The following is a 53,401-nucleotide window of genomic DNA, read 5'->3' as shown; positions in this document are numbered from 1 at the left end:
CTTCCTCTTTCGATGTTCGAATACAAAACGCCGCTTCCGGAAACCGAGGCGGCGTTTTTGTTTGTGCGGTCGTCTTCAAAAGTACGCCGCGCTAGCCGAGCTCACGCGGTCCTGGCCATTGGCGTCGCGCGTTGCGATCGACAACACAGATCCGGCGGCAAGGTTCCTCGACAAGACGGTGATGCTCGGCCCGGCTTTGACGGTGGTCTGCGCCCGCAGAAGGCGATCGAATGAACTGCGTGCCTAACGACCGTTCTGGGTCAAACTGCGACTTGGCAGGGAGGGCAGCTTTTGGCGCGCAAACCGGACCTAGTCAGGAATGGATCTCTTAGCTGCCTCCCGAGGATCAGGCCACGGATAGGACTGCGATTGCACGATTGAGTTGAGGATCATCTAGACCCATGGAGCCCGGCTCGGCTTGGACCTCGATCGTGGGTGCGACGCCAACGCCTTCCAGCCGCTCGCCGTCGACCTCCACGTCCCCGACCGCGAGCAACAGCAAGCCGCCATCAATGAGAAATGCCGTCGCAGCGAGGACAGCTCCCTCGGTCCGGCTACCGATGACCTCGCCAAGCCGATATTTCTTGAAGCCATAGGCAAGGATTTCCTTGCCGCTGCGGGTGCCACCGTTGACAAGCATGGCGGCAGGCTTGCGCCACTTCACGTTCTCGAGTTCGCTGGCGCGATTGCGATCAGTGACCTGTATCGTCGGCGCTCGCGTGTTGAACAAATCAAGATATCCGGGGATCGCGCCGCCCCAGCCATCGCGCAAGTCCCAGATCAGTGCGTCGGCGCCGTTCAGGGGACTCTGCGATAGAAGATGCTCGAGCGTCCGCTGATACACGGAGCCGGCGTAGCACCAGACATGAACATAGCCGATGCTTCGGCCGTTGGCCGGTATTATACGGGCGCTGGCCTTCAAGCCGTCCAAGAACATCTTGTTGGGCTCAATTTCGACCGGAGTAACCGATATTTGCATAAACGCGCCGGCACGACGCAGCCCCAGCACAACTTCCTTGCCGACCTTGCCACGGAATGACTGTACCGGCTCAAACGGTGCACCATCGGCGAAGACGATCGCATCGCCAGCGAGCAGGCCGGCTTGTTGGGCTGGCGTGCCTTCTATAACACCGGTGATCATGTTGCGACCCTGCGTGTCGAGACGCGAGAGGATGCCAATGCCGGGATAGGAGATACGGCCATTCGGAAAAACACGTTCCAGTCCGCGCCGCCTTAACGCACCAGCAAAGATATCAGAAAGCTGGTAGTACTCTGGTTCGTAGTAGCGGGTGTGCGAAGCATGCAGCTCAGAGAGCATACTATTAATGACGCCGGCCAGCGCCTCTTCGGAACTCGCCCGCGCGGCGTCCGGCAAGTAACGTTCCCGGACGGCCGACCAATCGAGCCCGTCTAGGTGCGGATCGTAAAAACGATCTCGCACGGTCCGCCATACCTCCTCGAACGTGGCGATGCGTGCGGGCACGGCCTGGGATGTGGCCGAATCCGCTGCTTGTTGCTGCTCGGCCCACAACACCGTTGGAGTCAGAGCTGATGCCGCGGCCACTGACGTGAGCCGCAAAAAGCGGCGGCGCGACAGTGCTGAGTTGACTACCTTCTTCATCGTGCAACCTTGCGATGGAGCTCGTCGCTGTCTCGATAATCGGACATTCTCAGAGCCAGAGGGAATGTCTCAAACGGGCCGAAAGCGGCCATTGAACCGGATTTGAGGCCGCGCACGCCAATCCGCGCTTTTCGTTGGTTACGATCCACGTAGCCCAGCACGCCGCTGCAGTTCTGAGCGTTACCTCAACGCGCGTTGAAGGTGAGGCCGGCGCGCTCCTTTAGACGCTTGCGCAACGCCGGACCCATCAGCGCGCCCGGCGTCCAGGTGCCGCCCTCGCCCTGCACGTCGCGCACGAGGCAGAGAGCGCTCTCGGCGATCATCTTGCTGGTCGAGCCGTAGCCCGGATCGCGGTCGCCCGTGACGACCGCCTCGACCCGTCGGCCATCCGGCAGCTCGCCCAGGAAGAGGATGTCGTAGAAGCCCTTCGCGCGCTCTTCCCGAGTCGGGCCTGCACCGGGTTTGAGACCGCCGGTCCCGAGCAGGGAAAATATGGTGGCGAAGGTCTCCGTCGTCACGCGACCGATTTCCCCAAATCCGGGCGCGACCATCATCTCGTCGTAAACGAAGTCCGTGCCGTAGGGATGACCCAACAGGAAATTCGTGCGGTGTACGTTCTTGGTGTTGACCGGCGCCATGGGAAACGGCACGAGCCACACGTTCATGCTCGGGTCGTATTCGGGGATAAGGCCCGACGGCTGAGACGGCCCGGTGAACCCCGGTGTCAGCGCGAAGGGATCGGTCAGCAGCCGGATCAGGGCCGGGTCGCGCGCCGCGGCCGCCAACGTCGCCTGGGCGCTCGCTGCGGTGCCGCCCGACATGCCGCCTTTCACCTTGCGCAGGCGGGCTTTAACCCGCCGCGCCGGGCGTCCGAATTTCTCGCGCGCCTTCTCCTGCAACGTGAGCACGCCGAGATCGAACGGGATGGAATCGAAGCCGCAGGAGAAGACGATGCGCGCGCCGGTCCGTTTCGCCTCTTCGTGATGGGCGTCGATCATGCGCCGCATCCATGCCGGTTCGCCGCACAGATCGACATAGCTAGTGCCGGTGGCCGCGCAGGCCGCCACAAGCTCGGGGCCGTAAAGCTGATAAGGCCCGACCGTCGTGATAATCACGGCCGCACGCTCGCACATCGAACGTAGGCTGGCCGGTTCGCCGGCATCCGCTTTCACCAAAATCAAATCGTCTGGTGCGCCGATGTCGGCACGCACTTTCTGAAGCTTGTCGGTCGAGCGTCCCGCGATCGCCCAGGACGGAGCATCGTCGCCGCGATAGGACGTCGTCAGATATTCGGCGACGAGACGGCCGGTGTAACCCGTCGCGCCATAGACGATGAGGTCGAAGTCCCGCTTCACGACGCTGGTCCTCCTCGAACCCGGGAGAGCGTTACCCCTTACTCGGACCGGTCTTCCGCCGGCAGGATCGCACCAGCTTGCCTAGCGCGCTCATTCGATCACCTCGTCGGCGCGGGCCGAGCAGGCGCCTAAGAGGTGGGGATGCCAGGCCATTTTGTGCTGTCCCGGAGCCCGGCGAGGACACGAGGACGCGCAGTAAGTGCCACTAGAGGGGGCAGCCGCTTTCGTTGAACCGTCCCATCGCATTTGACGGAGGATACCACAGTTCCTGTCTTGGGGTGCGCAACGTCCGGTTGGAGTCAATACGCCATTTTGACCGCGGGCGAGCCACTTCCCGTCTCCCCTCGACAAGCGGACAGTTTCCGGGCCGGTTGGCGTGCCCCAAACGGGCCAACACCGGAAGAACTCAGGGTGAGCAAATCTGGTCCGAGCGCTCGACAGGAGTCGATCGGTGTCGCAAAAGCGACGCAGCACTGACGGGTCGGATTGTAGGAGCCGAAGCCTCGTGTTGCCCCGGAAGCAGACCTGAAGGAGAAGGGGCGAACGCGACTCCGGCAGCAGCCGCAGGGTCCTCGTGATGCCGCTAGTCAAATCGCACATGTGCAGCAAATGCTGCCGCACGCGGCGGTCTCAGATACGAAACCTGTTGACAGGGATCGGCTTCATTCGTCCTTCCATTTGATCGAGCAGCCAATAGACGCCTTTTGGTCAGCCGGCGCAAGACCGGTGGTCGTAATCGCGCGCATGGCCTCGACAAGCTCTCGGGGCGCCCCCGCGCGAGGCGGAGTCGCACGCCCTTCGTCGAGCCGGCCGCGATACTTGAGCTTGCGGTCGGCATTGTAACCGAAGAAGTCCGGCGTACAGACCGCCCCATACGCCCGAGCGACTGTCTGGGTCTCGTCGTGGAGATATGGAAACGGGAAATCATGAGCCCTCGCGAAACGCTTCATATTCTCAAACGAGTCTTCGGGATAGTTCGCCGCATCGTTCGAGCAAACCGCCGCAAAGCCTATGCTCTCCGACATCAGCACGCGGGCGTCCGAAACCATGCGGTCGATCACCGCTTTGACATAGGGACAATGGTTGCAGATGAAGACGACGACCGTGCCTTTTTCGCCCGCAACGTCGTCCAGTGCGTAAATCTTGCCGTCGGTGGCCGGAAGCTGGAACACGGGCGCCGGCGTATCAAGAACGACTTGGGTAGCTGCTGTCGCCATTTCGCACCTCCTTGTGCCCAAATATATGCTGACTACGGCCTGCTGGGGCACAGTTTCCAAAGCCTACTCGCCAGTCGCGTTGTTTTGGCCATATGTTAGCCATTTCCGGTCGCCCCTTAACAGCCGTCATTGGGACGAGCGCGGGATTTCGTCGGTGTAGGCCACGAACGGACGTTAGCAGCTCCAATGTCCCGACGCGTGGGGCTGCGACCATGATAAACTGCTGTCCAAAGTTTGTTCGCCCGGCGGCTCTGAATGATCGTCTCGACACTCACCGCCGGCCGCGCTCCTGCGATTTTTTTGCCGATCAGACAGGGCACCCGGGGCTCTTTCTCGGCGGCTGGGACGATCCCGCTCTCTGGCGTGAGGCCCGCAACTTCGCGAACAAGCTTGGTCCGGATCGCTGCCTGGAATTTTTCGCGATCTTTGATCGTCATGATGAAGGCGCCCGGCCCTCCGATCACGCAGTCCTCGTAATAGAGATCGAGGTTCTCGATATCGGTCGTCGAGAGGGATGGCTCCTTCACCATGATCGGGAGGCCGTTGATGATGATGCCTTTCTCCAGGGCAGCGTCGCGCGCGCCGGTTACGGGGGCTCCGTCGTTGTTCGGCCCATCGCCGGAAATGTCGATGACGCGCCGCAACCCGCGATACGGATTCTTTTCGAACAGCTGCAGTGCGAAATTAATCGCACCGGAAATTGAGGTCGCACGGCCGCGACCTCATGTGCCGCTAATGCAAGCCACCGCCCGCGCGGACTTGCGGGCTAGGCTTTCTGTTGGCGCTGGCGGCGTGCTGTTTACACCTCCAGAAATTCCTCGCCGACGAAAGGGCCCACGCCGATCTGGCCGATCGCCTGGACATGTTTTGCACTGCGAGACCAGGACATTCGACCTACCGCAGGCTTCGCGACGATCTCTTCGGGCATGTAGCGTTTTTGCCGTTTGTAGTCCTCCTTGAGGCCCAACACATACCTCAAGTCGGATCACTTCCAGGAGGTGGATAAGTGTGGCATTCGCAAGGACCAGCAGGATATTATAAATTCCGACATTCGCGCTCAGGAATAATGGTTCGAACGGACAAAGCGGCGCGGCTCCTGGCGCGGTTCATTCTATTCAAGGGAGACCAGCGTGGGCACAGCGATTCGTAGCAGCGGAATGATCCGCGAGGCCTCTCGGCTCGCCGCAGCCGGCGAGCTCGGAAATTCGGATGTCATTCGACTCTTGCAGATTCCTCATAGCAAAGAGGACGTTCAAGAAGTCCTTCGCACCTTCGAGCAGCAACTGTCCCGAGAAGCGAAGAGCAAGTTGACTTTGGACGCGTTCGTGCCGCCACCGTCCGATATCGATAATGAGCGGTACGAACCACTCTTCGACAAGTACATCATCACGGGCAAGACCTATACGACCGCCAGCGGCGCAGTCGTGCCGAATGAGCTTCAGTATTATAACGGTCAAATGGTGCACCTCTACGGCGAGTGCTCCAATGTACCTCTCGTGAATGCCGCATTGGCCGGCAGTGGCTACAGGCCGATAATCTTGAAGTACGCGGACGGCAGGCACGCGGCTGTCGCACAGCTCTGGTCGAATAAGTTCACCGACACCTCGATCCGGCCGTATGCCGCCATGTTCATAGTGGTTGCTGCCGTGGCGGACAACGCTCCCGAAAGCCATGCGTCCCTGAGGGCGGCCTCCAACGGCTCATCGAGCGTGCTTGTGATGCTTGATGGATCGTTCGATCCCGCAATGGCGGTGTATGAGAACGAAGCGCGGATGTACATGTTCCGACTGCTCGATACAACCCAGGTTGCGATCGACGTCGGCCGTGAGCGCATGGGTACCGACAAGCGGCCCGGGACCATCGATATGGCGTGCATCGGTCGCCGGCTCCACTTGTCGATCAAAGACCAGCACAGACGTGGCGTCGTCCAGGGAGACCTGGCGCTTACCGGGGATCCGACGGCATACGAGTCAGTGGTAGCTCAGGCGGCCAAAACAGCCGGCGTCACGCTGCAGGCGCTTCCGCGCGGTGCCGAATGCGTCTACCCGGCGGTCGCGCGCATCGGGCAGGGGTCGGTCGTTTGCTGGCAGTGGCGAAGCGATGTCGCCCCTCGGCTGCAACCGGTGATGCCAGGATCTTTGCACTTCGACCGGAGCTCGGAGGAAGGTCGGACCCTTCTCGCATGGGGCTTCACGCCCAAAGTGCTGGGTTTTTTTCCCAAGGTGCGGGGGGTGATCACCGGCCTGGCGGATCAGACCCCGCGTTGCGCCCGCGACAGTTCGGCTGCATGCGAGGGAATGGCAAACGCCGGCTCGCGCCTTCGTTGGGGGGCATCCGAAGAGGCCGCCTCTGCCCCATTCCGCTTGGCTTGGAATACGAGCTTCCTCGGATCATTGAAGGTGGTGCTCCGCAAAGAATTGGTCGGCCCAATGTCCGACGGCCTCCGGGTCAATTGGCACATCACGGAAGGGACCTTCGTTGGGCCGGGTCACGATGCCGTCGTGTTACCCGGCGCGGCGGACTGGATGCATATCCGCCCGGATGGAATTGCGATCGTCAACGTCCGGGCGTGTTTCGAGACGCGGGACCGTGTTCGCGTGTACGGCGCCTACGGCGGGGTCGCCGATTTTGGTCCCGACGGCTACGCTCGGGCGCTGCGCGGTGAGTATGACCAGCAAATCTCCGCCGTGGTCACACCGACATATGAGACTGCGGATCCGAGGCTCGAATGGCTCAATCGCGTCCAGTGCATCGGTGTGGGGAAGGTGGACATGAGCGCGCTTCGCGCGCAGTTCGACATGTACGTGGTGCGGGTGGGGGAGCGAGCACAAGAGGCGTCCAGCGCTGCAGCACAGTCACCGATACCGGAGCAGATCATCACCGCGGTTGAACGTTTTCGCGCCGCGATTCCTGCCAATTTCGATCCGATCTACGTCGAGAAAGTCGTCATACCGTTCTTCCTGACGAACGTTTACGAAGGGGAGCGGCCCCTTTTGCCAATGATTGACCTTAATTTCAGTAAGGAGAATGCACTCCCTCGTGATCGTTTTGGTCTCATCTATCGTGACTGGAAACCGACCCCTGAGGAGGGCGTGATGGTTTTCCTGCAAGGTCTCGAGAAGCGGGGTCAGAATAATCTTCGCAAGCGAATCTATTTTTCGGCGGTGACGCCCGATCTCTATAAGCCGATGTACCGCGCCAAAGTTACAGCTTTCTTTGACAAGCTCTTAGATCAGAAATTCGCTGACAGGCCATTCATGCAGCATTACCTCGACCACTATTTCGACCTCTATTGGGACCTTCACCTTGGACTTGTTGGCAGCGATATTCCCCGTGAGGTTCGTGAAATAGGAGAGGCGTTCAATACGGTCTTTGCCTATCGGGATCCGTTGCTGCCAGTTACCTACCAAAACTATATGAAGGTTCGTGAGCTTCAGGATTTTCTCAAATCGTGGATCGGCAAACGCATCGACGATATCCAATCGGGCAAAATCAAAAATCCCGAGAGAACCATGGCTTGGCATTGGCTGAAGAATGCCCAGGACGGCGGTCATTTCAGCAAGAAGGACATGGTCATTGAGTGCCTCCACGATTTCGTCGCGCTAAGCCAATGGGGCAATGCGATTTTCCGGGTCATGTCGCTCCTGTCGGAAGACCGCGGCGACCAGGCCGTGCGAGCATCATTTCAGAAAACAATGAGCGGAAATTTCGACACTGCCGGAGGTGCGTCTTTCTCGCCACTTGAGCTATTCGTAATGGAATTGTTTCGCGTGATTTCGCCGAACGGTGGCAGCGTCTCCGCCATCCATGATGCGAGATTAAGCGTCCGCGGGGAGGCTCCGCAGCAAAAGCTCGGCATGCCGTTTGAAAGAGACAGCTATGTATCCACGCCGCATGCCAGCACCAGCCTGGATCCGGTTCACTGGACGGATCCGAATACGTTCGATCCGCAACGATATCTCCGCGTCCCGACCAGCGCGCAGATCAACGATGACAAGTGTCGGCAAATCGGCCTGGCACGGTGCCCGTTCGACATCACCAATTTCAAGGTCAAGGACGGACGAAACGCCCATATTACAAATAGCGGCTTCGGCACCTTATTTGTCGTTGCGGACGAACGAAGCTACCCGGTTTGTGACTATGCCGGCTTTGCTCCGTTCGGCTTTGGATACCGACGATGTGCGGGTGAACAACTGACAATTCTCGTATTTGAGGATTTTTTGCGAAAGGTCTGGCGCGACAAGATCGTGTTTCGGAAGCTTGATCTGGCAAATCCTGCTCGCGTACCAGTCGGACTGGACGCGGTGATCCAAGACGATATCGGGTTCTACAGATCCGCCTTGCGATAGCGTATCGCGCCGCTGGCACGCGGTTTTTAGCCGTCGCAAGCGGACTGGCGCCGGCGTGGGGAGATCCAGCAGGTCGCCAACTACCGGCAGCAGCCCCTGTCCTGTACACGCAATACAATATAGTCTATTAGACAGAACCAGAATGCGAAGTCGGTCGAGCAAATGCCAGGCAAATGCTATGGATCGAAAAGCGCGGTCGAGGACTCGGGGCTCTCTCCCCCGGGGGCGTCGCCGCTGTCGCGTTTGCCGGGACTTGCCGATGCGGCTGGCGTCCAAACCGGGGCGGCCCAAAAGCGCGGCCTTCTTCGACAGCCTTCTGACGCGCTTCAATCGGTACGCCAAAACGCTGCGCGCTCGGGAGACTCCTCGGTGCGGCAGGCGGCGCCTTGCGCCCCCCCCTTGGTGACCAATCCCGGCGATCTCATTGCGCGCGCACTCGAAATCCTCGCCGAGGAAGACGAAGCATGGCGGATGCGCAGGGGTCTCGATCTCACGCCGCGGAGCGTCCCGTGAATTCCCCGTCGCGCGGATTCGTCAATAGACGGCCGTGCGTTTTTGCGGAAGCTGCGGCAAAGCCCTCACCTATTCCGGCGTGTGACCGGTTTCTTCCGGCGCCTTCCCTGACGCTGCAAACGGATGAAGCTCAAGCTAAGGCAGCATGCATGCCTTCGATGCAGCGCGCACGGGACGGCTCGGAGCTGCGATGGGGCGAGGCGGATACGCCCGTGCCCGCTGCAGTGATTTCTCCGGGAACCCCGGCATCGGTCACGGTAGCGGTCTCTCCAGTGCGGCCGGGTCACGCTGTCACGGTAGAGTACCGGGTGAACGGAGGCCCGGTCCGCCAGGCAATCGGGCAATCCGCGCCGCGCGTCCACGGTGCGAACGGTCGGCTATTCCGGGCGCTCCTGCCGGGCCAATCCGGCGGAACGGTGGAGTTTCTGCCGGTGCTTGGCTTTGCCGGCCAGCCGATCTCTCCGCGCCTACGGGAGTCCGCCAAATGTCCCCGGTATCAGGTGGGTTGCGGAGCGGCCCCGGTCGAGACCGCTGCTCTACCTGCGGGCGAGCCTCGCTGGGACTGGGATGCCACGTTCCTCTGGGCCGGCACGGTGGCCATCCGTACGGAGGTAATAGGCGTTATGCCGGATGGACTGCGGGTCAACTTGCACGTCACGGAAGGACGCTTCGTTGGGCCGCGCTTCGAGGGGATCGTCCGGCCCGGCGGGATCAACTGGCTGCGCATCCGCAAGGACGGTGTTGGAATAGTCAATGTGACGGAGTGTCTGCAGACGCGGTCTGGTGCGCGGATCGACTGCTTGTATGATGGCATCCTCGACCTGGGTGCGGACGGCTACGCACGTGCCATCCGCGGCGACTTCGGTATACTGCCGCCGTTCGTTCTTGCTCCGACCTACGCGACCGCTGACAAAGAACTCGCTTGGCTCAACCGCGCCCAGTGTATTGGCGTTGGCAGGGTGGACATGAAGAAGCTGCGCGCCGCGTACGACATATACGTCGTAACAGCGGGGGCCGCAAAACATGTGGAGTGAAGACTCAATAGAAGCCGCACTCGTGGAGTGCGCGCCAACGGTGTTCTGAGCTCAAGATATTTGCGTTCGTGCGCAAGGACGAACGACATCTCGTTCCCGATGTATTAAATTAGGGGGGCCTTTGAGATGACAACCGATAACCCGCAAGTGCCTTGGACCGACGAGCAGTGGGCTCGCGTCAACAAAGTCGTTCAAGAGGAAGCTAGCCGCGTACGGATCGCGGCGACGTTCCTTCCGCTGCTTGGACCGCTGCCCGGAGATACCGACTTCGTGAGGGAGGAAGTTGTCCAGGTTGCTCCGCGGCCATTACGTATCCAGGACAGGGATGTCATCCAGTTGGCGACCTTACAGGTAAGAGTGTCCGTGCGGGGTGCGCAGATGGCCGATCCGGAGATGACCAGCGTGCTGGCCTTATTCCGGCGCGCTGCCAACGTACTGGCTCGTCTTGAGGACGCCGTCGTCTTCAGGGGATTGGTGCCAGACCCGGCATTCCTGGGACAGGATAGGTTTGCCCCTCCCATAAATGTCGGCCCACGGCAAAGGCTCTGGGAAATCACCGGCGGGGGGGTAAGCCGTGGACTTTGGACAAACTCAGCCGCCGTTCAGGCGCAGCAGGTTAATATTCAATTGCAGCAGCCAGACAGAGACGCGCGGCTGGTGGCCGGGATAGCCGACGCCATTGGCCGCCTGGAAGAGCGGGGCCACTTCGGACCGTTCGCGGTGGTTCTTGACCAGCAGATGTTTCTCGTCGCTCAGTCGCCAACGGAAGCTCTTGTATTGCCGCAAGATCGCATCCTCCCGTTCCTGGGCGGCGGTCCGCTGCTCCGCTCGTCCACGCTTGACGTCGCTCCCGGTCTGCGGTCCGGCGTGGTTGTGGCGCTTGGCGGCGAGCCAGTCGAGCTAGTCATCGCCACAGATTTATGCGTCCAGTTCCTGCAGGTCACAGCCGAGCCGAATTTCGTCTTCCGTGTGTGCGAGAAGATGGCGCTGCGCATCAAGGAACCCGATGCGATCATACGGCTGACGGCATAGGCGCCACGAAATTTCGAGGCACCGTAGCGATTGAGATTTTCCGATGATCGCGGCGTGTACGGAGAAATGTCTCGGGGTCGCTTGATCGCTACTTCACCTCGGCAAAAGACTAGGGAGGAGATGCAAATGAAAATCCCAATAGACATTGAAGTTTTGAAATCTGTCCTTCGGATCGATGACGAGGCCGCCCAGCAGAAAATTAATCAAACCAAAGCAGTGAGCGTCGATGATGAACCTCCAATCGTATCGAAGCGCCAGAAAGACGAGTTCACTGTGGAAGCGTCGACCAACCGCAGTGACGGTGTATCGGTCATTAATTTACTTGACGAGCACGGGGGGATCATCACTCCCCTCGCAGTTGATCTGAAAACAGGAAAATTCCGTCAACTTGAGCCAGACCCCAAACCCGCGGCTTCCGCTAAGGCCAATCCGCAGGCCGATCCAGGGCGCGACCTTGGGCTCGCGCTGCAGATCGGTAACAGGACTGCGGTCACAGCGTTTTTGAAACATCATCCCAAGGGGTTCTACGCCGACCTGGCAAAGGCTCAGCTTGAGAAGATCGAGACCGAGGAAGCCGCAGCCAAGAAACCGTGAGCTTTTCTACTTGGTCAAATACAGATGGCTGCTGACGTACGTTTGGCAACTTTGGGTGAATGAAGCTCATGCTTGAAAGGGCTCGGGAGATCGTCGAAACTGATCCGATGTATCGCGTCCCGCGCGCTCGGTGACGCCTCCAAAGCTGGCTAAAAGTCGGACTAAGTGGTCATGGCTCGGTGAAGCATGCCTACTAGGGTTATCGTCTTGGGCGGTGGTGTCGCCGGCATGAGTGCCGCGCACGAGTTGGTCGAGCGCGGCTTTGATGTCGTGGTGCTCGAGAGTGGCGATATTGCGGGAGGCAAGGCCCGCAGCATTCCCGTCTTCCACGAGGGCGAGGACACCAGCGGACATCAGGTCGCCGATGGCGCTGGGAGTTCGGTTCAGCATCGGGTGCCCGGCGAGCATGGGTTTCGATTCTTCCCAGGTTTCTACAAGCACGTAATCGAGACAATGCGCCGCATACCGTCGTTTGACGGGAGCAAGGTTGCGGATCACCTGGTGCCGACCACGCGACTGGAGTTCACGCAATACGACGAGCCCCCGTTCGTCGTACCCGCCGGCTTTCCGCTCTCGCCCCGCGATGCCGGCACCATGTTGCGGGACATCCTGCTGTTGTTCGAACACTCCACTGGCCTCACACCCGACGATCTGGCATTCTTCGGTGCGCGCGTCTGGCAGATACTCACTTCGTGCCACCAGCGCCGGCTCGCAGAATACGAGCGCACGAGCTGGTGGGAGTTCGTCGGCGCCGAGCAGCGGTCGGAGTCATACCAGAAGTTCCTCGCCACCGGCATTACGCGCTCGCTGGTGGCGTCCAAAGCGCGCAAGGCCAGCGCGCGCACCATCGGCGACATCTTTGTGCAGCTGGTGCTCACGATCCTGAACCCGATCGCGGGATCGACTGATCGCGTGCTCGATGGGCCAACGAATCTCGTCTGGATCGACCCGTGGCTTGCGTATCTCGAATCGAGAGGGGTGCGGTACGTCAAGAACGCGCGGGTCGAGGAGATCCTTTACGAGAACGGACGGATCACCGGCGTCGTCGCTCGCCAGCAGGGCCAGCAAGGTCAGCGCATCATGGTGCATGGCGACCACTACGTGGCGGCGCTCCCGCTCGAGGACATCGCCCCCCTGGTGAGCGACCGCCTGGCGGCAGCCGACCCGACGCTCGCCAACCTGCGCGCGCTGGCTCCGAACCTGGAGTGGATGAACGGCGTGCAGTTCTATCTGCACCGCGCGGTGCCGTCGGCGCACGGGCACGTGATTCACATCGACACCGAATGGGCGCTCACGAGCATCTCGCAGCTTCAGTTCTGGCGTGATGTGCCGTCTGAGCTGTTCCGAGACAGCGATGTGCACGGCATCCTCTCGGTCGATCTTTCTGATTGGACGGCGCCGGGATCGGACGGACGCCCAGCCATGCGGTGCTCGCGTGAAGAGGTGGTGCGCGAGACATGGAATCAACTCAAGCGCTCGCTCAATGATGCCGGTGATGAGGTGCTGCGCGATGAGGATTTGCATTCGTGGTTCCTCAGCGCAAACATTGAGAACGATCCCGCACGCCCGGGCTGGCTACGGAATTCCGAGCCGCTTCTGGTGAACCAAGTCGAAACCTGGGCCTTGCGTCCCGAGGCGACCACCGCCATTCCAAACCTTTTTCTGGCGTCGGACTACGTTCGCACGCATACCGACCTCGCGACGATGGAGGCAGCCAATGAGGCAGCTCGGCGCGCAGTGAATGGCCTGCTTGACGCCGTGAAATTCGACGGAAGCCGCTGTGAGCTGTGGCCGCTGCACGAACCTGAAATCCTCCTGCCATGGCGGCTGCACGATGCTGCGCGATACCAGGCCGGCCTGCCGTGGGACGCTTCACTCGCGCAGGTAGCTGCCCACGCCTTACGCGGTGCGTCGCCGCTGCTGGAGCTGGCGAGCTCCCTGCTCGAGCAGGTATCGCCGTTCACCCATGCCGTCGCCGACACGCTCGACTCGCACAGTGCCGCCGCGGATGATGTCGGCGCGCTTGATGCGGTCGACCCGGCGACGATGGCGCGCCGCTTGGTTGATGTGCCCACCCTGCAGGATGCGTTGATCAAGGTCGCGGATACTGTGCCATTGGCCGGCGAGATCGTAGGCCCGGCCGGCTTTCTGGACCGCCTGGTGTGGTATCGCGACATGCTGGCCGATATGCTCACAGAAGGTGTACCGACGTGGGAACCGCAGCGCCACCTGTATGGGCTCGTGACGGATTTCATGGGCCGGTCAGGCAAGGGCCTTCGTCCTGCCCTCTGCATCGCGACCGCGAGAGCGCTGGGCGGCCGCGCGGAGGATGCGTTTCCTGCCGCCGCCGGCCTGGAAATGCTGCACAATGCATTTCTCGTGCACGACGATATTGAAGACGGTAGCGACTGGCGGCGTGGCGTTGCGACAATGCATCGTCGTGCCGGGATTCCAATTGCCGTGAACACTGGCGATTCCATGAACGCACTCGCTATGCGCCTTTTCCGCAAGACCGGCGAGCGGCTCGGCCCGGTGACGGCGCTGCGCATCTTCGACGAAGTCGATCACATGGTCGTCGAGACCTTGGAGGGGCAGGCCAACGAACTAGGATGGGTACGAGACAATGATCTCACAGTTACGACAGACGATTATCTGCGGCTCGTGCTCAAGAAAACGGCCTGGTACAGCTTCATTCACCCCATGCGGATTGGTGCACTCGTTGCCAACGGCGAGGACCAGAATCTCGGTCGATTTGATCGGTTTGGCTATCTGCTTGGACTGGCTTTCCAGATCACCGACGATGTTCTTAACCTGGTTGGCGACATTGGGCGTTACGGCAAGGAGATCGACGGAGATCTCTGGGAAGGCAAACGGACGCTTCTGCTCGCGCACGCCCTGGGTCGGGCGAATCCCACTGACCGTGCGTGGATTAGCACCTTTCTGGCGCGGCCCCGCGAGCGACGTTTGCCGCGTGAAGTGCTGAGGCTACATCAGATCATCGCGGAGGGCGGGAGCATCCCATGGGCGCAGCGAGCGGCAGCCGAATTTGCAGAGGCTGCAGCGCGCGAATTCCACAACTCGGCGTTCGCCGGTGTGCCTGCAGGTCCAGACCTCGAATGGCTGCGCACTTGCATAAACTTCCTGACCCAGCGCGACGCGTAATCGGGTTCAGGTTGGAATGAATGGGGACATCGTAACCCGATTGCTCTTAGATCCCTTGATTGAGTCCCGCCAGGAAAGCTGCATCTGCGCGCGACCGCGGCACAGCCGTCCTACTGCAATTTTCCAGGGTTATAGTAGGTTGTCGCGGAACGTCTGCGCGACAACGTTCGGCAGCACCGGAGAATCGTATGGAGCGCCTCAGCAAGCCAATCGATGCGGACATCCCGTTGCTTGAGAAAAGCGCTGATCAGCTCGGCTATGTGGTGCCCGATCTTGAGCAAGCCATCAAGAGCTGGATAGACCAGGGTATCGGGCCCTGGCTCACGGTTGGTCCGGTGGTGGTCACTGATAACAAGTATCTGGAGAGGCCCTCACGCCCGCTGATCATGTTCGGATTCTGCCAGGTCGGCGGGGTGCAGCTGGAGCTTATTCAGCCGCTCGACAATGAGCCGTCAAGCTGGCGCGCCTTCCTTGCGGCCGGAAGGAGCGGTCTTCAGCACTGCGGTTTTTGCGTCGAGCCGCACGATTATCAGCGGTCCGTCGCGCAGACCAAGGCGTGTGGCGCGACGATCCAGCAGATGATGTCTTTTTCGGGCGCCCGCTTCACCTATTTTTCCCTGCCTGCTCGCGCCGGTCCTCTGATGGAACGAATTCGTCTTGGAGAGGTGGCGCCTGAAAAAGCTAATGCAGTGCGCAATTCCATCGCGGGGGGGTGCGAGATCGTAGAACTGATCGAGTTCCAGCCCCGTATCCGCGAGATGTTCGCAAAAGTTACGCAAGCAGCGGCCACTTGGGACGGCAAGGCCAGGCCCGTTCGTCACCTGATAGGGCCTGTCGCAAAGGCAGCAATCGGTTCGCACTTGCTCCGAACTATGCGATTCCGGTGATGTATTTTCGTGGCGGCGCGACGCACGGTATGTGGCGGCATGCTCGCCTTTGACGGCGGCGCATTGGCCTTGATCGCGATCCGCTGCACCGGCATCACGCCGAACGAGCGCGGCCGGTTTGCGAGGCTTGGCGGCCAAGCTCGATCCGCCGACATCGCGCGGCGATCCTTTGAAATCGATGGTTGCGGTCATGGCGGCGTCGATGCGCGCGCCTGTTCGAGCGATCAATTGCGCGACGTTTCGCTGCTCTCGCTCATGCCTTGAGCTGCTCCAGCAGCGATTTGGCCTCCTTCAAGTCCAGCGTGTCGAAACCCTCGGTGAACCAACCATAGACCGGGGCGAGAATATCGTGGGCCTGCTGTCGTTTGCCCTGATCGTACCACAGCCGCGCCATGCTCACAGCCGCACGCAGTTCCCAGGACTTTGCCTGCTGCTGACGAGCGACCGCCAGCGCATGTTCGAAATATTCTTCCGCTTTCGTTGCGTTTGGGTTGGGCGACGATAGCTCGATTTCGCCTGCCATGCGCTTGATCTCGGCCTCAAACCAACTTTCCTTGGTTGTTTCTACCTGGGTCATCGCTTCGCGAATGCAGTCCCGTGCATCATCGAAGTGGTCGAGTTCAGCATGAGCGCCCGCCAGATACGACAAGCAGAATGGCACTAGCGCTGTTGCCGCCGTTGACCGACGTGCTCTGATACCCGAGTCGATCACATGGACCGCGTCTGAGGCCTTCCCAGTGAGGGCCAAGACGCAACCTTGGACCACCATTCCGAGCGACCCCCAAAACAATGAACCTCTCTCGTCTGCCAGGGGGACAAGTTCATTAGCTTCGGCGCTTGCTGCCGCATAGTTTCCGCAGCAGATATGGGTAAAGGATGTATGGAACAGGGCATACATCAAAGTGGCTGCTTGGCCGATCTCGCGCGCTTCCTTGAGCGCCTGTTCAGCGTCTCTGCCTGCAGCCTCGGGGAAGCCAAGAAGCCATAGAGCCCAGGACCGATAGGATAGGGCTGCGACCCTAATGTCCTGGCCAAATCGAGCCGCCAGCGTACGATGCTCGGCGGGTTCGTAGATCGCGATCGCCTGATCGTAATGTGCCAGACTTTCTGCAAGGACGCCCGTACACGTCAGAGACGTAGCCATAATACGATGCCCAAGCATGAGCGGAACCATCGTTCCCTGCTTCTCGGCAAGCGCCAAGCACTCTGTCGCAAGGTCGAGGAGAGCGTCGCTTTTGAACTTTATATAGTTCGTGACCCAGAACCCATAGAGGACTGAAAACAGGAGCAACGGGTCTTCAGGGGGCTCTCCGAGTGACTCCGCTTGCTCGATGAAGGCGCGGGCTCGATCGAGAGATGCGATAGTCTCAGGGGCCGCGTGGCCCTTGGTGTTCATCAAGGCATTCACAAGCGCGACCTCCAGTTTGATCTGGTCGCCACGCAGCGCTGGTGTGCCCGGCAGCGTCGCAATCTGTGAAAGAGCGCGGATTAGCTGAACCGTCGCCTCTACTAGCGCTGAACGCGCTAGCGACCGCTGTCCCGCCTTGCCCCATAAGGCCGCCGCCCTCTCGATCAGCCCGGCCTCAGTGCAGTGATGTGCTAGCCGTTCCGGCTGGCTCTCGGCTGTTTCGGCGAATTGGCTTTCAATTGCTTCGGCAATGCGTGCATGGAGCGCGCGGCGGGGCTGGCGCAGCAACGTGCTATAGGACGCGTCCCGCACCAAAGCATGCTTGAATAGGTAAGTTGCATTCGGCGGCGAGCCTAACCTGAAAAGCAAACCAGCCTTTATGAGACGGTTCAGCACTGATCCCAGTTCCGCCGCTGGCACGCGCACCACCGCCGCCAGGAGAGCATGCGAAAACTCCCGGCCGATCGCCGCGCCAATCTGTGCCACTTCTTTGGCGGGGCCGAGCCGGTCGAGCCGCGACATCAATGAGGCGTGCAAACTTGCGGGGACTGCCCAGGCCGGGGACGGAATGACGGCAATCGTGCGTTCGACTGCGCCGTGGCCCTCCGCCTCCAGCACTGCCTTCGTCATCTCCTCCACGAACAGGGGGACGCCATCGGTACGTTCGATGATGTCCTGCCTGATGCCCGCCGGCAGCAGCTTGCTGCCGACTACGCCGTCGATCATGGCGCCGACTTGGTGTTTCGTCAGCCGATTGATCGTCATGGCGGTCACGTGCTGCCGCCCGATCCAGGGCGGATCGAATTCCGGGCGGAATATCACAATCATTAGCGCGCGAAGGGTCTCAATCCTGGCCACGATCCGGCCGAAAGCTTCTAGGCTCGTAGGATCGGTCCAATGCGCATCCTCAAAGATTATCAAGACTGGGCTTTGCCGTGTAAGCGCTTCTAATTGTGAGATGAGCGCTTCGAATGTTCGCTGCCTGTGCTGCTGCGGGGTCAATTTGAGGGCGGGATAGCGTCCATCATTCGGAAGCGACAGCATCTCGGCAAAGAGCGAAGCGTCCCCGATCGAGGTCGAGGTCTGAGCGAGCAGGGTATCAAGCTTGTCGAGCCTCGCGTGCAGTGTATCGTCGTGCGCCAGCCCGGCGGCACGTTCCATCTGCCCGATGATCGGATATAGCGCGCTGTCGGTGTGCTGCGGCGAGCAGACATAGCGCAAACGCGTATGCGGCTCTCCGGCGAGTCGTTCCAGAAGCGCGGCAGTGAGACGCGACTTGCCGATCCCAGCCTCACCGGCGATCAGGACCGCCTGGCCTTCACCTGTCTTTGCCCTGGCCCAACGCTGTAGAAGCAATTCGAGTTCTTCCTCCCGCCCGACGAGGGCAGTCAGGCCAGTTGCGTGTAGCGCCTCGAAGCGGCTCTCCACGGAGCTCGCCCGCAACGCCACCCAGGCCCGCGTTGGCGCGGCGATGCCCTTGAGGTCCTGCGGCCGGAGGTCTTGTAGCTCGAAGAGGTTTCCGAGCAGCCTTCGGGTGCCTTCGGCGATGACAACCGTGCTCGGCTCAGCGATCCCCTGCAGACGAGACGCCAGGTTCGGCGTCTCGCCCACCACCCCGCGTTCCTGGGCCTCGCCGGCACCAACGAGATCGCCAACCACGACCAAGCCTGTCGCGACCCCGATACGCACCCGGAGCGGCTCCTGGATACCCAGATTGCCGATCGCCTCGATGATCGCCAGTCCTGCGCGGACGGCACGCTCGGCATCATCCTCATGAGCGTGGGGATAGCCGAAATAGATGAGCACCCCATCGCCCATGTACCTGGCCACGAAGCCGTCGAACCGGGCGACCGTCTCCGCGACGCACTTATGATAAGCGCCGATTACCGAACGCAGATCCTCTGGGTCGAGCGTGGTCGAGAGCGCGGTCGAGCCAACGAGGTCGGTGAACATCACCGTCAGTTGGCGACGCTCGGCGTCGTCTCGCCGAGTTGGCTCGATATCCACGAGTGCAGAAGGTGCCGTTACGGCAGCCGAGACGTTGCTGAGATCGCGGATCGCATGCAGCATTTTCAACCGGTGGCCGAGCGAAACGCCAAGGTCTTTGAGATGTTGGTCGGTCAAGTCGGGGAGAACGGCCATATCAATGTCGTTCTCGGCGAACCTCTGCGCATACTCGGACATGCCGAGCTTTTTGAGCCAGTCCGCAATTTGTTGCACCGCGGTCACCGTGATCCGTGCGTCGCCTATCTAAGTGTTGGCCCGACGACTACAGAAAGAGATTACACAAGAAAGACCGCGAAAGCACGTCCTCACGGGCGCGGAATCGCGATACCAATCGAGCCCTGAATGCCCGCCCTGTGCGCTAGCGATTGGTATAGAGGACCAACAAATCAATGCATGACGTACCGACGCTCGACATGGAGCAGGCCCGGGCGCTATTCCGACAGTTTGTCGAATCCGTGCCCGCGCGGACCTCGGACCAGCGAATTGCTGATCGATGCGCTGGCGAAGATCGCCTGCCCGGGCCCCCCGGCAAAATTGATTTGCCGCTCGGGGCACCGGACCGTTCTCTGGAAGTCGACGACCTTGCTTCACGCAGTCGATGCAGATGAACACCGCATCGATCCAAGAGCGCAACTGCGTCCGCCCACACCCGCCGCAGTAGCGAACATGTTGCCCGCTAGACTAGGCAAATCCGCCGAGGCGCTTGGCGATGCGGTGCGGATGGCAAGTGATTTTGCTCAGCGCGTCGACATTGTCGAGCGCTGGGTCGGGTCGATGCTCGAAAGCGGCACGCAGGACTGCGCGATCGGCCTCTCGTCCCGGATGATGGTCGCCGCCGGCGGCCGCGCGCGGATCAAGGACTGTGTTGCAAAATCCGGCCTTAGCCAGTCAATTCCAGCGCCGGTTTGCGACGCAAGTCGGAATGGCACCAAAGCTGTTCGCACGCACCATCCGGTTCGACCGGGCGCTGGCGTCTCGTCGCAATACCCCGAGCCGTCGAGCCTCTGGTCCGTTATTTGCGCAATGATCTGAAGGCTGCGCGTACCTCATCTGAAAACAGCTTCGGCTCCTCCCAGGCGGCGAAATGTCCGCCACGTTCGACCTCGCTGAAGTAGGCGAGGCCGGGGTACATAATCTCGACCCAACTTCGGGGCGCAGCAAAGATTTCGCCGGGGAACGTCGAAAATCCCACGGGAACCGCGACCGCAGGAGGAGACTTGCCGGCCGCACGGGCTGCGGCCTGTCCGGCCTCCCAGTACCACCGTGCGGCCGAGGCCCCAGTGCCCGTCAGCCAGTACAGCGTGATGTTGTCGAGGATGCTGTCCCGGGTGAGATTGCCCGCGGGCTTACCCTCCACGAACGCTTGGGAAATCTTGTAGTAGCTGTCCGTGTCATGGTCGAGCATCCAGCTCGCGAGCCCGAGGGGTGAATTCAGCAGGGAGTAGCCGATCGTCTGTGGCCGCGTCGACTGCTCTAGGAAGTAGCCAAAGCCACTCGCCCTAAACGTCGCGGCCGCCTTCTGCGCCGCGCGTTCCTTCTCGGATTCTGCGGGCAGCTTGTCGGACATTGCCGCCACACCCGCGAGCAAGTTGACGTGGATGCCGAGAAGTCCCTTGGGTGCCTGGCGCCCCATCGCATCCGTTACTGCCGCTCCTACGTCGCCACCCTGGGCGACGTAGCGCGTGTAGCCGAGGCGATCCATTAGCCCCGTCCACGCACGCGCGATGCGCGCGGCGTCCCATCCGAGTTCGGTCGGCTCACCCGAGAAGCCGTAGCCTGGCAAGGACGGCAGCACCAGGTGGAATGCATCGTCGGGAGTGCCACCATACTTGGTCGGGTCAGTCAGGGGACCGACGGTATCGAGGAGTTCGATGACCGAGCCAGGCCAGCCGTGCGTCATGATCAGCGGCAGCGCGTTCTCATGCCGGGACTTGACGTGGATGAAATGGATCTTCACCCCGTCGATCACGGTCGTGAACTGTGGCAACGCGTTCAGCCGTGCCTCGCACTTGCGCCAGTCGTACTCAGTCGACCAGTAGCGGGCGAGCGCCCGCAGCGTCGCCAGTTGCACACCCTGCGACCGATCCTCAACGAGCTCTTTGGTGGGCCAGCGCGTGGACGCGAGGCGCCGGCGGAGATTAGCGAGGTCTTCACCCCGGACATTGACGCGGAAGGGAAGAATTGCGTCGGCTTTGGTCGTACCAAACGGGGACCCTCCTTGCTTCGATTGCGCGCGTGCGGCGACGAAATGTATTGGCAGCAAGCTGACGGCACCAGTTGCGACTGACCCTGCGAGGAGGCTGCGCCGGGTGGGTGAAGAGGAGATTGCAGTCATGTTCGGCCTCCTTGTTTACAAGCCCGCTCCTAGACTAGTGAACTGCGATGCGTCGCTCTGACCCACAAAAGGTTGGCCGAGACATAGGCCCGGTAGGCTCGCACATAGTCGCGGAACTCTCGAACCCACTCACGCACAGGGCTCTAACGCCTGATGTTTGCCGCTCGCCTTGACGATTTTACTCTACTTGCGAACGGCACGCCGCCAAATTCAGCGATCCTTGCTCGGCGCAGCTTGTTGAACCAGGGCCCCAGCGCTCGGCCATCGAAGTGATCCGCGATTAGCGCGCGACCTCCCTGTGATGCCCCAGGTTCGTCGGCATGGTAGTCAGCGAAAGTGAACTCACGGTCGGTATTGGCCCGAACGCGAAGCCCTGGAATCGAATCGGACCCAATTTGGCGCGACAAAGCGAGCGAAGGCTGGTGGGCCCGGCAGGACTCGAACCTGCAACCAGACCGTTATGAGCGGCCGGCTCTAACCATTGAGCTACAGGCCCCGCCGCGGGACGGCCGCGGATGTGCGGCCAGCAACGGTGCGCGGTTCGTTTACAGGGATGGAGGCGGGGGTGCAATGCTGGCTCCGGCGGACGGAAACCCCTGGCGCAGCATTGCCGGTGATTTTTGAATTACCGAAATTGACGATGGTGCCCTTATGCTCCTGTTTTGCCCGACGAGTCAAATCGGCTCGCGAAGGCCCTTTTTTCGCTTCCGTAACCCATTGTGATTACGTGGCTTTTCTACTGTGCATGGGGTTGTTTTCGCACATTGTGATTCCGGAGGGGCCTGCAGGTCCCTCCGAATGCTTTGCTGGCGCGCTACGGGCGCCGCGCAGGGCCACCCCTAGTCCACCGAAACCCCGGCGAACTCCACCACCTTCTTCCACTTCTCGGTCTCGTCGGCGACCAGCTTGCCGAACTCGGCTGATGTCATCGGCTTCGGGATGCCGCCGTTCTCGGTCAGCCGCGCGATGACCTTCGGGTCCTTGAGGACTTCGCCGACGGCCTTGTTGAGGATCTCGATCACTTCGGGCGGCGTGCCCTTCGGCGCGGAGATGCCGTAGAAGCCGACCGATTCGAAGCCCGGCACGGTCTCGGCGATCGCCGGCACGTCGGGCACGGTTGGCCAGCGCTGCGGCGAGGTGACGCCGAGGGCGCGGACAGTGCCGCCGCGCGACTGCTCGAGCGCGGAGGGGAGGTTGTCGAAGATCAGCTGCACCTTGTTGGAGATGATGTCGGGGAAGGCGATCGCGGAGCCGCGATAGGGCACGTGCACCATGTCGCATTTGGTCATCACCTTGAACAGCTCCGCCGACATGTGCACCGAGGTGCCGTTGCCGGACGAGGCAAAGGAGATCTTGCCGGGATTGGCCTTGCAGTAGTCGATGAACTCCTGAACCGTCTTCACCGGCATCGCATTGGAGACGACCAGCATGTTGGTGAGCTGCATGATGCTCGCGACCGGCACGGTGTCGCGCAGGAAGTCGTAAGGCAGCTTCTTGTAGAGCGAGGTCGAGATCGCGTTGTTGGGCGCGACGAACAACAGCGTATAGCCGTCGGGGGCCGCGTTGATCGCGGCGGCGGCCGCGATGTTGCCGCCGGAGCCGGCGCGGTTCTCGACGATGAATTGCTGGCCGAGGCGATCCGAGAGCGCTTGCGCCATGATCCGCGCCACGATGTCAACGGGGCCGCCGGCGGCGAAGCCGATCATCCAGTGCACGGGGCGGTCGGGGTAGCCGGCGGCGGAGGCGGGAGGGGAGGCGTTGAGGAGAGTTGAAAGAAACAGCAGCCCAAAAACAGTGTTACGCAAAATTCGCAACATGACGTCTCCCATTGTTCTATTGTCGTTGGGCTGCATGCTTTCACAAAAACCGCCCGCTGCCTACATCGCCGCAAGTCGATGTTGACGCGGGGCGGCCGGGACTCATCATGAGATTCGCAATCACAATTCTTCTCGGCGCGGCGCTGCTCGCAAATCCACTCGCAAGCCCCGCCGATGCTCAAACCGGAGGCAAGGCCATTCCGACCACCACACTCAGCCTGGGCACCGCGACGCCCGGCGGCGGCTTTCCGCTCTATGGCAACGCCTTTGCGGAAGCGATGAACGCGGCCGATCCGCAAATCACCATCGCGCCCCGCAACACCAAGGGCAGCAACGAGAACATTCCGCTGCTGGAGACGGGCAAGCTCGATCTCGCACTGGTCGCGGGCGAGCCGGCCTATGAGGCGTTTGCCGGCATCGGCCGCGTGCCTGTGCGGTTGAAGATACTCACCGCGATCTATTCCAACCCCGGCATGTTCGTGGTGCAGGCGGACAGTCCGTACAAGACCATTCGCGATCTCGTCGGCCAGCCCGTCGCGTTCGGCGCCAAAGGCTCGGGCCTGCCGATCCTGGCGCGCTACGTGCTCGATGGCCTCGGCCTGAAGCAGGACGAGGATTTCAAGGCGATCTATCTCGACCGCGCCGGCGATGGCCCCGCGATGGTCGAGGATGGCCGCGTCGCCGCGTTGTGGGGTGCCGGCATCGGCTGGCCCGGCTTTGCCGCGGTGGCATCGAGTGCGTCAGGCGCGCGCTTCATTGCGCCGACCGCTGAGGAGATCACGCGCATTCGCGCCAAGCATGCGTTCCTGAAGCCGCTCACCGTGCCGGCCGGCTCCTATCCGAAGCAGGCCGAGCCGATCGCCTCGCTCGGCTCGTGGAGTTTCGTCCTCACGCGCGAAGACCTGCCCGATGACGTCGCCTATCGTCTCGCCAAGACGCTGCACGGCGCCGAGGCGGCGTTCTGCAAGCAGCTCGCGCAGGCCTGCGAGACCACGGCGTCGAACACGGTCGCGGCGGCGCCGAAGCCGGAGCTGATCCATCCAGGCGTGAAAAAATACTTCCGCGAAATTGGTGTCATGAAATAGGACACGACTGCATCGACAATCGTCGTGCCCGGGCTTGTCCCGGGCATCCACGTTCTTGGCGCCGTACGAAAGATCGTGGATGGCCGGGACAAGCCCGGCCATGACGACGACCTCTCGCTACAGCATCACTTCTTCACCAGCGGACACGCCGGGTCCGGTGGACCAAACGCCTTCTCGCCCGAGATGGTCGTGAGGATCTTGTAATAGTCCCACGGATATTTGCTCTCCTCCGGCGTCTTCACCTGCACCAACCAGAGGTCGTGCACCATCAGATTGTCCTCGCGCAGTTTGCCGTTGCGGGCGAAGAAATCCTCGATCGGCTTTTCCCGCATCTTCGCCGCGACCTTGAGCGGATCGTCGGTGCCGGTCTCCTTGATGGCGTTGAGATAGTGCATCACGCTCGAATAGACGCCGGCCTGCCACATCGACGGCATCTTGTTCATCTTGGCGAAATAGCGCTTCGACCATTCGCGGGTCTTGTCGTCCATGTCCCAATAGAACGACGTCGTCAGCAACAGCCCTTGGGCGGCCTGCAGGCCGAGGCCGTGGATGTCGGTGATTAGCGCCAGCAGCGCCGCCATCTGCTGGCCGCCCTTGAACACGCCGAACTCCGAGCCGGTCTTGATCTCGTTCATGTTGTTCGGGGGACCTGCGGCAATGCCGATGATCTTGGCCTTGGAGGCCTGCGCCTGCAGCACGAAGGAGGAGAGGTCGGGGGTTGCCAGCGGCGGCCGCACCGAGCCCAGCACCTTGCCGCCATTGGCGGTGACGACGCTGGAGGCGTCGCGCTCCAGCGAATGGCCGAAGGCGTAGTCGTCGGTGATGAAGAACCAGCTGTCGCCGCCGCGCTTGACCACCGCATCCGCGGTGCCGACCGCGAGCGCGCGGGTGTCGAACACCCACTGGATCGCGTAGGGCGAGCAGAACTTGCCGTGGAAATCCGCCGTGCCGGTCGAGTGGGTGATGAACAGCCGCTTCTTCTCGTTGGCGATGTTCTGTACCGCGAGCCCGACCGCGGAGACCGGCACGTCGACGATCAGGTCGACCTGATCAACGTCATACCAGCGCCGCGCGATGCCGCCGCCGATATCGGCCTTGAGCTGGTGGTCGCCGATCACGATGCTGATCGGCTTGCCGAGCACCTTGCCGCCGAAATCGTCGATCGCCATCTGCGCCGCCGTCACCGATCCCTGGCCGGTCGGCGCGGAGGCGGGGCCGTTCATGTCGGTGAGCACGCCGATCTTGACGATGTCGTCGGAAACCTGCGCCGACGCCGTACCCGGCAGCAGCGCCGCCGCCAAGAACGTCGCTGCAAAGCCGGCCGCAACCGGCAGTCCAAATCTCGTTGGATTCACGCTTGTCCTCCCCTGATCCGGCTCGTTGGCCGGTGTTGCCCGGGTATGGCCCGGCTGAATTGGTTTCTTTTGCAACTATTTGGGGTCGGGCGTCAACGTCAGGCCGCGAAGCGGATCTGTCCCGCCGGCGAGGGATCGTAGCCGGTCAGTTCCTCGGCGCGCTGTCGCAGCCGCCTTTCGCTGAGGAACCGGATCAGGGCCTGCATCGGCGGGCGGAAATAGCTGCGCTGCCGCATTGCGAGATCAAAATTCTCCCAGACCAGCGGCACGAAATCGAGCCCGGCCGAGCGCGCCGCCGCACGCGTCGCGATTCCGCAATCGGCCTGTCCGGCGCGGACGATCTCGGCGAGATCCGGCCCGGTGAGGGCCGGCGTCTCGATCCGGCGCAGATCGCGGGTCGAGGCGCCGGCGCGCTTCAACAGCACGTCGAGCAGCATCTGCGCGCCTGTGCCCTGTTGTCGCATCGCCATCCTGACACCGAGCGCAAGCACGTCGGAGAGGCCGCGCAGCCGTTTCGGATTGCCCGGCGGCAGCACGAGACCCTGCTCGCGGCGCACGAATGCGACCAGCACCGCATCATGCAGGTCAGGCGCGTCACGCAGCGTCGTCGCACTGGCGTCGGAAGCAAGATTGCCGTCGGCCTCCAGGCTGTGGAAGTGCACCGCCGCCGCCATCACCTCGTCGCGTTGCAAGCGCTCGAGCCCGCGCGCGCTGCCCTCGCTCATCGATCCCAGGCCCGAGCCGGATTCACGCAGGCTCCAGTCCAAAAGCTCGTCCTGGCTGCCGCCCACGACCGGCGGCGGCTCCGCAGTCAGCATGCCGGCCGGACGCGCCAGTCCCGACAGGACCCAGAGGTCGAGCTCGTGCCGCGGGAAGAGCCACTTCCCGGTCACCTTGGTGCAGGGAATCGCGCCGGTGGTGACGAGTTCGTAGAGCTTGCGTTCGCCGAGCCGAAGGTAGTCGGCGGCTTCGCTGGTCGTCAGGAATTCCATCCTGCATTCCTATGCAAATTCTTGCTTCTTTTTGGCGTTCGACGCAGGTGGAATTCTGCATTTCAATTTACGTCCGCCAGGACCATGCCCGATCATCTCGCTGCTTTGCAACACATCCTCACGCGCGATCTCTGCTTTGGTGAACGATCCTGAAGCACCCGCGTGGCGCGGGCCTTGCGGCCATCGCGCTCGCAATTGCAATGGGCGCACCGCGCGGGCCGCATTGCCGAAATATCCCGAGTGGGGAGCGCAACGCGCAAACGCGTCACGAGTGTGGCGCAATCGATCATCATGATTGCGTCATAGCCAATGGGAACCCGATCATGGTCGTCCGCCGCCTGTCCGTTGCACTCGCGCTTCTCTGCGGCCTCGCCGCGGGCGTGGCGGCGTCATTTGCGGAGGACCGCGCGATCGTGCTGGCCTCGACCACGGCGACACAGGAGTCCGGCCTGCTCGATCATCTGCTGCCGATCTTCCGCGAGAAGACCGGCATCGAGGTGACGGTGATCGCGCGGCGTGCAGATGAAGTGCTCGACGGCGCGCGCAGGGGCGAAGTCGACGTCGTGCTGATGCACGCACGGCCGCAGGAAGAGAAGTTCGTCGCTGACGGTTTTGGCGTGAAGCGCTTTGACGTGATGTACAACGACTATGTGCTGATCGGACCGAAGAGCGATCCCGCCGCCGTGAAAGGCAAGGACATCGCCACCGCGCTGAAGGCGATCGAGGCCAAGGGCGCGCCGTTCGTGACGCGCGGTGACCGGTCGGGCACCCATGGCGCGGAGCTCGCGCTCTGGATCGTCGCCGGCATCGATATCGCCGCCGCCAAGGGCGCATGGTATCGCGAAGTCAAGCAAGGGATGGACGCAGCCCTCGACGCGGCGCGCACGGCGAACGCCTATGTGCTGTCCGACCGCGGCAGCTGGATCGCCTTCAAGGATCGCGGCGATCTCGACATCGTCGTCGAAGGCGACAAGCGGCTGCTTAATCAGTACGGCGCGATGCTGGTGAATCCGGAAAAGTTTCCGGACGTGAAGAAGGAGCTGGGGCAGACCTTCATCGACTGGCTGATTTCGCCGGAGGGGCAGGCGGCGATCGCCGGCTACAAGGTCGACGGACAGCAGCTGTTCTTCCCCAATGCGGCCAAGTCCGGCGGCTGAGCTTCGCGTTGCCAGCGGTTGCCAAACCGGACGATGCATGGTCCATCATGGCGCATGACCCAGCGCCTGCCGCCAGCACTGACGCCGCTCGACACTGCGCTCGCCGCGTTGCTGCGAGGCGTTGATCCGATCGCGACGATCGAGTTGCCCCTGACGGAGGCCGCCGGCTGCATCGCGGCAGGGACGCCGCCGCTTGCGGCCTGTCCGTCGTGCGACATCGCCGCTGCGGACGGCTGGGCGCTCTGCGCCAACGATATTGTCGGTGCGTCCGCCTATTCGCCGCTGCCTCTGACGACGGCGCCCGTTTGGGTCGATGCCGGCGACGCGATGCCGCCGGGATGTGATTGTGTGCTCGATGCCGACGCAGTCGAGGTGTCGGGTCCACTCGCCCAGGTGCTGGCGGAGGGCGTGCCCGGACAGGGCGTCAGGCGCGCCGGAAGCGACATCGCCGGGCGGGCGCCCGCCGTGGCGGAAGGGCATTTGATCCATCCTGCCACACTGCTGCTCGCGCGCACCGCCGGTGTTGAAAAGCTAAGCGTACGGCAGCCGCGGCTGGGCATCGTCAACGTCCCGGGTGCGGCTTTGACGGCGCACATGATTGCCGAGATCGCGCGCGCGGCAGGGCTGCAGGTGCAAGCGCGCGAAGCTGCCGCGCGAGATGCGGCATCGATCGCGGAAGCGCTCGGCGATCTCACTTGCGATCTCACTTGCGATCTCGTCGTGACGATCGGCGGCAGCGGCGCCGGCCGCCGGGATGCCGCGGTCAGCGCGCTGGCCCGGCATGGTGACGTGCTCGCCCATGGCCTCGCGCTCCAGCCCGGACGCACCGCCGCGGTCGGGCGGCTCGGACCGGTTCCAATCGTCGCCTTGCCCGGCTCGCCCGATCATGCGCTTGCCGCCTGGCTCGCGCTCGCGCTGCCGCTCGTCGATCGGCTGTCGGCGCGGCAGTTACGCCGACGCATGACCTTGCCGCTTGCGCGAAAAATCGCATCCAGTGTCGGCATCGCCGAAATCGCCCTGCTGGCCGAGGAACATCATGCGTGGCTCCCGCTTGCGGTGGGGGAATGGCCGCTTCAGGCCATTGCCCGGGCCGATGCATGGCTGCTCGTTCCCGCCAGCCACGAGGGATTTGCGGCAGGAACGCCGGTCGATGCCTATCTGATGCGGGAGTGATATGAGTTTGGCATGACGATGATCCCGCAATCCCAAGACCGTAGCACGCTCGAACAGGAGCAGTTCCTCAAGATCCTCTCGCGCGAGGACGCGCTGGCGCGCTTTGAAGCTGCGTTGTTCCCGCGCGCGGTCCCGAGCGAGACGCGCAAGCTTGCCGATGCGCTCGGCGCGGCGCTGGCCGAAGACATCACGGCGCCCCTCGACGTTCCGCCGTTCGACCGTTCCAACGTTGACGGCTTTGCCGTGCGCTCGGCCGATCTCGCCGCGGCCGGCGAAGGCGCGCCCGTTCGCCTTGCGCTGAACGGCGAGACCATTCACTGCGGCACCGCGCCGAAGCTGCAGGTGGCGACGGGAACCGCAACGCCGATCGCAACCGGCGGGCCGCTACCGCGCGGCGCCGACGCCGTCGTCATGGTCGAGCATACCCAGCCCGCCGGATCCGATGCGATCGACGTCCGGCGAGCCGTTTCGCCGGGACAGTTCGTGTCCTACGCAGGCTCCGACATCGCGCGCGGCGAGGCGCTGCTGCGCGCCGGCACGATCATCGGCTCGCGCGAGATCGGCATGCTGGCGGCCTGCGGCATCGCCGAGGTGACCGTCGCGCGCAAGCCGCGTGTTGCCGTGATCTCCACCGGTGACGAATTGGTTCAGCCCGGCGAGGCGCTCGCGCCGGCTGCGATCTACGACACCAACGGCGCCATCGTCGCCGCCGCGATCGACGAGAACGGCGGCGAGGCCGTGTTCCTCGGCGCCATTCCCGACGATGAGGCAAAACTCGAAGCCGCCATGCGCCGCGCGCTGGCGGACGCCGACATGCTGGTGCTCTCGGGCGGCACCTCGAAGGGCGCCGGCGACGTGTCCCATCGCATCATCGGCCGGCTCGGCCAGCCCGGCATCCTCGCGCATGGCGTCGCACTTAAACCCGGCAAGCCGCTGTGCCTTGCGGTGTGCGACGGCAAGCCGGTGGTGATCCTGCCGGGCTTCCCGACCTCGGCGATGTTCACCTTCCACGACATGATCGTGCCGGTGCTGCGCAGGATGGCCGGGCTGCCGCCGCGCTCCGATGCCAAGGTGAACGCGACCGTGCCGGTGCGCATCGTCTCCGAGCTCGGCCGCACCGAGTTCGTCATGGTCTCGCTGGTCGGCGGCAAGGACGGCCTGATCGCCTATCCCTCCGGCAAGGGGTCCGGTGCGATCACGTCGTTCGCGCAGGCCGACGGTTTTCTGCGCATCGACGCGCTCGCCGACCAGATGCCGGCCGGGACCGACGCCGAGGTGACGCTGTTCACGCCGCATGTGCGGGTGCCCGATCTCGTCATCGTCGGCAGCCATTGCACCGGCCTCGATCTCGTCACCGCACGGCTCGCGCATGCGGGGCTGACCGTGCGCTCGATCGCGGTCGGCAGCCTCGGCGGACTTGCGGCGGCGAAGCGCGGCGAATGCGATCTCGCGCCGATCCATCTGTTCGACGACAAGAGCGAGACCTACAACACGCCTTACCTCGTTGAGGGGCTCGAGCTCGTCCCCGGCTGGCGGCGGATGCAGGGCATCGTGTTCCGGAAGGGCGACAAGCGTTTCGAGGGGCTCGGTGCGAAGGAAGCCGTTGCCGCCGCGCTCGCGGACCCCGCCTGCATCATGGTCAACCGCAACCAGGGCGCCGGCACGCGCATCCTGATCGACCGGCTGCTCGGCGGTGCGCGCCCGGAAGGTTACTGGAACCAGCCGCGCTCGCACAATGCCGTGGCTGCGGCTGTCGCGCAGCACCGTGCCGACTGGGGCATGACCATTGCGCCGGTCGCCCATGCGGTCGGCCTCGGTTTCATTCCGTTCGCGGAAGAGCATTATGATTTCGCGCTGGTGACGGCGCGCAAGCAGCGGCCGGCGGTGCAGGCCTTTCTCGACGCACTCGGCTCGGATGAAGCGCGTACTGCGCTGGAGCGGGCGGGCTTCCGGCCTGCGTAGAGGCGACGACGCGGCGTTCAAGCCGCGCGACAGGGTGGGGGACGCGATGGCGAGGCCGCTTTCGGTTGCGATCGTCGGTGCCGGCATGGGCGGGCTTGCGACTGCTGCGGCGCTTCGGCGCGTCGGTATCGATGTGATGGTCTACGAGCAGGCCTCCCAGTTCGCCCGCATCGGCGCCGGCATCCAGATCGGCTGCAACGCGATGAAGGTGTTGCGCGAACTGGGGCTGGAGGCGCGGATGCGCGAGCACTCGTTCTATCCACGCTCCTGGAACAACCGCGACTGGAAGAGCGGCGACATCAAGTTCGACATGATTTTTGGCGAGAGCGCGGAAGAGAAGTTCGGCGCGCCCTATCTGCTGGCCCATCGCGGCGATCTCCATGCGGCGCTGGCGAGCGTGGTGTCGAACGAATTTGTGCGGCTCAATCACAAGCTCGTTGGCCTCGACGAGACCGGCGATGGTGTCCGGCTGAGCTTTGCCGATGGCACGCGTGCCATCGCCGATGCCGTGGTCGGCGCGGACGGCGTCCATTCGACGGTCCGCGATCTCCTGTTCGACACCTCGCCGGCCAAATTCACCGGCCGCATCGCCTATCGCACCACCTATCCTGCCGCGCTGCTCGGCGGCGCAGGGATCGACGACTGCACCAAATGGTGGGGCGAGGACCGCCACATCGTGATCTATTACGTCAAGCCTGATCGCAGCGAGGTCTATCTCGTCACCAGCCAGCCCGAGCCGGACTTTCGCATCGAGTCCTGGTCGGCGAAGGGCGACGTGCGCGACCTGCGCGCATCATTCGAAGGCTTTCATCCGCAGGTCACTCGGGTGCTCGCGGCATGTCCTGACGTGCACAAATGGGCGATCATGGACCGCGACGCGCTGGAGCACTGGGCCGACGGCAAGGTGACGCTGCTCGGCGATGCCTGCCATCCGATGACGCCCTACATGGCGCAGGGTGCGGCCATGGCGATCGAAGACGCCGCCGTGCTGTCGCGCTGCCTCGACGGTGTCGGCCGCGACGGCGTCGCCAATGCGTTCCGCCGCTTCGAGGCAACCCGCAAGGTGCGCACGACGCAGGTGCAGGAGACCTCGCGCGCCAACATCTGGCTCAAGGAGAGGACCGATACGAGCTGGGTCTACGGTTACGACGCCTGGTCGGTGCCGCTGGCGGCTTGAACTGCCTGCTCGCGCTTGCGCCGACGTTTCTTGTCAGGAGGCGGCATCCAGCGCGGCCAGCCGCTCGGCTTCGGCGATGTCCTCGACCGTGTTGGCGTTGAAGAATGGATCGAGCGGCGCGGTCGGCCACGTCACCGTCGCGAGCGGATAGCGCGCGGTCCAGCGGTCGATCTTGCGGAGGTCCTCGACGACCAGCGCGTGACGCAGCTCGTCGCGCAAGGCGACGCGCCACAGACCGATCACCGGATGCGACTGGTCGCCTGATGCGGCGACCGCGAGCTGGGCGTTCTCGCGCTCCCGCGCCTCGTGCAACTGCGCCACGAGATCGCGCGGCAGGAACGGGCAGTCGCCTGCGGCGCTCAGTACCCATTCGATGTCAGGCCGGTTCGCCGCCGTCCAGTCGAGCGCGGCAAGGATGCCGGCGAGGGGCCCGGGGAAGCCGGGTACGTCATCGGCGACAACGGGCAGACCGAACGCCGCGAAGCGTGCGGGATCGCCATTCGCGTTGAGGATCAATCCGCTGCATTGCGGCGTCAATCGCGCGATCACGCGCTCAAGGATGGTGCGGCCGCCGATGGTCCGCATCGGCTTGTCGCCGCCTCCCATGCGCCGCGCGAGGCCGCCTGCGAGCAGCACGCCCTGCGTGGCTGGAATGTCAGTCGTCACCACCTTCACCCTTGCGCTTGTGCTTCGCCGATTCCTCCTCGACGTAAGCAAGGTTCTGGTCGTAGACGATCCGCTCTTCGCCCGCGAGCACGATGAAGCGCTTTCCGCGCGTGCGGCCGACCAGCGTCAGTCCGACCTGGCGAGCGAGATCAACGCCCCAGGCGGTGAAGCCGGACCGCGATACCAGGATCGGAATGCCCATGCGCACGGTCTTGATCACCATTTCCGAGGTCAGGCGTCCCGTGGTGTAGAGGATCTTGTCGGAGGCATCGACGCCGTGGCGGTACATCCAGCCCGCGATCTTGTCGACCGCGTTGTGACGGCCGACGTCCTCGGTGTAGCAGAGCGGTTCGCCCTCTCTGCACAGCACGCAGCCGTGGATCGCGCCGGCCTCCAGATAGAGCGAGGGCATGGTGTTGATGGTCTGCGTCATCTGGTAGAGCCAGGAGGTGCGCAGCTCTGCCTTCGGCAACGCGACGCTCTCGACCGCCTCTAACAGGTCGCCGAACGCGGTGCCCTGCGCGCAGCCCGAGGTCTGGGTTCGCTTCTTCAGCTTGGCTTCGAAATTGGTGTGATGTGAGGTGCGCACCACCACGACCTGGAGGTCGTCGTCGTATTCGACCTCGGTGACCTCGTCATTATATTTCAGCATGTTCTGGTTGAGCAGATAACCCAGCGCCAGATATTCCGGGTAGTCGCCGATCGTCATCATGGTGACGATCTCCTGCGAATTCAGGTAGAGCGTCAGCGGCCGTTCCATCGGCACCTTGATCTCGACCTTGGCGCCGGTCTGGTCGGTGCCGGTCACGCGCTCTGTCAGGCGCGGGTCGTCAGGGTTCGGAACGATCAGGGGCACCGGGGCTTTGTCGATCTTCATCATGGCCGCGACGTTAGCATGACATTCGGGTCAAGCCGATATAAGCATGCTCACGACGATGGAGAAGGCGGTTCCGGCCGCATGACACGGCTGGCGGAGATCGAGTTGCGATGAAAGTCATCGGCCTTGCGGGCTGGAGCGGTGCGGGCAAGACCACGCTGTTGACGCGGCTGATCCCGCATTTCAACGCGCAAGGCCTGCGCGTCTCCGTCATCAAGCATGCCCATCACCAGTTCGACGTCGACGTGCCCGGCAAGGATTCCTGGCGCCACCGCGAGGCCGGCGCGGCCGAGGTGCTGGTTGCGTCATCGAACCGCTGGGCCCTGATGCATGAATTGCGTGGCGCCGAGGAACCGCGGCTGCCGGAGCTCCTGGGCAAGCTGTCAAGCGTCGATCTCGTCGTGGTCGAGGGCTTCAAGCGCGAGCCGCACCGCAAGATCGAGGTGCATCGCGCCGCCAACGGCAAGCCGCTGCTGTTTCCCGATGATCCCGGGATTGTCGGGATCGCGACCGACATCGCCATTGAAACCCGCCTGCCGACCGTCCATCTCGATGATATCGAGGCTGCCGCGGCGTTGCTGCTGCGTGCGGCGATGCCGGTCGAGGAAGCGGTGGCAAAAAGCGCCGCGATACGCTGACGAGGCACCATGGCGCAACTGTCGGACGATTGCTTTGCCTTCGGCGGACCGATGATGTCGGTCGACGAGGCCGTTGGTCTGATCACCACGCGCGTCAATGCGATCGCCGATATCGAGACCGTGGCACTCATTGACGCGGACGGACGCGTGCTCGCGCACGATATCGCGGCGCCCCTGCCGCTGCCGCCCTTCACGAACTCCGCCGTCGACGGTTACGCCGTGCGCAACGCCGACCTTCCGGAAAGCGCGGAACGGGCATTCCCGCTCGACGGCCGCATCCAGGCCGGCGGCCTTGCGCAGGCGCCGATCAAGGCCGGCCACACTGCGCGCATCTTCACGGGCGCGCCGATGCCGCCCGACGCGGAGACCGTCTTCATGCAGGAAGACGTTCGCCTCGATGAGGCCGGCAGAATCGTGCTGCCGCCGGGGCTGAAGCCCGGCGCGAATGTCCGCCCTGCGGGCGAGGACATTCCGCAAGGACACGTCGCGCTGCGGGCCGGCCAGCGGCTGCGCCCGCAGCATGTCGCGCTTGCTGCAGCATTCGGCCTGACCCGGCTCGACGTCGTCAGGCGCATCCGCGTCGCCGTGTTCTCGACCGGCGACGAGCTGGCTTCGCCCGGCGAGCCGCGCGCGGCCTCACAGCTGTTCGATTCCAACCGCTTCATGCTGATGGCGATGCTGCGCCGGCTCGGCTGCGAGGTCTCCGACCTCGGCATCTTGCGCGACGAGCGCAATGCGCTCGCGGATGGATTGAAGCAGGTTGCAGGCAGCCACGATCTGATCCTCACTACCGGCGGCGTCTCGACCGGCGAGGAGGACCACGTCAAGGCGGCTGTCGAGAGCATCGGCTCGCTGGTGCTGTGGCGGATGGCGATCAAGCCCGGCCGTCCCGTTGCGATGGGCATCATCGGCGGCACGCCGCTGATCGGCTTGCCCGGCAATCCCGTCGCCAGTTTTGTCACCTTCGTCCATGTGGTGCGGCCGACGGTGCTGGCGCTTGCGGGCAGTCTGCCGGAGCCGCTGTTGCCGATCCCGGTGCGTGCCGCGTTCACCTACAAGAAGAAGATCGGCCGCCGCGAATATGTTCGCAGCTCGTTGCGACGCGGAGAGGACGGTGCGTTGGAAGCGGTCAAGTTTCCGCGCGAAGGCGCAGGCCTGTTGTCGTCGCTGGTCGAGACCGATGGCCTCATCGAACTCGGCGACGACATCACGCGTGTCGAGCCGGGCCAGAGCGTGGGTTTCTTGTCCTATGCGGATTTGCTCTGAGCCTCGCGTTGACGCCATCGCCTCACCCCGCCATGTTGCGCCCATGACCAGAACCACGCTCGATCTCACCGGGTTGAAATGCCCGCTACCTGCCCTGAAGACGCGCAAGGCGCTCAAACCGTTACAGCCGGGTGATCAGCTCGAAGTGCACTGCACCGACCCCTTGTCGGTGATTGACATTCCGAACCTGATCCGCGAGACGGGCGACACGGTGGAGATCACCGAGCGCAACGAGGCGCGCATCGTGTTCTTGATAGAAAAGATCAATGGATCGATAGAGAAAACCAATGGTGCGCTGCGTTCGTAGTGCACGGTCACTCTGCTGATACCTACCTTTTGTCTATCGACATCAATCGTGGCTTCTGCCCCAATTGACAACCTCCGTGCAGGCGCGGAGGTTGAGTCTTGTCTGCGATACGCGGATGAACGGGCCAAGCTCACGAAGCCTGCACGGTGTATCGGCATAGAGCCCCGCTCGAGGGGTTAACGACTCGGACGCGCGTGACGATCCTGGCGCGCGTCGAATGATTGTGCGGAGCAGCAGGGACCGTTGGCTGCGTCGCGAGGGCTGAGGACCAGGATTGCAGCGGCAGGCTTGCTCAGAAGGGCAACTGCAGGGGAGGACTACATGGCAACAATCGAGAGCGCTGGAACACTTTCGGGTGCCGGCGCAGGTTTTCTGGATCGCGAGCGAACCATCGCGACCGCCGGCTTCAATCGCTGGCTGGTGCCGCCGGCTGCGCTCTGCATCCATCTCTGCATCGGCATGGCCTACGGCTTCTCGGTGTTCTGGCTGCCGCTGTCGCGCGCGATCGGGGTGACCGCGCCGAAGGCGTGCGCAGACATGTCGCTGTTTCAGGAGCTGTTCACGACCAGCTGCGACTGGAAGGTCGCCAGCATGGGGTGGATGTACACGCTGTTCTTCGTGTTGCTCGGTATCGCGGCCGCGGTTTGGGGCGGCTGGCTGGAGCGCGTCGGTCCGCGCAAGGCCGGCTTCGTCTCGGCGCTGTGCTGGTGCGGCGGCCTCTTCCTCGGTGCGATCGGGGTCTACACCCATCAGCTCTGGCTGTTGTGGCTGGGTTCGGGCGTGATCGGCGGCATCGGTCTCGGCCTTGGCTATATCTCGCCGGTGTCGACGCTGGTGAAGTGGTTTCCGGACCGCCGCGGCATGGCGACCGGCATGGCCATCATGGGCTTCGGCGGTGGCGCCATGATCGGCGCGCCGCTGGCGAACCTGTTGATGAACTACTTCAAGACCCCGACCTCGGTCGGCGTCTGGGAGACCTTCGTCGCGATGGGCGTCATCTACTTCGTGTTCATGATGATCGGCGCGTTCCGCTATCGCTTGCCGCCGCCCGGCTGGCAGCCCGAGGGCTGGACCCCGCCGTCCAAGGCCAACGCGATGATCTCGAAGAGCAACGTCCATCTCAACGACGCGCACAAGACGCCGCAGTTCTGGCTGATCTGGTGGGTGCTGTGCCTGAACGTGTCGGCCGGCATCGGCGTGATCGGCATGGCCTCGCCGATGCTCCAGGAAATCTTCGCCGGCAAGCTGATCGGCCTGCCGGACGTCGGCTTCAACGCGCTCGACGCCGGGCAGAAGGCGCAGATCGCCGCGATCGCCGCGGGCTTCGCCGGATTGCTGTCGCTGTTCAACATCGGCGGCCGCTTCTTCTGGGCATCGCTGTCGGATAAGATCGGGCGCAAGAACACCTATTACACGTTCTTCATCCTCGGCATCGTGCTCTACGCGCTGGCGCCGACGTTTGCAGCGATGGGCTCGAAGCTCCTGTTCGTGCTCGGCTTCGGCATCATCCTGTCGATGTATGGCGGCGGGTTCGCCACCGTGCCGGCCTATCTTGCCGACATGTTCGGGACCCAGTTCGTGGGCGCCATCCACGGCCGGCTGCTGACGGCGTGGTCCACCGCGGGCATCATCGGTCCCGTCGTGGTGAACTACATCCGCGAGTTCCAGCTCGCGGCGGGCGTGCCGCGCGATCAGCTCTACAACACGACCATGTACATCCTGTGCGCGATGCTGATCGCGGGCCTGATCTGCAACTACCTGATCAAGCCGGTCGATTCGAAGTGGCACATGAAGGACGCCGACGTCGCCAAGCTGCAAGCGGCGAGCGCCAGCGCCGCTGCCGCGGGGCCGCACGGCTCCTACGGCATCGGATTTGGCGGGCTTGACGTCAAGGCGGCGCTGTTCTGGGCCTTCGTCGGCGTGCCCCTGCTTTGGGGTGTCTGGAAGACACTGGAGAGCGCGGTCAAGATCTTCTGATCGCCGTCGAGACTGCCGCGGGATGCTGATCATCGGCGTCCCGCGGCGTTCGCCTTTTAGACATCATCGAGAGTCGGACTTAATCAAGAGTGGGACTTAGGGGGATTGAAATGCTTCGCACCCGAATTTGCCTTGTGGCCGTGTTGCTTGTCGCCGGCCTTCATGCCGCATCCGCGCAGACGACGCCGCCGGCGGCGCCTGCCGCAACGACCGAAGCCAAGCCGGGCAAGATCAAGCTCACCATGCAGAAGCTGAAGGACATGAAGGCGAAATGGGCGGCCAACAAGCCGAAGCTCAAGGCCTGCCGCGCCGACGTGAAGTCCAAGGGCCTCGCTGGCGACGACCGCTGGTTCTACATCGAAGAGTGCATGAGCAAGACGTGAGGCCGCGCCGCAAATCGGGTCGATGAAGGGGCATGAAGCTGGGCGGCTGCATGCCCCTTAAATGCTTATCGGAACGCATGAATTCTCTTGGCATCTGGTATGCCAGGGGCTAGAGTTGGACTCGTTCTAAAGAAGAGATACGAGACGCATCGATGAGTCACGACGTGCACGAGGTCCGCCCGTTCGAACATCCGGGCGAGGGACGGAAGCGAGCCAAGGCCACGCCCAAGGGGCGGCAGGTCGATCCCACCGCCGCGCACGAAATCGAGCAGCTGCTCGGCGACAAGCCGCGGCGGCGCGATCTCTTGATCGAATATCTGCACCTGATCCAGGACAAATATCACCAGATCTCGGCCGCGCATCTCGCCGCGCTCGCCGACGAGATGAAGCTCGCCTTCGCCGAGGTGTTCGAGACCGCGACCTTCTACGCGCATTTCGACGTGGTGAAGGAAGGCGAGCCTGATATCGCGCCGCTGACGATCCGCGTTTGCGATTCTCTGACCTGCGCGATGCTGGGCGGCGAGAAGCTGCTCGCCGACCTGCAGAGCACATCGGGTCCGGGCATCCGCGTCGTGCGCGCGCCCTGCGTCGGCCGCTGCGATACCGCGCCGGCGGCTGAGGTCGGTCACAACTTCGTCGATCACGCGACCGTGGCCAATGTGATGGCGGCGGCGAAGGGCGGCGACACCCACGCGCATCTGCCTGAGTACGTTGACTACGACGCCTATGTCGCCGGCGGCGGCTACAAGCTGCTCAATCGCGTGCGCTCGGGCGAATTGCCGAAGGACGATCTGCTGAAGGCGCTCGACGACGCCTCGCTGCGCGGCCTCGGCGGCGCCGGCTTCCCCACGGGCCGGAAATGGCGCGCGGTGCTTGGCGAACCCGGCCCGCGGCTGATGGCGATCAATGGCGACGAGGGCGAGCCTGGCACGTTCAAGGACCGCGTCTATCTCGAAAGCGATCCGCATCGCTTCATCGAAGGTATGCTGCTCGGCGCGCATGTCGTGCAGGCCTCCGACGTCTACATTTATCTGCGCGACGAATATCCGGCATCGCGCGAGATCCTCGAGCGCGAGATCGCAAAGCTTCCGCCAGGCGGTCCGACGCTGCACATGCGCCGTGGCGCCGGCGCCTATATCTGCGGCGAGGAATCCTCGCTGCTCGAAAGCATCGAGGGCAAGCGCGGATTGCCCCGGCACAAGCCGCCTTATCCGTTCCAAGTCGGCCTGTTCGGCCTGCCGACGTTGATCAACAACATCGAGACGCTGTGGTGGGTGCGCGACATCGTCGAGAAGGGCGCGGACTGGTGGAAGGGCAACGGTCGCCATGAGCGTCACGGCCTGCGCAGCTTCTCGGTCTCGGGCCGCGTCAAGAACCCCGGCATGAAGCTGGCACCCGCCGGCATCACCGTGCGCGAATTGATCGACGAATATTGCGGCGGCATGGCCGACGGGCACCAGTTCTATGCGTACCTGCCGGGCGGCGCGTCGGGCGGCATCCTGCCGGCGTCCATGGACGACATCCCGCTCGATTTCGGCACGCTGGAGAAATACGGCTGCTTCATCGGTTCGGCCGCGATCGTGATCCTGTCGCAAAAGGACAGCGTGCGCGCGGCGGCGCTGAACCTGATGAAGTTCTTCGAGGACGAGAGCTGCGGCCAGTGCACGCCGTGCCGTGTCGGAACCCAGAAGGCGGCGCAGCTGATGCAGAAGCCGGTCTGGAACCGCGCACTTCTGGAAGAATTGAGCCAGGCGATGCGCGATGCCTCGATCTGCGGGCTCGGACAGGCGGCATCGAATCCGCTGTCTACCGTGATCAAATATTTCCCTGACGAGTTCAAGGAAGCGGCCGAATGACCAAAATTACGTTCGAGCTCGACGGCAAGCAGGTCGAGGCCAAACCCGGCGAGACGATCTGGCAAGTTGCAAAACGCCAAGGCCGCGAGATTCCGCATCTGTGCTATTCGCCGGCGCCCGACTACCGCCCCGACGGCAATTGCCGCGCCTGCATGGTCGAGATCGAGGGCGAGCGCGTGCTCGCCGCGTCCTGCAAGCGCACCCCGTCGGTCGGCATGAAGGTGAAGACCGAGTCCGCGCGTGCGGTGTCGGCGCAAAAGATGGTGATGGAGCTGCTCGTCGCCGACCAGCCGGCGCGCGAGACCTCGCACGATCCGGATTCGAAGTTCTGGCACTGGGCCGAGACCACAGGCGTCACCGAGAGCCGCTTCCCCGCAGCCGAGCGCTGGGCGACCGACGACAGCCATCCGGCGATGCGCGTCAATCTCGATGCCTGCATCCAGTGCGGCCTCTGCGTGCGCGCCTGCCGCGAGGTCCAGGTCAACGACGTCATCGGCATGGCGTATCGCAGCCATGGTTCGAAGATCGTGTTCGACTTCGACGATCCCATGGGCGAGTCCACCTGCGTCGCCTGCGGCGAGTGCGTGCAGGCCTGCCCGACCGGCGCGCTGATGCCGGCCGTCATGCTCGACGAGAAGCAGACCCGTGTCGTCTACGCCGACAAGAAGGTGGATTCGCTCTGCCCGTTCTGCGGCGTCGGCTGCCAGGTGACCTACGAGGTCAAGGACGAGAAGGTGATCTACGCGGAAGGCCGCGACGGCCCCGCCAATCACAATCGTCTCTGCGTCAAGGGCCGCTTCGGCTTCGACTACATCCACCATCCGCATCGTCTGACCAAGCCGCTGGTTCGGCTGCCGAATGCGAAGAAGGATTCCAACGACCAGGTCGACCCCGCCAATCCCTTCACGCATTTCCGCGAAGCGAGCTGGGAAGAAGCGCTCGACATCGCAGCCAAGGGCCTCGTCAGGATCCGCGATGAGAAGGGCGTGAAGGCGCTGGCCGGCTTCGGCTCGGCCAAGGGCTCGAACGAAGAGGCCTATCTGTTCCAGAAGCTGGTGCGCACCGGCTTCGGCTCGAACAATGTCGATCACTGTACGCGGCTCTGCCACGCCTCGTCGGTGGCGGCGCTGTTCGAAGGCCTGAGCTCGGGCGCGGTGTCGGCGCCGTTCTCGGCTGCGATGGATGCCGAAGTCATCATCGTGATCGGCGCCAACCCGACCGTGAACCATCCGGTCGCCGCGACCTTCATCAAGAACGCGGTCAAGCAGAATGACGCAAAGCTGTTCGTGATGGATCCGCGCCGGCAGACGCTGTCGCGCCATGCGACCAAGCATCTGCAATTCAAGCCGGGCTCCGACGTCGCCATGCTGAATGCGATGATCAACACGATCATCACCGAGGGTCTGACCGACGACCAGTATATCGCCGGCTACACCGAAGGATTTGAGGACCTCAAGGAGAAGATCAAGGAATTCACGCCGGAGAAGATGGAGGCGATCTGCGGCATCCCGGCGCAGACGCTGCGCGAGGTCGCGCGGACCTACGCGCGGGCAAAGTCGTCGATCATCTTCTGGGGCATGGGCATCAGCCAGCACGTCCACGGCACCGACAATGCGCGCTGCCTGATCGCGCTCGCGCTGATCACCGGCCAGGTCGGCCGTCCCGGCACAGGTCTGCATCCGCTGCGCGGCCAGAACAACGTGCAGGGCGCCTCCGATGCCGGCCTGATCCCGATGTTCCTGCCGGACTATCAGCCGGTGAGCCGCGACGATCTGCGCGGCGCGTTCGAAAAACTGTGGCACCAGGATCTCGATCCCGTCCGCGGCCTGACCGTGGTCGAGATCATGAACGCGATCCATGCCGGCGAGATCACGGGCATGTATATCGAGGGCGAGAATCCCGCGATGTCCGATCCCGATCTCCAGCATGCGCGCCAGGCGCTCGCCATGCTCGATCATCTCGTCGTGCAGGATCTCTTCGTCACCGAGACCGCGTTCCATGCCGACGTCATCCTGCCGGCCTCGGCCTTTGCCGAAAAGGACGGCTCGTTCACCAACACCGATCGCCGCGTGCAGCTCGCGCGCCAGGTGATCAAGCCGCCGGGCGATGCGCGGCAGGATCTCTGGATCATCCAGGAGATCGGCAAGCGGATGGGCCTGCCCTGGAATTATTCCGGCCCCGGCGACGTCTACACCGAGATGGCGGAGTTGATGCCCTCGCTCAAGAACATCAGCTGGGAGCGGCTGGTGCGCGAAGGTGCCGTGACCTATCCGGCCGACGATCCGAACAAGCCCGGCAACGAGATCATCTTCACCACGGGCTTCCCGACCGCGAGCGGCCGCGGCAAGATCGTGCCGGCCAAGGTCATCCCGCCGGATGAGCTGCCCGACGCCGAATATCCGATGGTGCTCTCGACCGGCCGCGTGCTCGAGCATTGGCACACCGGCTCGATGACGCGCCGCGCGCAGGTGCTTGACCAGATCGAGCCGGAGGCGGTCGCATTCATGTCCCCGAAGGACATGCACCGGAAGAAGCTCGCGCCCGGCGATTTCATCCGGCTGGAGACCCGCCGCGGTGCGGTCGAGGTCAAGGTCCGCTCCGATCGCGATGTGCCCGAGAACATGGTGTTCATGCCGTTCTGCTACGCGGAGGCGGCGGCCAACTTGTTGACCAACCCGGCGCTTGATCCCTTCGGCAAGATCCCGGAGTTCAAGTTCTGCGCGGCCAGGGCCGAGCGTGCGGAGATGCGGGACGCGGCGGAGTAATACTCCGCCGTCGTTGGGCGGCGTAGCACCGTCAACGCCCACTGTCGTCCCGGCGAACGCCGGGACCCATACCGCGTGATCTCGCGATTGCGGACGGTCGCAGCCCCTAACGACTAGGCTTCGCCAAACTCCTTCCTGTGGTTATGGGTCCCGGCGTTCGCCGGGACGACACTGAAGGTGTGGCGCGTATAGACATCCTCCTTGCCATGGCTTCGCTCCTCGCAATGACGGTGGTAAACATCGTGCATGTCCAAAGTCACCCCAGCCACGCGCGCGCTTGCAGCCGCCGGCGTTGCCTTCACTGTCCACACCTACGACTACGATCCTGACGCCGAGAGCATCGGGCTCCAGGCGGCGTCGGCCCTCGGTGAAAATCCGTCGCGCGTGCTGAAGACGCTGATGGCGCTGGTGGACGGCAAGCCGATCTGCGTCGTCGTCCCGTCCGACCAGGAAGTCTCCATGAAAAAGCTCGCCGCTGCCGCGAGCGGCAAGTCGGCGCAGATGATGAAGCCGCCGGAGGCCGAGCGCGTCACCGGCTACAAGGTCGGTGGCATCAGCCCGTTCGGGCAGCGCAAGCCGGTGCGCACCGTGATCGAGCAGAGCGCGCTCGCGCATGATCAGGTCTATCTCAACGGCGGCCAGCGCGGCTTGCAGGTTCGGCTGAAGCCGGGCGACGTGCGGGATGTCCTGAAAGCGGTCGTCGCGGATGTGGTCGCGTGAGCGCCGCGCGTTACTGCTTCTGCAGCAACTTGAGCCGGCAGCGCAATGCCTCGCGGATATGCGCCCGCGCAAGCTGTTCGGCCTTGTCGCCGTCGCGCGCGGCGATGGCGTCGATGAGGGCCTGATGCTCGCCGTGGCTGGTCGAGGGTCGGCCTGTCACCGTGAAGGTGGTCGGGCCCAGCAGCGCAATCCAGTCCTGCAATTCGCGCGAGGCGTTGTCGAGATAGCGGTTGCGCGCGGCGCGGCAGATGGCTTCGTGGAAGGCGCGGTTGAGCCGCGCCATCTCGGCAGCGTCTGGCGCCGACGCCTCGATAAAGGCTTGCTCGATATCCCTGAGCGCGTGGACTTCGGGCGCTGAGGCGTGCTCGGCGGCCAGGCGCGCTGCAGCACCTTCCATGATCTCGCGCATGGCGTAGAGCTCGAGCACCTCGGAAATGTCGAGGTCGCGCACGATCAGCCCGCGGCCGCCGGCGGGCTCGACGAAGCCGCGGGCCGCGAGACGGCCAAGCGCCTCCCGGACCGGCGTGCGGCTGACCTTGAGCCGCTGCGCGACCTCTTCCTCGCGCAGCCGGTCGCCGGCGCGGTAACTGCCGGCCTGAAGCGCCTCGCACAGCGAGCGGAACACGGCTTCGCCCAGTGCCACGCCGCCGCCGCGTGCGATCGATCCGCCTGACTTTGCCGCGCGCTTGGCCATGTTTCCTCACGGCGCATCCTGCCCATGCAGAGATGGCACTTGCAGTACCGATGTATATCTTTGTATACAAACGTACGCAATGGCTGCCCTGGGTCGATCGGGGTCCTCGGCGGCAGAATGTCTCTAACTTCGTCGCATCGGGCAGACGGGATGAGCAGCAAATACGACGTGCTGGTGATCGGCGGCGGCAATGCGGCACTGTGCGCGGCGATCTCGGCGCGCCGCGGCGGGGCCTCGGTGCTCGTGCTGGAGGGCGCGCCAAAATTCTATCGCGGCGGCAACACGCGTCACACCCGCAACATGCGCTGCGCCCACGATGCGGCGACTGAGATCCTGACCGGTCCCTACACCGAGGAGGAGTTCTGGCAAGATCTGCTGCTGGTGACGGGCGGCCAGACCGACGAGGACCTCGCGCGCCACATGATCCGGGAGTCCAAGGACATCCTGAACTGGATCGTGGAGCAGGGCGTGCGCTGGCAGCCCTCGCTCGGCGGCACGCTGAGCCTTGGCCGCACCAACTCCTTCTTTCTCGGCGGCGGCCGCGCGATGTTGAACGCGCTCTATCTCACCGCCGAGCGGCTCGGCGTCGACGTCGAATACGACGCCGAGGTCACCGATCTCGTGATCGAGGACGGCATGTTCCTCGCCGCGCGTCTCAAGCGGCCGATCAAGGGCGAGACCGAGATCCGCGCGACGTCGCTGGTCGCCGCTGCCGGCGGGTTCGAGGCCAACATCGAATGGTTGAAGCAATATTGGGGCGAGGCCGCTGACAACTTCCTGATCCGCGGCACGCCCTATAATCGCGGCTCGATCCTGAAGATGCTGCTCGACAAGGGCGTGCAGGAGGTCGGCGATCCCACCCAATGCCATGCGGTCGCGATCGACGCCCGTGCGCCGAAATTCGACGGCGGCATCATCACCCGCCACGACTCCGTCGTGTTCGGCATCGTCGTCAACAAGCATGCCCAGCGATTCTACGACGAAGGCGAGGACATCTGGCCGAAGCGCTACGCGATCTGGGGCCGGCTGGTCGCGGCGCAGCCCGACCAGATCGCCTATATCATTTTCGACTCGACCGTCGTCACCAGCTTCATGCCGACGCTGTTCCCGCCGATCGCCGGGCAGACCGTCGCCGAGCTGGCCGGCAAGCTCGAGCTCGATCCGGCCGCGCTGGAAAAGACCATCACCGAGTTCAATGCGGCCGTGCGGCCCGGCACCTTCGATCACACCATCCTGGACGATTGCGTGACTGAAGGCATCACGCCGCCCAAGACGCACTGGGCAAGGCGGATCGAGACGCCGCCCTATCTCGCTTATCCGGTGCGGCCCGGCATCACCTTCACCTATCTCGGCACGCGCGTGAACAAGGAGGCGCGGATGCTGATGGCTGACGGCAAGCCGTCCGCCAACATGTTCGCGGCCGGCGAGATCATGGCGGGCAACGTGCTCGGCAAGGGCTACGCGGCCGGCATGGGCATGACCATCGGCAGCGTGTTCGGGCGGATCGCGGGACGGGAAGCGGCGAAACATGCACGGAACTAGAATTCTGGACGAAGCCGACCGTCTGATGACGGTCTGTAATTCCTGCCGCTACTGCGAGGGTCTTTGCGCGGTATTTCCCGCCATGGAGATGCGGCGCGCCTTCTCCGATGGAGATCTCAACTATCTCGCAAACCTCTGCCATTCCTGCGGCGCCTGCTACGTCGATTGCCAGTTCTCGCCGCCGCACGAGTTCAACGTCAACGTTCCGAAGACGCTTGCGGTTGCGCGTGCCGAGTCCTATGCGGCCTATGCCTGGCCGCAGGCGTTGTCCGGTGCCTTCGCCCGCAACGGGTTCGTCATCAGCGTCATCGCCGCGCTCAGCATGGCCGCCTTCATCCTCGGCTTTGCCGCCCTCAACGACCACAGCGTGTTGTTCGGTGTGCACACCGGCCCTGGTGCCTTCTACAAGCTGATGCCGCACAACGCGATGGCCGCATTGTTCAGCGCCGCCTTCCTCTACGCGATCCTCGCGCTGGTCATGAGCGTGCGTGCCTTCTGGCGCGACATCGGCACCCCCATTGGCGGTCGCGCCGACGGCGGCTCGATCTTCCAGGCGATCCGCGATGCCGGGGAACTGCGCTATCTCCACGGCGGCGGCGTCGGCTGCTACAACGAGGACGACAAGCCGACCGACCGGCGCAAGCTTTTCCACCACCTGACGTTCTACGGTTTTCTGCTGTGCTTCGCCGCGACGTCGGTGGCGACGCTCTATCACTACCTCTGGAGCCGGGAGGCGCCGTATCCGTGGTGGGATTTGCCCGTGGTGCTGGGGACACTCGGCGGCATCGGTCTCATCGTCGGTCCGATCGGCCTGTTCGTTGCGAAAACGCGGCGTGCACCGGAGTTGCTCGACGAGCAGCGCTACGGCATGGACGTCGGCTTCATCGCCATGCTGTTCCTGACCGGCTTCACCGGCATGGCGCTGCTAGTCCTGCGCGAGACCGCGGCCATGGGGCCGTTGCTGGCCCTGCATCTCGGCGCAGTGTTCGCGCTGTTCATCACCATGCCCTATGGCAAGTTCGTGCACGGCATCTATCGCTTCGCGGCGCTGGTGCGTTATGCGCAGGAACGGCGCAGCGAAGCCGGCTCTTGAGAGGCATGCGCGGCTGACGTATTTCTTGGGCCGTTCGCGCACAGCGCGAATCGCTTAGGGAGCCCGCGCTCATGTACATGTTTCTGCCTTTCCTGCTGGCGCTCGCGGGCTGCGCGAGTGCCTGGCGTTCGCGTGCGGGACTGAGCTATGCGCTCTGGAGCGCAACAATCGTGGTCACGGTCGCATGGTTCTTCCACCACGCGACCGATCCGCTCAAATTCTCGTTCTGACGGTGTCGAGATGAGCCCTGCAGAGCTGAGCGAGCAACGGCCGGTCGGCGCGGTCCTGAACATGCTTGGGCTGCTTGGGATCTCGTTGATCCTGACGGTGGCGTTCGCCTATCAGCTTGCGCTCGGCGAGCTGCCTTGCCCGCTTTGCCTGTTGCAAAGGGCCGGGTTCATCGCGGTCGGCATGGGGTTCCTGTTCAACCTGCGCCTCGGCGAACGCGGGTCTCATTACGCGATGATCCTCGTGGCCAGCCTCGTCACCGGCTTCATCTCGATGCGGCAGGTATCGCTGCATCTTGCGCTCGGCGATCCCGGATACGGCTCGGCGCTGTTCGGGCTGCATTTCTACACCTGGGCGCTGATCGCGGCGATCGGGATCGTGTGTTATGTCGCGCTCGTCTTCATCCTGAAGGATGTGACCGGCAAGCGAGACGGGGACGCGCCTTTGAACGGTGCGGCATCGAACACGGTCTTCGCGATCTTTGCGTTGCTGGTCGCCGCCAATCTCTTGTCCACCGTGCTGGAGTGCGGCGCGGGGCAGTGCGACGACAACCCGGTTCGCTATCTCCTGCTCAAGTGATCGGATTGAAGCGGCCTTCGTGCAGGAACGCGATCGTCTGCTCGATCGCGACGGCATTTCGTGGAAGTCCGGTGTGCGATGCCTTGACGACGATGTGGTCGGCCATGTCGGCCAATTTCGCGCTTTCGACGGAAACGCGTCCGTCATTGGGCCGCGGCAGGACAAAGGCCGAGGTGATTGGCGCGGTGGTGCGGCATCCCGCGATGACGCCGATCGCATAATCGGGCGACGGCAGGGCGGCGAGCACAGGGGGCTGGGCTGTCGAAAGCTGCGAGCCGGCCGGACCGAAAACAGCGCGGTAGAGCGAAAGGTCCTTCAGGAGATCGGCGACTTCGCTGCCGCCGTTGGGCGTGCCCAGCATCACGACACGGCCGAGCCGCACCGGACGATATCTCGCGATGTAAACCCGGGCGAGTAGCCCGCCCATGGAATGGGCGACGAAGTGGATAGCGCCGTCGCATTGCGCTGCAAACGCGGCGACCGGCGCGTGGATGTCTTCCGCAAGCTCCTCGAGCGGCTTCTTGCGGCTGGGGTAGCCGAGATTGAGCGTGGCGAAGCCGTGACGCTGCAACGCCCGATCCAGCCTCTTCAGCGTCCAGGCACCGACGCCGATGCCGTGAAGCAGGACGACGCCGTCGCACCGGGCTTCCGCCGGAGCGACGGCCGTGGACTTGTCGTCTTTACGCAACCTCGCGCTCCGGCGAGGACGCCTGCTCACGGGCCATCGTCGTTGCCGTGACATAGTCGGTCTTGCCGGTGCCGAGCAACGGCACCTTGTCGACCACCATGATCGCCGCGGGCACGGTCAGCTCGGACGCGCCAATCGCCTTGGCCTGGCCCTGCATCGCACTGCGCTCGGCGGTCTTCTCCGTCGTCAGCAGCACGATGCGCTCGCCCTTGCGCTGGTCGGGGATCGACACGGCGACCGAGGCGGCTTGCGGCCACAGCGTCGTCGCGATGCTCTCGACCGCCGACAGCGAGACCATTTCGCCCGCGATCTTGGCGAAGCGCTTGGCGCGTCCCTTGATGGTGATGAAGCCGGCCGCGTCGATCGCCACGATGTCGCCGGTGTCGTGCCAGCCCTCGGCGAGCGGTTCGAGCACGCCGGGGTTTTCGGCCCTGAGGTAACCGAGCATCACGTTCGGTCCGCGCACCGAGAGGCGTCCACCTTCCTCGATGCCGGGGACCGGATCGAGGCGGCTTTCCATCAGCGGCGAGAGGCGGCCGACGGTGCCGGGGCGATTGGCCATCGGCGTGTTCATCGCCAGCACCGGCGCGGTCTCGGTGACACCATAGCCTTCCAGGATGCGGATGCCGTAGCGCTCCATGAACACCTGACGTGTGCGATCCTTCACCGCCTCCGCGCCGGCGATCACCAGGCGCAGCGTGCGGAAGTCGTAGGCGTGCGCCGAGCGCGCATAGCCGGTGAGGAACGTATCGGTGCCGAACAGGATCGTGGCGCCGGTCTGGTAGATCAGCTCTGGCACGATGCGGTAGTGCAGCGGCGAGGGGTACATGTAGATCGGAATGCCAGCGAGCAGCGGCATCATCATTCCGCCGGTGAGCCCGAACGAGTGGAACACCGGTAGCACGTTGAACACCTTGTCATTGGCGTTGGCGTCGACTCGCGCCAGCGCCTGTGCGGCGTTTGCGAGGATATTGCGGTGGGACAGCACCACGCCCTTGGGCGTGCCTTCCGAGCCCGACGTGAACAGCACGACGGCCGGATCATTCGCCTCGCGAGCGACACGCGGCGCGGTGCCTGCGAGCAACCCCTTGATCTTGTCGGCCGTACCGATCGAAGCGCGGACATCCTCGAGATAGACGACGCGGGCTTCCGCGGAGATCGCGGCCATCAGCTTGTCGAGCTTGCCCTTCTCGATGAACGCTTTCGAGGTCAGCACGGTCTTGACCTGCGCGGCCTTCATGGCGGCGAGGACGTTGACCGGGCCGGCGGAGAAGTTGAGCATCGCCGGGACGCGGCCGATGTTTTGCAGCGCCATGAAGACGACGGCGACGCCCGCGGAATTCGGCAGCAGCACGCCGACATTCTCGCCGGCTACCGTGCCGGCTTCGAGCTTGCGGCTCAAGACCTGCGCGCCGAGGATCAGCTTGCGATAGGTCAGCTTGGTGCCGAGCGCGTCCTCGATGATGACCTTGCCGGTATCGCGGTCGCGATAAGCATGTCCGAGCGCTTCGAACAGCGTGTGATCGAGCATGGCGTTCTTGACCATGGCGTCGATCATCACGTCCTGGAGCGCGGCGCCCGCGGCATTGCGGCGTGCCTTGCCCTTCAGCGACGGATCGACCGGAAGCTTGACCGGCGGCAGGATCGTAACCGTCACCCGCGGAAACCACGAGCGCTTGATCTGGCTGCCGTTGAGATAGCTGAGATGCGAGCGCTGCGCGCCCTCGATGCGAATGGGCACGACCACCGCGTCGGCCTTGTCCGCGATCATCGCGGTGCCGTCATAGACCTTCATCAGCGAGCCGGAGACGGTGATGCGTCCCTCCGGGAAGATGACCACCGGCTCGCCGGCGGCGACGAGCTTGATCAGGTCGCGTGCGGCCAGCGGCTTGGTCGGGTCCATGGTGTAGTGCTTGACCACCCGCAGGAACGGCTTGGCCCACCAGGCCTTGGAGATGCCGGTATCGACCGCGAAGCTGGCATCGATCGGGAGCACGGCGTGCAGCAGCGGGCCATCGATCAGGCTGACATGGTTCGGTGCGATCAGCATGCGCGTGCCCGGAGGCGGCAGGTTCTCGAGGCCACGAACCTCGGTACGGAACAGCGCGCGGAACAGCAGCCCGCCGAAATCGCGTACGCCTTCCTTGCCCCACTTGGTCAGCACGAACCACACCGCGCCGAAGCTGGCGACGCCGAGGCCGAAGAAGATCCAGCCGATATGGAGGCCAGCTGCCTGGAGCAGTGCGACGAACAGCGAGCCGACCACCATGAAGGCAGCCTGCAGCACGTTGCCGGCGGCGATGATGCGAGCGCGCTCGGTCGGTTGCGACCAGGCCTGGACGGCAGCAAAGGACGGAACGACGAACAGGCCACCGCCGAATGCGAAGGCGACGAAGTCGATCAGCATGCGCAGGCCGGCGAACGAGGTTGCGAAGTCGACCGCGGCGATGTCCTGCCCCTTGGCGGTCACACCGATGGCCCAGGCGAGATCAAGGCCGGCAAACCCCATGATGATCGCGCCGATCGGCACCAGCGCGAGGTTCGGGCGGACGTGGCTCAGGCTGGCCGCGAACAGCGAGCCGATGGCGATGCCGATCGCGAAGGTCGCAAGACACAGCGTCACCACGCCTTCGGTGCCACCGACGACCTCCTTGACCAGCGCCGGCAGCAGCGACAGCACGATGGCGCCGACCAGCCAGAACCACGAGACGATCACGGTGCCGTCCCACAGCCGCTTGTCCGCGTAGAGCGTCTTCAACAGGCCGACCGTCGAGGTCCAGGGATTGGCGGTGACGGGCAGGTCGGGGGCGGATGGCGTCGTCTGCGGAATGCGGGAGGCGAAGGCCCAGGACAGCAGGGCCAGCAGGACCACGGCCGATGCAACCCAGCCCATATGCGCGGAGCCGGCCACGAACTGGCCGCCGGCGACGGTGCCGAGCAGGATGGCCATGAAGGTGGCGCCTTCGACCAGCGCGTTGCCGGTTGCGAGCTCACCGAGCTCGAGCTGGTCCGGCAGCATGGCGTATTTCACGGGACCGAACAGGGCGGCGATGACGCCGAACAGCGCGAGCGCCGTGAACAGCAGCGGCACCGAGTGCAGGAAGAAGCCGGCGGCGGCAAAGGCCGCCGCAAAGATCTCCGCGAATTTGAGCCGCCGAGCAACGACGGATTTGACGTATTTGTCGGCGAGCTGGCCGCCGAGCCCCGACAGGATGAAATAGGGGAAGATGAAGACGGCGCCTGCGACCGTCACCAGCGCGTCGCCGTGGCCGGTCGCGGCACTGTAAAGCAGGATGATGACGAGTGCGTTCTTGAGCACGTTGTCATTGAGCGCCGAGAAAAATTGCGCCCAGAACAGCGGCGCAAAGCGGCGTGACGACATCAATTCCCTGATCATGACAAGTCCTGTTTTGGGAAGGCAGCCTGAGATTGTTACGTTGTCGGTGAGGCGTCACGACCGGAAGCTTACGGGACGAACGATGGCTGGATGACGACGGTCGCCGGCCTGCTCTGTCCCCTCGACCCTTCCGATCCTGTTGGTCTCCAAATGGTCTCGTTAGGTTCGCAAATATCTGGTCGCAGCCGTGGTTCGGACGGACTGGCCGCGCTTTTCCGGATACCGCGCGGAGCGATGAGGAAAAGTTGAACCGCATCGCCAAAGGCCGCGACATCGGCTGCGAATGTCGGGACATGGTAAGTCCTTCCTTGCAACCGGGTCTTGCATTCGAGCCGACCGGAACGTCCCGGGTGCGCACGCCTCAGGTGAGATGAGCGAGGTGGCGAAAGGGCGAGAGGCGGCCGAGCAGGCTGAACCGACGGCCCGCGTGACGGCTACGGGCGCGGCTCGCCCGCCACATCCGAAAGGTCGCGCGGCGCTCGGTGAGCACGCCAGCGATGTCGCAGGCATTTGCGATGCGATCGATCGGTTGCATCGCGAACTTGAGGACGGCCCGGCCAAGGCCGGCCACGAGAGCTGCGGCGTCGTCGACGAAGGTGGTGGCGATATCAACAGCGAGGGTTTGCATTTTGCAGATCTCCGGGTTAATTTGAACAATGTTCACATGAGTAGCTTGAAAATGAACAATGTTCAAGAAGAATCGCCACGCGACCAGAAAAAAAATCGGCGGAGGCTCCAGATCCTGGAGATCGCCCGCGACATTATTTCAGCTAAGGGGCTGAGATCATTGAAGGTTCGTGACGTTGCGGAGGCTGCCGGCTGCTCGGTGGGCAGCGTCTATAACGAGTTCGGCGACTTCGACGGGGTGATCCTGACGGTCAATCGGGAGACGGTTCAGGCGCTCACGGTGCGGCTTGGCGAGGTCCCGGGGGAAGATCCCGTTCGCCAGCTCTACGGGCTGGCCGCGACCTATCTCGAATTTTTCGCCGAGCACGCAAACCTGCTGCGCTCGTTGTTCGAGCATCGGATGGAGGACGACCGTCCTTATCCCGACGACATCCTTCAGATGGTGATGGACGCTTTCGCGCTGATGCATCCACCCCTGGTGCGGCTGCTACCGGCTGCGGACGACGTGCGGATCGCGCTGCTGTCGCGCACGCTGTTTTCCGCCGTGCACGGAATCATCTCGCTCGGCCTCGAGGAGCGCATGGTGGCGGTGCCGCCCCAGATGCTGCGCCAGCAGGTCGAGCAATTCGTCGATACGCATCTCGCCGGCCTCGGGATCGTGCCGGTCGGCGCACGGTCGCCTTGAGGAGGCCAAGCGGCTACCAAGCGTATCGCAGGCTCGCGGTGCCGGAATAAGTGGTGCTGCGCGCCGCGAACTCGCCGTCGAACTTCGCCGACAGGGCAACGCCGTTCGAAAACTTCAGCTCGGCACCGGCAGATGCGAGCGCGGTGTTCTTGGCCGGCGTTGCGCCATTGACGATGAAGCT

Annotated in this window: 43 protein-coding genes, 1 tRNA gene and 1 pseudogene (1 of these 45 cut by a window edge); 27 read left to right on the top strand and 18 right to left on the bottom strand. The window is 63.6% G+C overall.

The window, feature by feature from the left end:
• The coding region (locus AC0L3X_RS21255; RefSeq protein WP_473316718.1) for a hypothetical protein at positions 1–234 on the top strand (234 nt) is incomplete at its 5' end.
• Positions 235–346: 112 nt separating this feature from the next.
• On the opposite strand, the gene AC0L3X_RS21250 is transcribed toward AC0L3X_RS21255, so the two are convergent.
• From AC0L3X_RS21250 to AC0L3X_RS21230, 5 genes and pseudogenes are all read right to left on the bottom strand, one after another.
• The gene (locus tag AC0L3X_RS21250; protein ID WP_354095959.1) at positions 347–1,621 is read right to left on the bottom strand and encodes a S41 family peptidase; all 1,275 of its coding nucleotides are present in this window, start codon (positions 1,619–1,621) and stop codon (positions 347–349) included.
• 185 nt (positions 1,622–1,806) lie between these two features.
• Positions 1,807–2,976, bottom strand: coding sequence for a saccharopine dehydrogenase family protein (locus AC0L3X_RS21245; protein ID WP_063985284.1), 1,170 nt, complete (start codon positions 2,974–2,976; stop codon positions 1,807–1,809).
• A gap of 662 nt (positions 2,977–3,638) precedes the next feature.
• Positions 3,639–4,193 carry a thioredoxin family protein gene (locus AC0L3X_RS21240; RefSeq protein ID WP_063985283.1) on the bottom strand — a complete coding sequence of 185 codons (555 nt, stop codon included), beginning with the start codon at positions 4,191–4,193 and terminating at the stop codon, positions 3,639–3,641.
• A gap of 293 nt (positions 4,194–4,486) precedes the next feature.
• Positions 4,487–4,912: pseudogene (locus AC0L3X_RS21235) on the bottom strand (DUF1194 domain-containing protein); the annotation flags it as partial.
• A gap of 80 nt (positions 4,913–4,992) precedes the next feature.
• Complete coding sequence (locus AC0L3X_RS21230) at positions 4,993–5,160, bottom strand: hypothetical protein (RefSeq protein ID WP_187387807.1); 168 nt, start codon at positions 5,158–5,160, stop codon at positions 4,993–4,995.
• Between the two features lie 163 nt (positions 5,161–5,323).
• Here AC0L3X_RS21230 and AC0L3X_RS21225 point away from each other — a divergent pair, with 163 nt between their 5' ends.
• The 7 genes from AC0L3X_RS21225 (at position 5,324) to AC0L3X_RS21195 (ending at position 16,028) form a co-directional block, all read left to right on the top strand.
• Positions 5,324–8,542 carry a DUF3237 family protein gene (locus tag AC0L3X_RS21225; RefSeq protein ID WP_187387806.1) on the top strand — a complete coding sequence of 1,073 codons (3,219 nt, stop codon included), beginning with the start codon at positions 5,324–5,326 and terminating at the stop codon, positions 8,540–8,542.
• 464 nt (positions 8,543–9,006) lie between these two features.
• A complete protein-coding gene (locus AC0L3X_RS21220; RefSeq protein WP_084795288.1) occupies positions 9,007–10,089 on the top strand; it encodes a DUF3237 domain-containing protein in 1,083 nt (360 codons plus the stop codon).
• A 126-nt stretch (positions 10,090–10,215) separates the two neighbouring features.
• The gene (locus tag AC0L3X_RS21215; RefSeq protein ID WP_063985281.1) at positions 10,216–11,121 is read left to right on the top strand and encodes an encapsulin; all 906 of its coding nucleotides are present in this window, start codon (positions 10,216–10,218) and stop codon (positions 11,119–11,121) included.
• 126 nt (positions 11,122–11,247) lie between these two features.
• Entirely contained in the window at positions 11,248–11,715 is a 468-nt protein-coding gene (locus AC0L3X_RS21210; RefSeq protein ID WP_187387804.1) for a hypothetical protein, read from the top strand.
• A gap of 186 nt (positions 11,716–11,901) precedes the next feature.
• Positions 11,902–14,877: an FAD-dependent oxidoreductase gene (locus tag AC0L3X_RS21205; RefSeq protein ID WP_084795287.1), complete on the top strand. Its 2,976-nt coding sequence runs from the start codon at positions 11,902–11,904 to the stop codon at positions 14,875–14,877.
• 188 nt (positions 14,878–15,065) lie between these two features.
• Positions 15,066–15,764 (top strand): VOC family protein, encoded by a 699-nt coding sequence (locus AC0L3X_RS21200; protein WP_063985278.1) that lies wholly within the window; start codon positions 15,066–15,068, stop codon positions 15,762–15,764.
• 9 nt (positions 15,765–15,773) lie between these two features.
• Positions 15,774–16,028, top strand: coding sequence for a hypothetical protein (locus tag AC0L3X_RS21195; protein WP_231144284.1), 255 nt, complete (start codon positions 15,774–15,776; stop codon positions 16,026–16,028).
• On the opposite strand, the gene AC0L3X_RS21190 is transcribed toward AC0L3X_RS21195, so the two are convergent.
• Positions 16,018–19,401: an adenylate/guanylate cyclase domain-containing protein gene (locus AC0L3X_RS21190; RefSeq protein WP_084795286.1), complete on the bottom strand. Its 3,384-nt coding sequence runs from the start codon at positions 19,399–19,401 to the stop codon at positions 16,018–16,020. The genes AC0L3X_RS21195 and AC0L3X_RS21190 overlap by 11 nt on opposite strands.
• 261 nt (positions 19,402–19,662) lie before the next feature.
• Here AC0L3X_RS21190 and AC0L3X_RS21185 point away from each other — a divergent pair, with 261 nt between their 5' ends.
• Complete coding sequence (locus AC0L3X_RS21185) at positions 19,663–20,211, top strand: hypothetical protein (protein ID WP_187387803.1); 549 nt, start codon at positions 19,663–19,665, stop codon at positions 20,209–20,211.
• Here AC0L3X_RS21185 and AC0L3X_RS21180 read toward each other — a convergent pair.
• The 3 genes from AC0L3X_RS21180 to AC0L3X_RS21170 form a co-directional block, all read right to left on the bottom strand.
• The gene (locus AC0L3X_RS21180; RefSeq protein ID WP_231144285.1) at positions 20,192–21,514 is read right to left on the bottom strand and encodes an epoxide hydrolase family protein; all 1,323 of its coding nucleotides are present in this window, start codon (positions 21,512–21,514) and stop codon (positions 20,192–20,194) included. The genes AC0L3X_RS21185 and AC0L3X_RS21180 overlap by 20 nt on opposite strands.
• A gap of 420 nt (positions 21,515–21,934) precedes the next feature.
• A tRNA-Ile gene (locus AC0L3X_RS21175) sits at positions 21,935–22,010 on the bottom strand.
• 343 nt (positions 22,011–22,353) lie between these two features.
• Positions 22,354–23,331 carry a Bug family tripartite tricarboxylate transporter substrate binding protein gene (locus AC0L3X_RS21170; protein WP_063986651.1) on the bottom strand — a complete coding sequence of 326 codons (978 nt, stop codon included), beginning with the start codon at positions 23,329–23,331 and terminating at the stop codon, positions 22,354–22,356.
• Between the two features lie 107 nt (positions 23,332–23,438).
• On the opposite strand from AC0L3X_RS21170, the gene AC0L3X_RS21165 reads away from it, so the two are divergent.
• A complete protein-coding gene (locus AC0L3X_RS21165) occupies positions 23,439–24,416 on the top strand; it encodes a TAXI family TRAP transporter solute-binding subunit (protein WP_063985275.1) in 978 nt (325 codons plus the stop codon).
• Positions 24,417–24,541: 125 nt separating this feature from the next.
• On the opposite strand, the gene AC0L3X_RS21160 is transcribed toward AC0L3X_RS21165, so the two are convergent.
• Positions 24,542–25,771: an ABC transporter substrate-binding protein gene (locus AC0L3X_RS21160; protein WP_063985274.1), complete on the bottom strand. Its 1,230-nt coding sequence runs from the start codon at positions 25,769–25,771 to the stop codon at positions 24,542–24,544.
• A 98-nt stretch (positions 25,772–25,869) separates the two neighbouring features.
• Entirely contained in the window at positions 25,870–26,763 is an 894-nt protein-coding gene (locus AC0L3X_RS21155) for a helix-turn-helix transcriptional regulator (RefSeq protein ID WP_063985273.1), read from the bottom strand.
• Positions 26,764–27,086: 323 nt separating this feature from the next.
• Between AC0L3X_RS21155 and AC0L3X_RS21150 the strand changes: the two genes are divergently transcribed.
• From AC0L3X_RS21150 to AC0L3X_RS21135, 4 genes are read left to right on the top strand one after another with little or no spacing between them, the layout of a single operon-like run.
• Positions 27,087–27,920: an ABC transporter substrate-binding protein gene (locus tag AC0L3X_RS21150; protein ID WP_063985272.1), complete on the top strand. Its 834-nt coding sequence runs from the start codon at positions 27,087–27,089 to the stop codon at positions 27,918–27,920.
• Between the two features lie 54 nt (positions 27,921–27,974).
• Positions 27,975–29,093 (top strand): molybdopterin-binding protein, encoded by a 1,119-nt coding sequence (locus AC0L3X_RS21145; RefSeq protein WP_063985271.1) that lies wholly within the window; start codon positions 27,975–27,977, stop codon positions 29,091–29,093.
• Positions 29,094–29,105: 12 nt separating this feature from the next.
• Positions 29,106–31,055, top strand: coding sequence for a molybdopterin biosynthesis protein (locus AC0L3X_RS21140; protein WP_063985270.1), 1,950 nt, complete (start codon positions 29,106–29,108; stop codon positions 31,053–31,055).
• Between the two features lie 46 nt (positions 31,056–31,101).
• Complete coding sequence (locus tag AC0L3X_RS21135; protein WP_063986650.1) at positions 31,102–32,232, top strand: FAD-dependent monooxygenase; 1,131 nt, start codon at positions 31,102–31,104, stop codon at positions 32,230–32,232.
• Positions 32,233–32,265: 33 nt separating this feature from the next.
• Here AC0L3X_RS21135 and mobA read toward each other — a convergent pair whose 3' ends face one another.
• Together mobA and fdhD are read right to left on the bottom strand one after the other, a co-directional pair.
• Positions 32,266–32,901, bottom strand: coding sequence for a molybdenum cofactor guanylyltransferase MobA (mobA, locus tag AC0L3X_RS21130; protein WP_063986649.1), 636 nt, complete (start codon positions 32,899–32,901; stop codon positions 32,266–32,268).
• Entirely contained in the window at positions 32,888–33,778 is an 891-nt protein-coding gene (gene fdhD, locus AC0L3X_RS21125) for a formate dehydrogenase accessory sulfurtransferase FdhD (protein ID WP_063985269.1), read from the bottom strand. The genes mobA and fdhD overlap by 14 nt, the downstream gene beginning before the upstream one ends.
• A gap of 107 nt (positions 33,779–33,885) precedes the next feature.
• On the opposite strand from fdhD, the gene mobB reads away from it, so the two are divergent.
• The 8 genes from mobB (at position 33,886) to ybaK (ending at position 43,687) form a co-directional block, all read left to right on the top strand.
• Complete coding sequence (gene mobB, locus AC0L3X_RS21120) at positions 33,886–34,413, top strand: molybdopterin-guanine dinucleotide biosynthesis protein B (protein WP_063985268.1); 528 nt, start codon at positions 33,886–33,888, stop codon at positions 34,411–34,413.
• 9 nt (positions 34,414–34,422) lie between these two features.
• On the top strand, positions 34,423–35,679 hold the full coding sequence (locus AC0L3X_RS21115; protein ID WP_063985267.1) for a molybdopterin molybdotransferase MoeA: 1,257 nt from the start codon (positions 34,423–34,425) through the stop codon (positions 35,677–35,679).
• A 43-nt stretch (positions 35,680–35,722) separates the two neighbouring features.
• The gene (locus AC0L3X_RS21110) at positions 35,723–35,986 is read left to right on the top strand and encodes a sulfurtransferase TusA family protein (protein ID WP_014497569.1); all 264 of its coding nucleotides are present in this window, start codon (positions 35,723–35,725) and stop codon (positions 35,984–35,986) included.
• A 321-nt stretch (positions 35,987–36,307) separates the two neighbouring features.
• Complete coding sequence (locus AC0L3X_RS21105) at positions 36,308–37,963, top strand: OFA family MFS transporter (protein ID WP_063985266.1); 1,656 nt, start codon at positions 36,308–36,310, stop codon at positions 37,961–37,963.
• Between the two features lie 110 nt (positions 37,964–38,073).
• Positions 38,074–38,346, top strand: coding sequence for a hypothetical protein (locus AC0L3X_RS21100; RefSeq protein WP_063985265.1), 273 nt, complete (start codon positions 38,074–38,076; stop codon positions 38,344–38,346).
• Between the two features lie 152 nt (positions 38,347–38,498).
• Positions 38,499–40,202: an NADH-ubiquinone oxidoreductase-F iron-sulfur binding region domain-containing protein gene (locus AC0L3X_RS21095; RefSeq protein ID WP_063985264.1), complete on the top strand. Its 1,704-nt coding sequence runs from the start codon at positions 38,499–38,501 to the stop codon at positions 40,200–40,202.
• Entirely contained in the window at positions 40,199–42,967 is a 2,769-nt protein-coding gene (gene fdhF, locus AC0L3X_RS21090; RefSeq protein ID WP_063985263.1) for a formate dehydrogenase subunit alpha, read from the top strand. Before AC0L3X_RS21095 ends, fdhF begins: the two co-directional genes overlap by 4 nt.
• A 246-nt stretch (positions 42,968–43,213) precedes the next feature.
• Positions 43,214–43,687, top strand: a complete 474-nt coding sequence (ybaK, locus tag AC0L3X_RS21085) for a Cys-tRNA(Pro) deacylase (protein ID WP_063985262.1) — start codon at positions 43,214–43,216, stop codon at positions 43,685–43,687.
• A 10-nt stretch (positions 43,688–43,697) separates the two neighbouring features.
• On the opposite strand, the gene AC0L3X_RS21080 is transcribed toward ybaK, so the two are convergent.
• Positions 43,698–44,381, bottom strand: a complete 684-nt coding sequence (locus AC0L3X_RS21080) for a GntR family transcriptional regulator (protein ID WP_063985261.1) — start codon at positions 44,379–44,381, stop codon at positions 43,698–43,700.
• Between the two features lie 150 nt (positions 44,382–44,531).
• Here AC0L3X_RS21080 and tcuA point away from each other — a divergent pair, with 150 nt between their 5' ends.
• The 4 genes from tcuA to AC0L3X_RS21060 all read left to right on the top strand — a co-directional run bounded on the left by tcuA (position 44,532) and on the right by AC0L3X_RS21060 (position 47,823).
• Positions 44,532–45,923: an FAD-dependent tricarballylate dehydrogenase TcuA gene (tcuA, locus tag AC0L3X_RS21075; RefSeq protein WP_063985260.1), complete on the top strand. Its 1,392-nt coding sequence runs from the start codon at positions 44,532–44,534 to the stop codon at positions 45,921–45,923.
• Positions 45,910–47,016, top strand: a complete 1,107-nt coding sequence (gene tcuB / locus AC0L3X_RS21070) for a tricarballylate utilization 4Fe-4S protein TcuB (protein WP_354095955.1) — start codon at positions 45,910–45,912, stop codon at positions 47,014–47,016. The genes tcuA and tcuB overlap by 14 nt, the downstream gene beginning before the upstream one ends.
• Before the next feature lie 71 nt (positions 47,017–47,087).
• Positions 47,088–47,246: a DUF5993 family protein gene (locus tag AC0L3X_RS21065; RefSeq protein WP_187387802.1), complete on the top strand. Its 159-nt coding sequence runs from the start codon at positions 47,088–47,090 to the stop codon at positions 47,244–47,246.
• Positions 47,247–47,256: 10 nt separating this feature from the next.
• Positions 47,257–47,823 carry a disulfide bond formation protein B gene (locus tag AC0L3X_RS21060; RefSeq protein WP_063985258.1) on the top strand — a complete coding sequence of 189 codons (567 nt, stop codon included), beginning with the start codon at positions 47,257–47,259 and terminating at the stop codon, positions 47,821–47,823.
• Here the strand turns inward: AC0L3X_RS21060 and AC0L3X_RS21055 are convergent.
• From AC0L3X_RS21055 to AC0L3X_RS21045, 3 genes are all read right to left on the bottom strand, one after another.
• Positions 47,816–48,511 carry an esterase/lipase family protein gene (locus AC0L3X_RS21055; RefSeq protein ID WP_063985257.1) on the bottom strand — a complete coding sequence of 232 codons (696 nt, stop codon included), beginning with the start codon at positions 48,509–48,511 and terminating at the stop codon, positions 47,816–47,818. The genes AC0L3X_RS21060 and AC0L3X_RS21055 overlap by 8 nt on opposite strands.
• Positions 48,504–51,908, bottom strand: a complete 3,405-nt coding sequence (locus AC0L3X_RS21050; RefSeq protein WP_063985256.1) for an acyl-[ACP]--phospholipid O-acyltransferase — start codon at positions 51,906–51,908, stop codon at positions 48,504–48,506. The genes AC0L3X_RS21055 and AC0L3X_RS21050 overlap by 8 nt, the downstream gene beginning before the upstream one ends.
• Positions 51,909–52,269: 361 nt before the next feature.
• Positions 52,270–52,536 carry a hypothetical protein gene (locus AC0L3X_RS21045; RefSeq protein WP_063985255.1) on the bottom strand — a complete coding sequence of 89 codons (267 nt, stop codon included), beginning with the start codon at positions 52,534–52,536 and terminating at the stop codon, positions 52,270–52,272.
• A 51-nt stretch (positions 52,537–52,587) separates the two neighbouring features.
• On the opposite strand from AC0L3X_RS21045, the gene AC0L3X_RS21040 reads away from it, so the two are divergent.
• Positions 52,588–53,220 carry a TetR/AcrR family transcriptional regulator gene (locus tag AC0L3X_RS21040; protein WP_231145213.1) on the top strand — a complete coding sequence of 211 codons (633 nt, stop codon included), beginning with the start codon at positions 52,588–52,590 and terminating at the stop codon, positions 53,218–53,220.
• A 13-nt stretch (positions 53,221–53,233) separates the two neighbouring features.
• On the opposite strand, the gene AC0L3X_RS21035 is transcribed toward AC0L3X_RS21040, so the two are convergent.
• Positions 53,234–53,401, bottom strand: partial view of an autotransporter outer membrane beta-barrel domain-containing protein gene (locus tag AC0L3X_RS21035; RefSeq protein ID WP_354131889.1) — the final stretch only. It continues 2,421 nt past the right edge of the window; 168 of the gene's 2,589 nt are visible here — the last part of the coding sequence; the start codon falls outside the window, past its right edge; it ends in the stop codon at positions 53,234–53,236.

It is taken from the genome of Bradyrhizobium sp. MI1.7 (assembly GCF_055811795.1).
The sequence above is the reverse complement of the archived record's forward strand: the minus strand, read 5'-3'. Positions and strand labels throughout refer to the sequence as shown.

Excerpts from the sequence above, each read along its gene's own strand:
- AC0L3X_RS21105 (WP_063985266.1), top strand. The coding sequence starts at position 36,308 with ATGGCAACAATCGAGAGCGCTGGAACACTTTCGGGTGCCGGCGCAGGT.
- AC0L3X_RS21165 (WP_063985275.1), top strand. The coding sequence starts at position 23,439 with ATGAGATTCGCAATCACAATTCTTCTCGGCGCGGCGCTGCTCGCAAAT.
- AC0L3X_RS21150 (WP_063985272.1), top strand. The coding sequence starts at position 27,087 with ATGGTCGTCCGCCGCCTGTCCGTTGCACTCGCGCTTCTCTGCGGCCTC.
- AC0L3X_RS21240 (WP_063985283.1), bottom strand. The coding sequence starts at position 4,193 with ATGGCGACAGCAGCTACCCAAGTCGTTCTTGATACGCCGGCGCCCGTG.
- AC0L3X_RS21205 (WP_084795287.1), top strand. The coding sequence starts at position 11,902 with ATGCCTACTAGGGTTATCGTCTTGGGCGGTGGTGTCGCCGGCATGAGT.
- AC0L3X_RS21140 (WP_063985270.1), top strand. The coding sequence starts at position 29,106 with ATGACGATGATCCCGCAATCCCAAGACCGTAGCACGCTCGAACAGGAG.
- AC0L3X_RS21060 (WP_063985258.1), top strand. The coding sequence starts at position 47,257 with ATGAGCCCTGCAGAGCTGAGCGAGCAACGGCCGGTCGGCGCGGTCCTG.
- AC0L3X_RS21200 (WP_063985278.1), top strand. The coding sequence starts at position 15,066 with ATGGAGCGCCTCAGCAAGCCAATCGATGCGGACATCCCGTTGCTTGAG.
- AC0L3X_RS21100 (WP_063985265.1), top strand. The coding sequence starts at position 38,074 with ATGCTTCGCACCCGAATTTGCCTTGTGGCCGTGTTGCTTGTCGCCGGC.
- tcuA (WP_063985260.1), top strand. The coding sequence starts at position 44,532 with ATGAGCAGCAAATACGACGTGCTGGTGATCGGCGGCGGCAATGCGGCA.
- AC0L3X_RS21180 (WP_231144285.1), bottom strand. The coding sequence starts at position 21,514 with ATGACTGCAATCTCCTCTTCACCCACCCGGCGCAGCCTCCTCGCAGGG.
- AC0L3X_RS21065 (WP_187387802.1), top strand. The coding sequence starts at position 47,088 with ATGTACATGTTTCTGCCTTTCCTGCTGGCGCTCGCGGGCTGCGCGAGT.
- AC0L3X_RS21110 (WP_014497569.1), top strand. The coding sequence starts at position 35,723 with ATGACCAGAACCACGCTCGATCTCACCGGGTTGAAATGCCCGCTACCT.
- AC0L3X_RS21170 (WP_063986651.1), bottom strand. The coding sequence starts at position 23,331 with ATGTTGCGAATTTTGCGTAACACTGTTTTTGGGCTGCTGTTTCTTTCA.
- AC0L3X_RS21215 (WP_063985281.1), top strand. The coding sequence starts at position 10,216 with ATGACAACCGATAACCCGCAAGTGCCTTGGACCGACGAGCAGTGGGCT.
- AC0L3X_RS21210 (WP_187387804.1), top strand. The coding sequence starts at position 11,248 with ATGAAAATCCCAATAGACATTGAAGTTTTGAAATCTGTCCTTCGGATC.
- AC0L3X_RS21045 (WP_063985255.1), bottom strand. The coding sequence starts at position 52,536 with ATGCAAACCCTCGCTGTTGATATCGCCACCACCTTCGTCGACGACGCC.
- AC0L3X_RS21155 (WP_063985273.1), bottom strand. The coding sequence starts at position 26,763 with ATGGAATTCCTGACGACCAGCGAAGCCGCCGACTACCTTCGGCTCGGC.
- AC0L3X_RS21080 (WP_063985261.1), bottom strand. The coding sequence starts at position 44,381 with ATGGCCAAGCGCGCGGCAAAGTCAGGCGGATCGATCGCACGCGGCGGC.
- ybaK (WP_063985262.1), top strand. The coding sequence starts at position 43,214 with ATGTCCAAAGTCACCCCAGCCACGCGCGCGCTTGCAGCCGCCGGCGTT.
- tcuB (WP_354095955.1), top strand. The coding sequence starts at position 45,910 with ATGCACGGAACTAGAATTCTGGACGAAGCCGACCGTCTGATGACGGTC.
- fdhD (WP_063985269.1), bottom strand. The coding sequence starts at position 33,778 with ATGATGAAGATCGACAAAGCCCCGGTGCCCCTGATCGTTCCGAACCCT.
- AC0L3X_RS21115 (WP_063985267.1), top strand. The coding sequence starts at position 34,423 with ATGGCGCAACTGTCGGACGATTGCTTTGCCTTCGGCGGACCGATGATG.
- AC0L3X_RS21145 (WP_063985271.1), top strand. The coding sequence starts at position 27,975 with ATGACCCAGCGCCTGCCGCCAGCACTGACGCCGCTCGACACTGCGCTC.
- AC0L3X_RS21135 (WP_063986650.1), top strand. The coding sequence starts at position 31,102 with ATGGCGAGGCCGCTTTCGGTTGCGATCGTCGGTGCCGGCATGGGCGGG.
- AC0L3X_RS21250 (WP_354095959.1), bottom strand. The coding sequence starts at position 1,621 with ATGAAGAAGGTAGTCAACTCAGCACTGTCGCGCCGCCGCTTTTTGCGG.
- AC0L3X_RS21220 (WP_084795288.1), top strand. The coding sequence starts at position 9,007 with ATGGCGGATGCGCAGGGGTCTCGATCTCACGCCGCGGAGCGTCCCGTG.
- AC0L3X_RS21050 (WP_063985256.1), bottom strand. The coding sequence starts at position 51,908 with ATGATCAGGGAATTGATGTCGTCACGCCGCTTTGCGCCGCTGTTCTGG.
- AC0L3X_RS21040 (WP_231145213.1), top strand. The coding sequence starts at position 52,588 with ATGAACAATGTTCAAGAAGAATCGCCACGCGACCAGAAAAAAAATCGG.
- mobB (WP_063985268.1), top strand. The coding sequence starts at position 33,886 with ATGAAAGTCATCGGCCTTGCGGGCTGGAGCGGTGCGGGCAAGACCACG.
- fdhF (WP_063985263.1), top strand. The coding sequence starts at position 40,199 with ATGACCAAAATTACGTTCGAGCTCGACGGCAAGCAGGTCGAGGCCAAA.
- AC0L3X_RS21095 (WP_063985264.1), top strand. The coding sequence starts at position 38,499 with ATGAGTCACGACGTGCACGAGGTCCGCCCGTTCGAACATCCGGGCGAG.